Origin of the sequence: Glycomyces sp. NRRL B-16210, assembly GCF_000719515.1 — a bacterium.
Classification (GTDB): Bacteria; Actinomycetota; Actinomycetes; order Mycobacteriales; family Micromonosporaceae; genus Glycomyces.
In genome coordinates, this window is record NZ_JOGR01000010.1 from 286,323 (window position 1) to 343,603 (window position 57,281).

Genomic DNA, 57,281 nt, shown 5'->3' on the forward strand with positions numbered 1-57,281 from the left:
CTCCCAGGATTCGCCGAAGCCGGCCGAGACGGTGAGGGGCACGGCGAGTTCGGCGGCGTTCGACATCTGCTCGCGCACGAGCGATTCGAGGCGGCCGGCCTCGCCCGGGGCGACCTCGCACACGAGCTCGTCGTGGACCTGGAGCAGCACCCGCGAGTCGAGCTTCTCGGCCCGCAGCGCCCGGTCGACCCCGAGCATCGCGGTCTTCATGATGTCGGCGGCGCTGCCCTGGATCGGGGCGTTCAGGGCCGCCCGCTCGGCCATCTCGCGGACCTGGCGGTTGTCGGAGGTGAGGTCGGGGAAGTAGCGGCGCCGGCCCATGATCGTCTCGGTGTACCCGGTCTTGCGGGCCTCCTCGACGACCCGGTGGAGGTAGTCGCGGACCTTCCCGAAGCGCGCGAAGTACTCGTCCGAGAGCTGCTGGGCCTCCTGCGTGGAGACCCCGAGCTGCTGGCTGAGCCCGTACGTCGACAGGCCGTAGGCGAGCCCGTAGGACATGGCCTTGATCTTGCGGCGGTGCTCGGCGGTCACTTCGGAGGGCGGGACGGCGAAGACCTTCGCGGCGACGGCCCGGTGGATGTCCTCGCCCTGGACGAACGCGTCGATGAGCCCCTCGTCGCCGGTGAGGCTCGCCATGATCCGCATCTCGATCTGGCTGTAGTCGATGGTCATGAGCGACTCGAAGCCCGAGGAGACGACGAACCCGGCGCGGATGTCGCGCCCGGCCTCGGACCGAACCGGGATGTTCTGGAGGTTCGGGTCCGAGGAGGAGAGGCGCCCGGTGGCGGCCACCGTCTGGTGGAAGGTGGTGTGGATGCGCCCGTCGGTCTGGATCGTGGCGCGCAGCGTGGCGACGATCTGCTTGAGCTTCTCGACGTCCCGGTAGCGCAGCAGCTGCTCCAGGACCGGGTGCCCGGTCTTGGCGAACAGCTGCTGGAGCGCCTCGGCGTTGGTGGTGTAGCCGGTCTTGGTGCGCTTGGTCTTGGGCATCTTCAGCTCGTCGAAGAGGATCTCCTGGAGCTGCTTGGGCGAGCCGATGTTGAAGGTGCGACCCACGATCTCGTGGGCGCGGTCGGTGGCCTCCTTCGACTGCGCGGCGAACCCGGACTCGATGTCGGCGAAGTGGCCCTCGTCGGCGGCGATCCCCAGGATCTCCATGCGCGCCAGCACGCCGACCAGCGGGTACTCCATGGCCTCGGCCAGGTGCGCCTGCTGCCGGTCGGCCAGGCGCACCGCCTGCTCGGCGGCGATGTCGCCGACGGCCGCGGCGGTGGACGCGTCCGCCTCCAGGCGCGAGGCGCCGTCGGTCATGGCGGCGTCGAGGCCGATGAGGGCGCCGTCGTCGGAGGGCGACTCGGGCGTGTCGAGTTCGCGGCCGAGGTACTGCATCGCGAGGTCGCCGAGCGCGTACGAGCGCTGCTCGGGCTTGAGGAGGTAGGCGGCGATCACCGTGTCGGCCTTGATGCCGGCCACCTCGGGCCAGCCGGCCGCGTCGGCGCCCCACAGGAACGCCTTCGCGTCGTGGACGATCTTCTCCTCGGCGGGGTCGGCGAGCCAGTCCACCCAGGACCGCTCGTCCTCGGCGTCGAGCTGCGAGGGCTCGAACCACAGGGCCTGGCCGCCCTCGGCCAGCGCGATCGACTCGAACGAGCCCGCGCCGGAGGCGAAGGTGCCGGTGTAGGAGAGGGCCACGGCGCCTTCGCGGGCGGCGAGCCAGGCGGCGAGGCCGCCGGGGACGAGCGCGGATGCTTCGACGCGCTCGACTTCGGCGACCGGGACCGCGACGGCGCCGACGGCCTTGGAGGCGAGGTTGGCGTTGAGGCGCTCGCCGAGGGCACGGAACTGGAGGGCGTCGAACAGGCGGTTGGTCTCGGCGACCGACCAGCCCTCCCACTCGAGCTCGGGCACGTCGGCCTCGAGTTCGAGGTCGCGCACGAGGTTGTTGAGGCGGTGGTTGCGCAAGACGTCGTCGAGGTGGTCGCGCAGGCTCTGCCCGGCCTTGCCGGGGAGTTCGTCGGCCTTGGCGACCAGGCCGTCGAGGGAGCCGTACTTGACGATCCACTTCGCGGCGGTCTTGGGGCCGACGCCGGGGACGCCGGGGAGGTTGTCGGCCTTCTCCCCCACCAGGGCGGCGAGGTCGCGGTAGCGGCCGGGGGCGACGCCGTACTTCGCCTCGACCGCCTCGGGGGTGTAGCGGGCGAGTTCGGTGACGCCCTTGACCGGGTAGAGGAGGGTGACGGCCTCGTTGACGAGCTGGATCGCGTCGCGGTCGCCCGAGGAGATCAGTGTGGACAGACCGGCCTCCTCGCTCCTGGTGGCGAGGGTGGCGATGATGTCGTCGGCCTCGTAGTTGGTCTTGGTGAGCCACTTGATCCCGAAGGCGTCCAGGAGTTCCTTGATGATCGGGATCTGGGACTTGAAGTCCTCGGGGGTCTCGCTGCGGCCGTCCTTGTAGGCGGGGTAGGCCTCGGTGCGGAAGGAGTGGCGGGCGACGTCGAAGGCGACCGCGACGTGGGTGGGCTCCTCGGCCTTGAGCAGGTTGATGAGCATCGACGCGAAGCCGTAGACGGCGTTCGTGACTTGGCCGTCGTCGGTGGCGAACTTCTCGGCTGGAAGCGCGAAGAAGGCGCGGAAGGCCATGGAATGGCCGTCGATCAGAAGCAGGCGCGATTGGGAAGCGGTCACCCGTCGAGCCTATCGAGTGGGTCCGACAAGTCCGGGGCGGCGCGGCCCGCGAGTGCGAAACGGCCCGCGGTCCCTGCTGGATTCTCGGCTCGCGAGCTTCGCCGAGAGGGGGACCGCGGGCCGCGGAGCTGGGGTTTCGCCTAATTCGGCGTCCTGGGATTCCTTCTGCTCGGCCTCGGAGATGACGCGCTCGGCGACGGCCCGCATCGAGAGGCGGTGGTCCATCGCGGCGCGCTGGATCCAGCGGAACGCGTCGGGTTCGGGCATCCCGTACTGGGTCATGAGCAGGCCCTTGGCGCGGTCGACGAGCTTGCGGACCTCCAGGCGCTCGGTGAGGTTCTCGACCTCCTTCTCCAGCGCGGTCATCTCGGCGAAGCGGGTGAGGGACAACTCGATCGCGGGGACCAGGTCGGACTTCTGGAAGGGCTTCACGAGGTAGGCCATGGCCCCGGCGGACTGGGCCCGGCTGATGAGGTCGCGCTGGCTGAAGGCGGTGAGGATCACGACCGGGGCGATGCGCGCGGAGACGATCTTCTCCGCGGCCTGGAGGCCGTCCATGATCGGCATCTGGATATCGCAGATGACCAGGTCGGGTTGGTGCTCCTGAGCGAGGCGGACGGCGGCTTCGCCGTCGGCGGCCTCGGCTACGACCTCGTAACCCTCCTCGGTGAGCATCTCGGCCAGGTCGAGGCGGATGAGCCCCTCGTCTTCGGCGATGAGCACGCGCTTGCGCGGCTCCTCGGCGGCCTTGCTCGTCATGCGGTCCGTACCTTTCATACGCGTATGAACGTGAAGGCGTGCGGCGTTGCCGGGCACACCAGGACGCTAGCTTAGCCGCAGCCGGGTGCGAGCGCACGTTCCTATGCCGAGCGTTTCGGACGGCAGGGCCCAAACGTCGGCGGCCGGTAGCCCGGAGTATCATATGCAGCGGCCCGGGCCGATCGACCCGGCGCCTGGCCCGGTATTCCAACTGGCAGAGAAGACGGATTCAAAACCCGTACAGTGTGGGTTCGAATCCCACCCGGGCTACGTCGCTAACCCGCACGGCACTCAGTGCACGTGCGGGTTTTTCATCTTTCTGGGCGTTTGCTACCTCATTGATCAATTTTTGCACCACTTGTACGAGTGTGGGCGTGATAGTGGCGTTGCAGGTCAGCTCCCGGCGTTCAGGCTCGTAAACCAGTTCCACCCTGAACGCCTGCAAAAGGCGCCGAAACATCTCGCCCGGCAGGCGGTCCGTGTCGATCGTGTTGCACGGGAAGGCGTCAACGATCCTCACATCGGGCCTGCTGCGTAGCGCATCATCGATCGTCTCGATTCGCACTCGGAGCTGCTGGCACTCCCGGGATAGCTGGCGCTGCCGCTCCACAACACTTTGGATGAGGTCGGTGTCGAATTCCTCGGTCAGCTCGAACACCCTCACCAGTTTCGACTTCCGCTGCTCGGACTCGGCGAGAGCTGCGGCGAGAGTGGCCCGCTCTTGCTCCAGCTCGGCCGCGTCGACTTCTTGAAGCTGGTCGGCCAGCGCTCGAAGTCGACCGGTCCGCTGTGCCCCGAGAAGGAAGCTGTCCAGGAATCGTGCGATGACGCCTTCAGCAAGATCCTCTCGCAGGTAGGTCGCGGCAGGATGGCCTTCGGGCCGTGACCCGCGTTTGGGGTGACACGAGTAATAAATGCGCTCCTTTCGCGAAGTGCCGTACATGCGAAGGCCGCAGAGCGCACATCGGATGGTCGAACGCAGCCGGTAGTCGGTGGGCCTGCGCTGCTCGGCGCTCTTTCCTCGGCGACGCGCGCGGTGTCCGGAGACTTGCTGGGCAGCGCTGAACTCTTCTGGGCTGATGATCGCTTCATGGGTCGGCTCGGGCGACCAGACCCACTCGTTGATCGGGTTAATGCGGTTGCCGCCGCGCTTGGTGGCGTGCCGGTTCCACACCATGTAACCGGTGTACTTCGGATTACGGAGGATCTCGCGGACCGTGCCTCCACACCAGCTCCCCCGGGCTCGGGCGGGGTTGGACGGTTCGGGCGGCGGGTTGAGCGCCAAGTCTTGGTTGAGAATCTCTGCAATGGCCTCATACCCTGCGCTTCTACCGATACGAAGCTCGAAGATGCGGCGGACTACCGCAGCTCGGGTCTGGTCGACCTCAAGCATGGTCTTCGCGATTCCCGCGGCGCGCTTCTCGGCCACCGGGTGCGGCGTGCGCTTCGCCCGGTACCCGTACAGCGGCTTCCCGATGTTGAAGCCCGCTTGGGTGTGGACTTCACAACCGCCCCAGGACTTCTCCAGCAGGTCCAAGACATACCACTCGCTGATTCCTTGCTTGACCCTCCTGGTGAGTACGGTGGTGGCGTTCTTGAGCTTGCGCCGCGTGGCGACGACCGGTTCGTCGGCGGCGAGCGGAGGAACTCCGAGTTCCTCGAGTTCGTGTTCGATGCGGGTTGAGAAGTAGGTGATGCGGGCGATGCGATCGATCGACTCGCACATGACGACATCGAACCCCCGGTTCGGATTGCGCGCGTCGCGCAGCAGGTCCTTGATGCCGCCAGTGCGGGGTATGGGAATCTCGAACTCTTCGTGGGCGTTGCCCGTGCCGCGCTTGTCCCAGTCGGCGCGACCGCTCTCGATGTCGTAGTAGTACGCGACGATCTGCGATTCTGGGGGAAGGTTCTTCTCACACGCATTGAACTGGCGCGGCAGCGAGATGGTCGGGTCTTGGAGGTCCTTGGTTGAGGTGCGGCCTAGGACGGCGATGCGGAGAAAATGCTCCACGTTCCCCAGAGACGCCAAGGTCGCCATGTCACCGACCGCCAAGGCGGCGTTACTGATTGAGCCATTCGATCACTTCCAGGATTGCTCGCAGTTGCTCGGTCTCCAGCACGCGTGCTTCATCGCCATCGACTTCGTGGAGCACCCACGTCGCGACGACCTCAGGCTCGGTCTTGCCGGTGCTCTCGCGCCTGTCGTCACCACATGCCATGGCGCACCCCTGCTGGCATTACGGCGGCCGACCGTAGCCCGACTTCACGGCAGCAACGAGCGGTCGAGAAGTGCCGTTGATCCGGATTCATGACGGGCTCCGGAAGACCAGCACGTCCTCGTGGGAGCGCAAGAACACGGTCCGGCCGGCCTGGTGCGCGAGGCGGACCTGATGCTTGTGGAAGAAGGAGGCGTGGACGTGGAGCATGTCGCCGTCCCAGCGGCCCAACAGGGCCGCGCGACGCTCAACGAACACGAACCCGGCCAGGCCCGCGGTGTAGGCGATGACGGCCGGGAAGTCGATCATCGTCCCGTCGTCGGTGTAGGGCCGAGCGCACACGACCAGAAGACCGCCGGGACGCAGGGCGTCACGGCAGCCGTCCCAGACCTGCTCCAAACCCACGCCAAGTCGCCGGAGCGAGCCGGTGGCGAGCTGATTCGGGTGTGTTTTCCCTGCCGAGTACCGGTGCGCGTGAGCGCGGATCGCGCCCCCAGTGACCCTTCGGCTTTTCGGCCGACCGTGCGTGATCGCACCATAAGGAGGACTGGTCAGCACCATGTCTACCGGCACTCGGTCACGCCACCCTTGCAGCGCTTCTCCGAGACTCGTCGCATCCCCGAGGAACACCCGACCCTGGGCTCCAGGATTGGCTGCGGCAGCCCGGTCGATGTGCTGTCGGGCGAGCTCGACCCATCGCGGCTCACACTCGACGCCTACTGCGTTCCGTCCGGCGCGGACCGCCTCGATGAGCGTTGTCCCGATCCCGGCCATCGGATCAAGGACTGTCTGCCCTGGTTCGCTGTAGCGCTCGATGGCGTGACGGGCGACCTGTACCCACATCTTCGCGGGGTGGTCGATCACCTCGGGCAGATAGAGGTCGTCGCGCTGTCCCTGGGGCTGGCGCTGGCCTGTCGCCCACACTGTCGGTCTATCACTGTGCCCGCTCATTTCACACCGCCAGTGCCTGTGGTGCTGCGGGTCCAGATGGCGATGTCGAAGTGCCGCGTCAGCGGCACGCAGGGCCGCTGCGGCATCGCCTCGCGCGCGACGGCCGATGCCACTGCGGTATCGAAGGTGCCCTTCGACGCGGCGACGAGGTACCCGGCGAAGTCGAGGCCGAGCGCGCTTGCGGTCTCCTCATCCTCCCCATCGGGATCGGGTCGGTTGAACTCGGCCATGAGGACTGCATCGACGTCAGTACGCCCGATGACGGCGAGAATGCCTTCGGGCCCGAGAACCCCGGCAATCGCGGCAGGAACACCAGGCCAGGTGAGTGCGCGGGCCGATGACAGAGCAAGTCCGGAGGCGCGATCGAGCTTGGCAATGCGCACTGCGGTGCTGTCGGCGTCAGCAGCCTGGAAAAGAGCGAGTCCCTGCTTTGAGGGAGGAAGCGTCGCTCGTGTACGGGCGAAGGTGCCGCGATCGGTTCCGAAGACGACCGCGCGTCGACCTGTCCGGCAGATCGCTGCCCATCCTGGAAGATCGGCTATGAGGATCGGACCGCGAGCGGGTTTGAGCTCGGCGAACAGATGCGCGGTCATCTCTGCGGCACCAGCAACCGTCCACACGGTCAGGGGCACGTCGAAAGATCCGTAGCGCTCGGACGGCTGCTGAGCGCGGTTGTTGTGGTTCTGGGTCAAGGCGACGTCTCGTCGCGGATCGAACTCGGCCTGGACACCATGTAGAAGACATTTGGTTACGGTCTTCAGCGCCCCTGGTTATCGATGGTTACCGGACTAACCGTTCCAAGGTTCAGAACCATCGAGCGCGACGAAGATGAAGGCCTGAAAAGCACCCCACCACGACCGTTCCTGATCCGGGAGGAGCACACCGAGGGTACTGCCTCGCTACCATGTTATGACTCAACTGTTCCACCCCTCCGAAGGAACTGCCCTATGAACACTCTCACTAGCCGTCTAAAGCGCCCCTGGAGGACCTCGGCGATTGCCATGGCGATACTCGTAGCCGGGATCGCCACATCACTGGCCAACGCGATGCCCCTGTGGGCTTCGTTGCCGCTGAGCGTGGTCGCAATCCTCGCTGCGGTGTGGGCACCGCTTCTGGTTGAGAACCGAAAGGATCGTGCAAATCTCGAGCGCAACTGGTCTGCTGCAGTGACCTCCGCTCCGGCCCTCGATGCCACCGATGGTGCCGCGCTTGGATTGATTGCGTCATTGTTGCCAGACCAGTCCCCCGTGCGGTTTTATCAGACTCACGCCGGACTCAGGCGTAAGTTGCGTGAGTGGGCTTCCGTAGCTGAAACGCGGCCCCGGTCAGTGATCGGTGTGTCCGGGCCTGCCGGGAGCGGGAAAACACGGCTGTTGCTTGAGACTGCCTTGGATCTCACTGAGCAAGGAATCCGCTGCGGCTGGGTTAAACCTGGACGCGGTGCCGAAGCGGTCAACGCCGCAGTCGCCTTCGATAAGCCAGTCCTGCTGATCGTCGACAATGCCGAAACCGATCCTGGCCTGCCTGGGATGTTCGCTCGCCAATATGCCACAACCCCCTCTCAGGTTACAGTCGCAATTGCTGCGCGAGATACTGATGACTGGTGGCATCGCTTCCGCTCGCAACTATCCCGAGAGCATCTCAAATTGATGGCGCCAGAGTCCGAGTTGAGGCTCCCGGCACCGCCATCCGATCCAGTCGCTCAGCAGCAGTTGTTTGAACAGGCACGCAAAGCGTTCGGAGGCTCACCTAACCACGTCATGCAGTTTGTTCCCATCACTACACCGTCGGTGTTGCTTATACAGGCCACGGCCCTACTGGCGTCTCGCACCAGCGGCGAAGACAAAGCAAACCCAGCGACGGCCTTTACGGTGATCCTCGACGCTGAAGAGGCCGAATGGAAATCACTGCACAACTTCCGGGGTCCGATCGAAAATCTACGTGCTGCGATCGTGTTGGCAACCATGATAAGTACTGACTCGGAGGTCCAGGCTGAGGTATTGTTCCAACACCACCCAGGACTAGCTACCCAGTCAGCTCGCCAGCGTAAAGAACTGATCTTGGCATTGCGATCTCGCTACCTTCAATATCAATCCTCCTACCTGGACCTGTACCTGCCTAGCCTGCTTGTCGAGCACTACACGGCTGTGCATCTCGCCGCTTCACCGTCAATCGTGAAGGCCCTCGTCTCCGCGACAGACGCAGCACCCGAACCTGAACAGACCGCGATACGGGTCGTACGCCTACTAGCGCAAGCAGCACGGCACACCCCTGCCGCCGATACCGCCCTGACCGCGATCATCGACCACAACCCAAAATTCTGGCTGCAATCATCTCTTCGTGCTGTCCACGAAATGGGCCTCGCAATCGATCAGCCGCTCGCAACGAGCATTCGAGACACCGATCTGAACACTAACGACCTCGAAAATCTCCTGGATCTGATCACTGATGACGATCAGATCCACCGACTAGCCGAAACTTCCATTGCGATCTTGAAACGCCGTATCTCGATTGCCGCTTGCGACGAAGATGTCTGGATTAGATACTGCATGGAAATGGTACAATTGTTGCAAAGACAAGGCAGATACACTCATGCTGAACAGGTATTGAAACAGGCCCGAGACCGCATTGAACAAAGCTGGATGACTCACACAGGCTCGCTGAAAAGTCCACAACCTGTCGCCAACGAAGAAATCCAAGTCTCCCTGATGGAATCCAACGAACAGTATGTGCGACTGCTCATTCAATTCGCCATAGTCTTGCAAGGACTCGGTCAGTTTAAGAAGTCTGCACAGTTGTCCCGGGAAGTGATCGAGACGCAGACTAAACAGCTGGGCCCCGACCACCCAGACACCCTTAGCAGCATCAACGTACTCGCTGTCGCCTTGCAGAATCTTGGTAGGTACAAGGAGGCCGAGCAGAAGCATCGGAAACTAATCGCCGCGCACACCAAGCAGTTGGGCCCCGACCACCCCAACACTCTCCGCCGGTATCACAACCTCGCTGTTGTCTTGCGGGGACTTGGTCGGTATGAGGAGGCTGAGCAGTTGTACCGGGAAGTGATTGAGGCGCAGACCGAGCAGTTGGGCCCCAACCACCTCGACGCAGGATCTTGGTCGGCTTAAGGAGGCCGAGCAATTGTACCGGGAAGTGATTGAGGCGCAGACCGAGCAGTTGGGCCCCAACCACCCCGACACACTCCGCAATCATCACAACCTCGCTGTCGTCTTGCGAGGGCTTAAAAGGTATGAGGAAGCCGAGCAGATGCACCGGAAACTAATCACCGTGCACACCAAGCAGTTGGGCCCCAACCACCCCGACACACTCGGCAACCGCTCTAACCTCGCTGCCACCTTGCAAGAACGTCGTCAGTATGAGGAGGCTGAGCAGTTGCATCGGAAGGTGATCAAGGCGCAAACCAAGCAGTTGGGCCCCGACCACCCCGACACTCTCAGCAGCCGCCATAGACTCGCTGATGTACTGAGGCTTCGTGGTCGACTGGTCGAAGCTGAATCCGAAGCAAATTCCGTGCTTACAGGAGCAGTAAAAACATATGGCACTGATCATCCGTTCATTCAGGGTGCGCGACACTTGCTCGTACTAATTCTTCAGGCACAAGGCCGTGATGATGACGCAGATCAAGTCGTGGTAAGGACTGTCTTACGCTAAGGATCAAACACCATGAGAAATCCAACAGAGATGAAATCAAGAGCAAGGTTGTGATGTTAGTGAATGAAACCGAGATCGCGTTTGTTGTCATAATCGTATCGATTTTCGGATAGATATTTACATTCATACAAGCAGCATCCGCCAAGGACAACATAGGATTCTAGACGCCGAAAATCATGCCAGACAAAGTACTGAATGGCATTCCCTAACCGAGGACTGGCAGCTTTGCATGATAATGACCCTGGGACCCGAGAGAGGCCAACGGAGAGAAATTCCAGAATCTGGGGTGGGGAGATTCCCTCCGCAACTCTCGTGCAACAGCAGAACGAATCCTCTTTCTTCAGGCGATACTGATCGCGCATGCGTACCGCGTCGGCGATATGGACGTACTCCCTGAGTACCACCCAGAATCAAGTCGGTTCGATCGTGTTACCGATCTTGCTATGCCAGCGAAATTGGGGCTGATCTGGCGTTCTGCTCGAACTCGGAATATCTGGAAAGCAATTCGGTTCACGCATCGTGTATCCAGAATCAGTAGGAAATCTCGACGTCATCATATTGATGAGTTCGATTCAAAGATTTGGAATTTGTTCCACAAGAAAGCCCTTCGCCTTGAAGATGAGCCTCGGTTCCGTTCCAAGGCAAAATCTTTCGGTGCACAGCTTGTGACATGGTTCGTTGATCAGTACCGTGTTTGCACAGACATCATGAAGGGATGGTCTTACTCGAAAACCCTCCAGGATGTACAAGTTCCGGACGGCCCAGATAGCATCGTCGTAGGGTCGGCTCACTTGATTCCTTTCGTAGGTTTGGAGTCGTGGCCCGGTGCCCCGGAAATCGGATTCGCGTTCAATTCCGAGGCACCGACCGGTCATCGCGCTCGCCAGCGCGTAGAGAGAAAACCCGGCAGTAGTCACTGCCGGGTCTTCATTGGCGTCAGGTTCGCTTCTGTCGGATCCGGCGTCGGCCGGGCTCAAGGGTCAAGAAGAACGCTTCATAGAGCTCGGTGAGTGTCGCTCGTGCGTCCTCTGGAACACCGAGGCTGATGACACGGTTGACGAGCGCGGGAACCGCCCTACGCACGATCAGTTCCGCGCACCGCTGACACGCGGCCCATTCGATCGTTGCTCCTGAGACGTGTTCAAGCTGGTCCTCGTTGTTGAGGACAGCAACTCGGATGGGTCCCGCTCGGTATGCCCACTTCACTTGCGTGGAGGAGCAGAAGTCGCAGAACATCGTGAGGTCTTCCTCGGCGTGCTCTGCCGCTGGTCGCGGGTCTGGATCGTGGTCGTGCGCGACCTTGAGGACGTGCACATAGACGACGTCTGTGGTGGCAGCCCCGTCCTGGCTCATCACATGGAACGCATTGAGCGGTTCAAGGCAGACCGCGCACACCATGGGTCCGGTTTCTCGAGGACCGCTCATACGAAGGTCCCCCTGCCGGGCCCGTGGACGAGGTCGGCGAGCAGCTCCGGCAGCGCGAGCGAGAGGAACCCGAGGGCGTCCATCCCACCCGGTTCGGCGGCCACAGCTGTGTCGATTCCGTTGGACCACCAGCCGTCTGCGACCGAATCTCGGTCGATCAGGACGGTCTGCCAATCGGGTGCACCGGGCACCTTGTAGACCGCGACGGTCGCGCGGAGCGACTCGGTGTCGAGGACCGCGTGCTGGCGGCGCGCGTTGGCGATGGCAGTCGTGAACACTCCCCGGATCACGGGATCGTGGGCGTTTGCCAGCCGCCGGCGGTCAGTCGCTTTGTCGACGAAACTGACCTCGTTGCGTTCGCCGATCGGCGCGGCCAGGATCGCCCACAGGCCCCCGGTGTCCTTCCTGCGGCTTTCTCGGGTGAGCTGTTCGGCCTGCCAGATGAGCATCACGCGTGTGTTCTCATCCATTAGGCCGCCACCGCCTCGAAGTCCGCGCAAGCACGCACGTGCTCGGGTGCGGCACCGGTGCTGACGACGTGCCAGACGGCCCAGGCGAGGCCGGACTCAGGATCGGCATCGAGCGCGATCTCGGCGAATGCGACGGCCGCTTCGTCGCGGTCCTTCCACGCGGACAGGGCGGCGAGCGCGGTTGCGGTGGTGCGAGCGGCGCCGGTTGACCAGCGTGCGACCTCGCTCCACAGGTCGAGCGCAGCCGGAGCGCCGTCGAGGATGTCGTCCACCGCATCGGCAGCCAGGTCGACGTTCTGTGCAGCGGCGATGCCGAGGGCCACCGCACCGAGCACGGTCATCGCGGAGGGATTCGCCAGGGCCTGGCGGTAGCGGCCCTCGTCGATTTCGGCCTGGCGGTTTGGGTTGGCGACTTTGTCCCGGTCGATGTGGCACTGGGTCGCGATGCGGGCGGCCTTCTCGACCGCGGCGGGGTCGAGCGAGTTGAACCGGGCGGCGGCGTAGCGCTTACGGCAGGACGTGCGGAACAGCAGGCCCTCGACCCGGCCCCGGACGGGGTCGGGAGCGATGACGGTAGCGGTGCCCTCGTAGCCGTCGACGAGCCCGCCATAGCTTGCATAGCCCCACTGGCGGCCGTTGACGACGAAGTTCCGAGTCACGTTCACCGTCTCGAGTCCTTCGTCCCTGAGTTCGGTGTGGAGCTGGTTGATGCGCGCGGCGGTGTCGCTCTGGCTGGTGCTGTAGCCGATGAGGTAAAGCCGGTCGAATTCGCTCGTGGCCCAGTCGCGGGCCATGCTCCGGCGGGTGTCGCCGGATTCGAGGGCCGCCAGCGGCCAGGTGGTCCAGGCGCGCGGCTCGCCGCCGTAGGTGCCGATAATGACGAGTTTCTCGTGCGGGCGGCGTTCGAGGATATAGGGCGCGAGACCGATGAGCTCGGCTCCGCTGAGGGTGTCGAGCACCCCGGAGATCCCGTAGGCTTGCAGGTTCACTGCACTTCCCTTTCGTTGCGATTGGTTGGTGTGGGGTGCAGCCGAGCGAGTTTGGTCGCGAACTCGGCTGCACCCGTTGTGGCTCCGGTGGGCGGCTTCTAGGAGTCGCTTACCGGGGTTCGTTGCCGCACGATGTGCGGTGTCCGCCCCGTTTCGGCGCGGAGACGAACGATGTGGTTGTGCGCCCGATACAGCGCGAACCGGTCGAGCCAGTCATCGGCTCGCAGGACGTTCTCGACTGGGAGGACGCCGACGGCGGTCGCGCCGAGCCCGTGCGGGTCGCCAATGAAGAGAACGCCGTAGCCCAAGACGATCTGTTCCCCGAGGAACGGGATGCTCGGCGCGACGCCGCGTTCGTGGTCGGCTTCGAGGACCGGGCCGCGAATGGTGCGGATGATGGCGGTCAACCGCAGGATCGTGCCGATCGGTGGATCGGTCATCTGGACCAACTGGTTGCCTTCGCCGAGCAGTGCGACGCAGTTCTCCGACAGGAACGGCACTTCGCCGACCGGCCAGCTCAGGACTCCTTCACCGAGGTCATAGGTTCTGCGTTTGGACATGGATGTATCTCCCTTCTCCTAGAATCGGTTGCCGCTCAGTCGCTTTCGCGCAGCTCAGGCGGACGGTGGAGTTCGAGGCGCACGAAGTGCCCTTCGACTTCCTTAAGTGCGGCGATATCGAGCCATGGGGCCGGAGACGGCCGGTCGGGTCGGACCCCGACCGTGTCGGGTGTCGATGCGTCGCTGAGCGGTTCGGTGAACACCGTTCCGATGCCGAGCAGGACAGGGATCTCGACCGTCCTAGTGCGCACCGTCTGCCCTGGCCGGAGCCAGCGGCGGCGGGTCGTGGCTACCTTCTTGAGCTTCACCGCGAACAACTCTGCCTTGATGCCCTTCGGGACACCGGTGAGGATCATCCACCCGTCCCTCGTGGCGAGAGCGACGGTGCCGAAGCGACCCACCTCCCCCTCGTGCTTCGGGATGCGCAAGATCCCTTCGCCGACGACGTGTTTGACCGTGCCGCTCATGAGGTCTGCCCCCGTTTCCTATTGGAGCCGTGGCGCTTGCGGCGGCGCGGCTTTCGCTTGGCGGGCTTGCATCGGCAACCGGGCCAGGACTCGTGCGCTTCGAGCACGAGCGGCACACCCTGGATTCCGGCGAGCGTGCGCGGCTCCAGCCACCAGGACAGGCGGCCGTCCCTGGGGCGCACTCCTGCGGCCAGTGCTGGGCGGTCGTTCCAGCGGGTGCGCTCGAAGAACAGGACGCCGATGCCCAGAAGTTCGGGTTCTGGTCGGTGGTGACGTTCGTCGGCGACGGGTTCGGTGATGGTGGCGGTCAGCACCGCGGTGCCGATCGCTGTGAACTCTCGCAGCGGCACCGGGTTGCCGTGCTCGTCGAGCAGGATGACAGTGCCGTAGCGGCGTGAGTCGGATTCTGCCGGCGGGACGGCAAGGCGGCCTTCGCCGATCAGGTGGATCGGTGGTACTTCCATGGAGGATGGTCCTTTCTTCTGTTGGGTGCGGCGGTGTCGCCGCTCCTGGATGAGAAGCGGCGACACCGTTGTTGCGGATTGGGAATCGGGACGCGTTCAGCTAGAGGCCGAGCGCACGGTAGGTGCGCGGCCCGACTTCCCGGACCAGGGCGACGAGCGCCCGGTCGTTGAAGCGCAGGCGCCGGTGGTCGGGCCGCAGCATCTTGTCGAGGGCGTTCTTGATCGCCCCGTCGGAGTTGTCGCTGACCTTGCCCGGATGGGCCGCCACGAGTTCCTTGGTGATCATGCGGACGGTGAATTCCTCTCCGGCGTTCTGCGGGTCGGTCACCCAGTCGATGACGAAGCCGGTCAGCTCGCCCGGGGCGAGGTAGGTCCGGCCGTCGTTGCGGACACCGATTCCCGCGGTACGGGGGCGCGGGGCGCCACCGAAGGTCTTCGTCTGTCCACAGACGTCGCAGGTCATCCGGTCGGGGGCATCCGCGAGTTGGACGCGAACCGCCGCGTCCATCAGGTCCCCGTCGTAGACGAGCTCCCAGATCGCGTCGTCGGCGTCGGGGGCGAACGGCCGTGAGCACGTCACCAGCTCGTGTTCGGCCAGCGCCCGCAGGATGTTGGTCACCAGGCGGCGCTTCGACGGCAGGTAGGCCCTGTCGCACAAGGTCTGGGCGTCGACCGGTTCGCCGATATCGGCGAGAGTGCGGGCGATGTGCAGGATCTGCGGGTCCGGGTCGGGCAGCGGCACGACTGGGAGCGCGGGCACTTCGGCCGACGCTTCCTCGTCCTCTCCTTCCTCGTCGTGGTCCTCGGAATCGCTGTCGGCCTCGCTCTCGGAAGCGGTGTCCTCCGACGCGTCCTGATCGTCGGCGCCTTCGTCGCTATCGGACTCGTCGTCTCCGGTTTCGGCCTCGCTGCGTTCTTGGAGCGCTTCGGAGCCGTCCTGCTCAGAAGCTTCCGCGTCGCTCGATTCGGTCACGATGTCCTCATCGCTGGACGTTTCCCCGTCTGCGACCGAGCGCCAGCGGCGTTCGTTTCCTTCGCCCTCGACGATGAAGTGGCCCTCCTTGACCAGGCGGCTCAACGCCCGGGTGGCCTGGGTCTTGGTGATCTCGGTGGCCCCCTGGTCCGAAGCGGCCTTGATGACCGCTTCGAGGCCGAATTCGTCAGCGGTGTTCTCGAGGGCCGCTGCGACGGCGCGGTACGCCCTGTTTTGAGTAGTTATGTGTTTTTGTCACCTTTCTTGGTTTTGGTGTAGTGATGTATGAAAAATGACTCGACTCCGGTGCGGTGTCGAGCCATGCGGATTGCCCGTGCGTTCGAATTGGTGATGCAGCACGGACACGAGATCGGTTCGTTTGAGCTGTGATCAGGCCAGGTCGTGTTCCTCTCTGATTAGTTAGGTCCCAACCGCATCGATGGTCCAGCGGTGGTGGCTAGTGCCGCTCGGCCCGCAAGAGCGCCTGGGCGAGTCGGAACAGCCCTTCGCGCTTCCAGCCGCCTGTTCGACCGGTAGCGGGCAGCGCCGTCCACGTAGGTCGGGCCTCGTCGGGGCCGAGCCGGTGAACTTGCCCCGCCCCGTCGAGGAGGACGATGGTGACGATGGTTGCGGTTCCCTGTGTGCGACCCCAAGACTCGATTTCGGCAACGCCCCACACATTCGCGAGCCCGACGCGGGCGGGCGCGGCGGCGGCGATGTCGGCCAGACGGCGTGAAGCCAGCGGCGTCGAGGTGTCGAGCAGGTGCTCAAGGTGGGCGAGGTGGAGCTGTCCAGATGTGCCGCATACGGCGGCGATCTGGCAGCGGTGGTTTCGGACCTCGGAGCTCGGATCGAGCAGCGCTTCGACGGCCGGTTCGACCAGGGCGCGGATCTCGATGTGCAGTGGCACGTCGATCACCGGCAGCACCGGGCCGCCGTAGCGGCCGACAGCGACCATCGGAGCCCACACCTGGTCGCCCGCCTGCACGTTGCCCGGAGTCGCGCACACGAGGCGGGCGACCGCACGAGCGATGGCACTGGTCGGATCGGCATCGACAGCATCGGCAGCGGCCTCCTCGGCAGCCCCGTACGGCTCCCATCGCCACCGGGCGAAGGCAGCCAAACTGGCGATGAGCGCCTGTCCGGTGCCGCGGGAACGCCCACGGCCGGTCGTGCGCCAATAGGCGATGTTGAGCAAGGCAGGATCGGGGCTCTGCCAGATGGCGTCGAAGACTTCCGCGAGCGCGAACGCGTTTGAGGTGAGATCGACCGCGTAGCTCTGCGCCGGTGTGCGCGCCCACGGAATGAGGTCGGAATCGGCGACCCGGATGGGTCCCGGGCCGGGCGACCCTGCCTCGTTGGCGGGTTCGTCGCGAGCCGGTGCCCAATGGAAGTCGCCGAGCTGCTGCTGCCAGGCGAGGGCGAACAGCCGCGCGAGAACTGGGTGCGGGGCCTTGATGCTCGACCAGTGGTCCTCGAAAGGACTGTCGTCGCTGTATCGGTCGAAGTCGTTGAGTTTGCTCCAGCCCCTCCGGGAAACCGCGATGGTGCGGTAGCGGTCGAGGTCAACGATCTCGGGGTGGCACTCGTGCCAAAGCGCCTCGGCCGCGTCGAAGCAGCGTTCGGCCTCTTCGCTGTAGAGCAGGACGTACAGGTCATCGCACTGCGATGCCCATGTGCGGATCGGTTCGGCGTACGCGTTGTGGTCGGTGAGGCGTTCCAGCGGCCACGTCGCGGTCAGGAACGGCTGCCCGTCATTGAGCCCGAGAGCGACCAGCGTTTCGGACGGCTGGTAGCCCAGCAGATAGGGGGCGAGGCCGGCGACGGCAGAATCGCGTCCGAATCCTTCGGTCAGGCCGAAACCGGCCCATGATTCCAGATGCATGTTGTGCTCCTTTTGCTTGTTCGGCTCGTCTGGTGTGCAGACGAAAAGGCCCGACACCAGTCGGTGTCGGGCCATGCGTGATCGCCTCGGACTTCAGAGGAAGCCCCACGTGTGTGGCGATTGGTTCGCGGTGATGGTCAGGTGCCGTCGTCGTGCTGCTCAGTTGCGACCATGTCCGGGTTGGTCATCGCGATGCGGAACTGGGCTCCGTCATCGCCGATGCCTTCGAAGCCGCCGGAGAAGCGGCACCACCAGCCGTTCTCGTTGGCGAGCGCGGCCACGTGCGCGAGCTGGCGCAGCGTCACTGCCATGACCGAAGGGGCGACATCATCTCCGGGTTCGACGGCTATGACTTCGCGCCGGTCGTCGCTGAGGACGGGTAGGAGCGTCGGGTTCAGGATCTTCCTGACCCCAGGGCGGATCGCCCCGTAATCGGGGTGATCGTCGAGCACGGTCATCCAGTGGTCGGCGCTGATGGGCGGATCGAGCGTGATGCGGCCGGTGAAACCGACGGTGTATCCCATGGCGGGAGGTTCCTTTCGTGCGGTTTGGCGCCCGTTGCTGGGCATGGCGAAGGCGGTGCCGATCGGCACCGCCTATGACGAGATGACTCCGAGGTTCGGAGCCGGGACATCACGAATGACCGCGACCGGTCGTGGCGTGCTCCAGACAGGAGCGGTCGCCCGCGGTAGGCGCGGTGGATGCGTCCGGCAGTGGCCGGTCTGGTTGTAGGTGGTGGAGCGGGTCGCGGTGAGGACCGGTGGCGGTGTTCGGGTCTCCGACTGGCAGTGCCGGTGGGAAGCGTCCGAAGCGGTTCCGCCGTAGTCCAGGCCGGGCCTGGGCTCGCTGTGTACCTAATGCATCATCTTCGTGTTCTCTCCACTGTACCGCTATCTACCAGTGGAAACAGCACTTCACAGGCTTGGTTACCAGCAACCATCGATAACCGAGTGCCCCGGGAATAGTCCGTTGGCGGGTCAGCGGCCAGCGAGGTAGGGCCCGGGGTGGGCGGGTGGCGAAGGTGAGTGAACCAGACGGGGAAACTGGATGATCAGAGATGGGGAATCGGAGTCGCTGAGAGGACGGATGCGATGCCGTGGACCCGTAGACCTTGGGGGATATGGATATATATTCGGGTTTTATCTTTCAAGCCTGATATAGGTCGCCGCCTGGGCGTTTACCGTGATGGTCGCCCCGTTGTGGTGGCGGGGGTCTGGGAGGGGCGGATCTGGAGTCCCTTATCTGGATGGGGTGATCTGGAGGGGGTGTTGATCAGGGCCTATCGCTCATCGCGATCGGCGAGTTCGGCGAGACTGCACGGGGCCGTCGCGCCGAATCGGTGCCAGCGCGGTTCGGTGATGATCGCGGGCATGGCGTGGGCGAAAGCTGAAACGGGTGGCAGTCCAACGGTCACGTGGGCAGCGACGGACAGGCCGGTCGGCGCAGGGGCGGCTGCGAGCAGATTGGACAGGCGGCGGGATCCTGGAAGGCCGATGAGCAGGATTCGGCGTCGGGATAGCGCGATGCGCCCAGTTCGATAGCGGTCGATCATCTCGGTGAGCCTGCCGAGGGTTTCGGTGCCGCGGTCGTGCTCATACCAGAACGCGAGTTCACGGCCGTCAGACCAGGTGAGTGTCCCGCCGGCGTCGGGGCGGACGTTCATGAGCCCGGTTGTGGCTTCGGCTTCGTTGAGCCACTCGGTGACCTTGACGTCTCCGGATTGCCGTGCGGTGGCGTGCAGGAGCGCGAAGAAGTCGTTCACTTCTTCTTTGTGGGCGCGGTGGGCCGAGAAGGCGATCTTGTGGAACGCGAGTTCGGCCTCGCGCCGGGTCGGCGCGAGCTGTCCCTGCCGCAGCGCGGCGAGGACACGCCCGCGCCACGCGAGGGTGTAGCGGTGCGCTCCGGATCCAGGGACAAGGAATCGTTCGAGCAATTCGAACTTGCTGAGCACCTGCAACCGCGCCGCGGCAATCCGTCGGCTGGGGAAGAACAGCGCCGTCAACGTGGCGGTGGTGGCGATCTTATGCCGGGCGAGAGCATCGATGATGGCGAAATCTCGCTCGGTCATCCGGGCCAGCAGCGCTGCCGCATCGAACTCGGAAGCGCGCGGGCTCACGGTTTCGCTCCAAACAGAAACGAGGGGTAGCGGGCGACGTCCGCGCGGATTCCTGCGGCCTCACCAATCGCTTCCGGTGCTGGAAGCGTCCGCAGGGAGAACGCCGGTCGTATCTCAGCGGCGACGAGGGGCCTGCACGCGGCCGTGAACGCCCCCAAATGTGACAGGTCATGCTCGTTGAACAGCGGCTCGGCATGGCGGGCGAGGCGACGGGCATCTTCAGGCGAGCAGTTGAAGATGACCTTCGTACGGCAGTTCGCACTGATCGCGGTTTCAAGGTCGCGTCCAAGCTGCCCAAGGTGCTGGTGAGCCAAGACCATGCCCAAGCGCAGCGCGCGCGCTTCGGCGAGCATGCCGTCAATGGACTCAGGCAGCCGCAAGAAGTTCTGCGCCTCGTCGATGTACATCACGGCGTCGCGGCGGGTCTGTTCATCATGGCGCTGGCGCGCCGTGACCGTCTGCCAGACGCGGGCGACCAAGAGCGAGCCGAGCAAGCGCGAGGTGTCCTCACCGAGCACGCCTTTGGGCAGGCGGGCCATGATGATCCCGCCATGGTCGAGCGCGGCGGCGAGATCGACGCACTTCTCATCGGAGGGGTTGCCAATGGTTGCTGCGACGAACTGCCTGCCGAGAATGGTGCGCAGCCGTGCGACGACCGGGCCGACCGCCTGCGACTGCACCCCGGCGGGGAGCGAATCGAACCATCGCCAAAAACCGGTCAGCAGCACCTCCTCGGCCGGAATGTTGGTGACCAGTCGGTGGCGAACGTCCCGGTCAGTCAACAAGATCGGCAAGGACTCCAGCCCGGAGTAGTCCTTGGTGGCGAGAAGCACCTGGGTGCGCAAACTCTGCCGTAGGACATCATCGGCCCGAGGGCCCCAATGCTTCTGGAATATGTTCGAGCAGATGCCGACCAAATGGTCGATGGCGAGCTCGGTGTCCTCGGCGTGTTTGATCGGCGGCAGGCCCGGGTGGTTCCCCGTCGGCTGGTCGGGATCGATGAGCACCAACCGCCCTGTGGTTTGCGCAGGTTCAAGCCGTTCGAGGAGGTCGTTGATAAGATCGCCTTTCGGATCGATCACCACGACCGATCTGCGCTCCTTGATGTCGGCCAAGATCATGCGAAGCAGGAGCGTGGACTTGCCTGACCCGGTCGAGCCGATTACGTGGACGTGCGATCGGGCATCGGCGGCCGGGAGGGCGATCTTGCGACCGCCCACAAGGGCGACGCCGAGGGTCTTGGTGCCCCTCCCTCCCGAAGGGATCGCCGCGACCGGGGCGATCGGTCGGGCCCCGGCCCGCTCCAGCGCGGGCACCACCGCATCGACCGGAACATGGGCGATGACCGCGAGCTCGTCAGGCGACATGAGCGGCCCCGCCGCTGAAGCCCACCCGTCAACCAGGGCACCGGCCTTGCGACAGCGAGTGCGCCTCCAGGCGGGCCCAAGCATGGCCCCGACAGCCGCCCCCACCTGCGCCGAGCGAGCAGCGGCCGTAGCGGGTGCGGCCTCGACCGCGAGCGCGTAACGCACCCCGACCGACCACATCGAGCCCGAACTGATCCGGGCGGCCAGTCGCTTGCGCTGCTCGACCACCCACGGCGATTCCGGAGCACGGGAACTTCGCGGCGGGGATTTCCCCGGACTGAACAGATCAAGGATCTGTCCGGCAAGGCCTCCCGATCGTGGATTGAGCCCTTTTCGGGCGCGGGCGACCTGTCGACGCGACGCGGGGCGGGCCACGATCTGGACCACGGTTCGGTCGGCCGCGCGACTTGAAGTCCCGGCCTCGGTCAGGCCGCGCACCACGTCTGCGCCCGCTTCAGCGGGGACGAGCCCCAACGCGTTAGCTGCGGTGGTGCGCAGTCGGAATCGGGCTCCAGCAACAGCGGTCATGACGACGTACCTTTCTGAAGCGGCGGTGCGGCGTCGGTGACGGTGCAGGTCGATCCGGGCCAGGCATTGCTGACCGCTTGGGTAACCATCGCAGTCGATATATCTCCTGGGACCCAAATGCGGACAGTGAGGCTTGGGCCGCTGAAGAAGTACTCGAAGATCATGTACGGCTGTCCCCACCAGAACCGTCGCCAGCGCCCGCGTTCGATCGCGGTGAGGTGTCTCCACAGCACTCCTCCCCCGGCCGAGTCGACCTCGGGCGGGGCCGCGATGGTGACGTACTGGGCGCCCGCGAAGCGCAATCGGGTCGATCGGCGGTGTAGCAACGCTCGCGTCACGGCCACGCCGAGGATCACGAGCACGGCGGCGATAGCGAACGGACGCAACGGCATCACATCGATGCCTGAGTAGAAGTCGACCATGGTCATAGCTCGACCCCCTTGCTTGAGAAGAAGATTTCCGGGTCCAGGGCCGTGTCGAAGGTCGGCGAATGCGAGGTGTGGATCTCCAGGTGGAGGTGAGGGCCGCTGGAGCGGCCCGAGGAACCGACGTAGCCGAGGATGTCCCCGGCTCGGAGCTGGTCACCGACGCGCACGGTGGGGCGTTCCCGCATGTGGCAGTAGCGGCTGAGGATCTGTTCGGCGTGGGCGATTTCGACGTACCAGCCGCACCCTGCGATTTGGGGGGAACCATCGACGTCGCAGGACAGCAGTCGACCGTCTACGGTGTGGGCGTTGCACACGACCGTGACCACTTCGCCCGCGCTGGCGGCAAGGATCGGCTCACCTCGTCCTGCGTCGAGATCGATGCCGTTGTGGCTGGGGCGGGCGCTGGTGCGCCATCCCGAATTGACGCCCGCCCCAGGCACGGGGTGCACCCATTCGCCGCTACAGACGATGGTCTTGATGACGTCTGCCGCAGCAGTGGCGAACGGCTCGTGTTGGGCGTAGGCGTTGGCGAAGGCCGAGACTTGAACTCGTTGGGCGGCGACAGTGAGCGGGAGGTTCTCCCAGTCGGCAACGTTCTCAAGGGCGTCGTAGAAGAGCCCGGCAGATCCGGCCGGATCCATGAGCGTTTCCAGCGGGCCCCAGTGAGGACGCTGTTGGAACAAACCGACGGAGTCATGGTCTTCGCCTTTGCCGTCATGCGGCAGGCTCTTCGAACCGGGAACCTTCGGGTTGTACAGGACTTTGAGTGTGCTCTCCTGCATCGCGGTCGCAATCGCAATGATGCCGGCCCGCTCGGGAAGGTCACGGTCGATCGCGACTTGCCAGATGGTGATCGCGTGCCGGGCTTGGACGTTGCCATAACCTTCGCCGAGCTCTTCCGCGACGGCGGCTAGGCCGGAATCGGAGGCGCCCGAGCAGGCACCGCCGGTCCCGATCGCGAAATGGCGGTCAGAGGCAGCGGTGAGGGTTACGACTGCGCACGCGGCGAACCCGCACAGTGCGATGAGGGCGAGGATGAGCGCGCGTCTCATCACGCACCGCCTGATTGGAACCGGCTTCGGCCGGTCAAACAAAGCCGATGCTCGGTCTCCGAGGCGCACGCGCGGAACGCCACATGGGTCTCGCCGCTGAGCAACAGCGCCTCCCCCACCCTCGCCGAACCCACGAGCGCACGTTCGGCCCCGGTGAGTTTGCACGCTTCAGCCACCGTGTCGATCGCCTGCGGTGCTTGGCGCATGAGCAATTGGGTCGCGGCGTTGTTCAGAACCGTCCGTCCTAGTTGCGAGGTGAGCACATCATCGGCGTCCTGTGTGACGACTGCCAACCCGACCAAGCGCTTACGAGCGGACTTTGCCAGCGCGGCGATGAACTCGGCACCTTCGCGTTCTTTAAGCCACGTCCATGCTTCATCGACCACGATCAAGTGCCACCGGCCATCGGAGCGGACCGGTGGAGTCACCTGGTCGAGAACCATCAAGGTGACCACGGGTCGAAGTTCGTCGGGGACGTCGGCCAAGACCCAGATCCTCAGCGGGCCGCTCGCTTCGGTGGAATTCTCCGAGAGGGCGAACATCGATCCGGGTCCGGTGTAGGGACCGATCCGGTTGGCGAGGTCGCTCCCGCCGCTGCTCGTGGCAAGAAGCCGGACCACATCTGCGAGCGTCGGCACCGGCTTCGCCCACGTCGCTGGGTCGTCGGTGATGCCCCGTTCGGTGTAGGCCACGCGGACGGTCTCCAGCAGACAGGCCGACACAGCGCTGTCGAGCTTCTCCCCCAAGAGGGTCTCGACGACCGTGCGAACGAACAAACACCGGCGAGCTAGCGCATCTGCCCTGCTATGATCCCGCAGCTCAAGTGGGTTCAGCGCCACTTCGGGCCCGCCAGGGCGCCGTACGGAACCGCCAACGTGAGCGGCAAGATCGCTGTACTCGTCCTCCGGGTCGAGGATCGTGACCTGAACGCCTTGATAGAGCTGGCGAAGGACTTCGCACTTGGTGAGGTACGACTTTCCTGCTCCGGACTGTGCGAGCAGAATCGAGTTGTGGTTTTCCTGGCTCCATCGGTCCCACAGCACCGGCCCGCCCGAGACGAGGTTGAGCCCGTAAAGGACACTGGCGGGCACGACCGACCCGGGGACATCGGCGGACCCGAACGGAAACACCGCGCTCGCCGTTTCGGTATCGACGGTACGGGTTGCGCCAACGGGATCGATGCCCAGCGGTACCGTCGCGATCAGGCCCGGAAGTTGCCTCGCAGTGGCGGGCCGGACGTCCATCATCGCGGCTGAGGCTCCCGCGCGAAGGCGCGCGCAGGCCAATTCGAGGTCGCGTTCGGTCTCAGCGTGGACGGTGACGTAGACGGCGAGTCGGTGCAATCGGGCTTGGCCGCGAGCGACCCTGTCTGCCAGTTCGGCCGCGTCATGGGCGGCGACGTCGACTTCCGGTTCATCGAGTCGGCCCCGGTGTGCTGCGTACCGTCGTGAGGACTCGAGTCGGGCCCGGCGCTTGTGTAGGCGCGAGGCGGCCATGTCCGAAGGAACGTTGTCGATATGCACAGACACTTCGATGCGAGTGTGTGCCCCGGTCAGCGTCTCGATCCATCCCAGGGACAGTGAGGCCGGGTAACCGACGAGGACCAGAGCGGCGGCCCAACCGTCACCAACACGCACGCGGCGCAGCTCCACGACGGCGGTATCGGGCCACAAGTCGGCCGGGACCGGGTAGGCACCCCTGCCGCGGAATTTCGCCCTGATACGGGAGATACATGAGCTCATGGCAGTTACTCCGTTCTGGCCGGCGAGCCGTAGGGATCGATGCCGTAGCGAACGCGAGCGGCCAGATCGGATCGGTCGAGCAGACGCGAGGACACGCCGATGCCCGAGGCCATCGCTCGGACTTGCCGAGTCGCGTAATGAACCGCATCGGCGCTCGCACATCGGACGATCACGGTGATCTCGCGGCGCAGCAGTTGCCGGGATCCGACAACTTCGCTCAGCCACGACCGGTGCGCCGATGCCGCAGCTTGCAGTAGCCCGTCCCTGAGTCGGGATTCCTGTACAGCCAGGGATTCGAGGTAGGACGACAAGTCGACCGGTCGCGTGGACAGACAAATCTGGACATGGGCGTCGGTCGAACACAAGAGCCGCCCGAGTGAGGAGCACAGTACGGTTTGCTCGGCGGTGGACCGCAAGCCGAAGTTGACGAACCCGATGTCAACTGCCGCAGCCCAGCCGGCCGGTCCCAGGTCGATCAGACCATCCTCATTGACGGCGCGGACCGGGCCACGCACCGGCTTCGTGGCAGAAGGCTCGGGGCGTCTTCCGATGACACGGCGCAGCGCACGCTTGGACTGAACGTCTGCCTGCCCGGCTGCGATGGGGCAGCGAGGCTGACGAACCGCAGCGAACGCGACTCGGTCGATGCTCACCCCATCGATACGTCCGAGCGCGAGAGCAACTGCGGTGGCGGCCACTGGAGCGGTCCCGAGCAGCAGAAGGGCGAAGGGAACGTTTCCGGCGATGGAGGCCAGGTTCCCAAAAGCGCTAGCGCCACAGGGACGAGGATCAGCGTCTGTCGGGCGGTAAGACCGAAGAGAATCTTGTCCTCGATATCCACATCGGCGGGCACGTTTACGCTGCCGCGATAGTTCATGAGGTCTCCCCCGTCTGATGGCGGCGCAGCTCGGCGGCTTCACGCGCGCGTAGGTCTTCCATCACCGCGGCGCGCCTGGCTGCGGTATCCCAAATCTCTTGTTCCGGAGTCGAGCCCTGGACCACCTCGACCGTCACCGGGTCTTCTGCCCATCGGTCGTCACCTCGGAGCTCACGCTCTCCCACTGCTTCCACAGCTGCGTCCCAGAGCCTCTGCTCAGGGGTGGGGCCATGTTCGAGTTCGGCCTGCACCCGATCCGGGTTCTGGTAGTAGAACTGCGAACCTGCGGGGCGGTGCATCGCGGCAGGGTGCAGTGGCACATCAGCGATGCGACGACCCGGTCGTTCGGGTACACCGGCTTTGCGGGCGAGGAATTGGCGCGCGCGCTCCTTTTCGAGGGCTTGTCCTTCCGCCTCTTCGAGGCGCGCTTCGATTCCTTGTCGCCTGCCTGCGTCGGTGGCGAATCCATCCAAGTTGCGTGAGAAGTCCAGCGGGTGCTGTGGTTCGAACATGGTGTCGATCGCGCCTTCATCGCGCCTCGCTGGCCGAGCAGGCGGCTCACCGTGAGGTTGCGGCCACGGCGACGACTCTGACTGGTCTCTCGGAGTGGAGGTCGTGTTGGCTCGATGACCAAACGCTGAGCCCATGTCAGAAACTTGGGAGGCGCGTCCGCTAGGTTGCGCCCACCAGGACTCCTCCTCCGTGTCCCGTTCACCTGTCGTCTCGTCGGGACGTCCCTGACCGTCTCCGGAGCCTGCGCGCCCACGCCGCTTCCGAAAGCGGCCGGTTACCGCGCCAATCGCCAACGCTGTAGCAACGCCAGTCAGGAAGCGGGAGCCTGGAATACGCAATGGACGCCCATTCGCCATGCGGAATGCATGATGGTGCACTTGCCACATCATCCATACAATGACGACCATGTAGAGCGAGTGGATCGCAATATGGCCGACGTAACCGAAATGTCGTCCGACCCCTCCTTGACCGTAGGGCCAGACCAAGCTATTCCACACCCAGATCAGGGCCGCCTGCCCGATTGAGGAAGCCATACATGCCCCAAGCATTCGCCACCACAGACGGGCAGCCCATTCTGTCATCGGAAGTGCATGGCAAGCCAGAGCGATCGGACTCAATGCCGCAAGGAAGAACCAGACCAGATCCCGCATTAGCGATAGCAGGAACAGCATAATCAGACAAATAACTGTCAACACAATCCATAGCAGCTCCAAGAGGAGTTCGTCGATCGAAGCTGGCTCATAGTCCATGAATTGGTGCCTGTCGAGCTCCCCAAGAGCTATCGAGTCCGTTGACCCGTCTTGACGATGCTTCAGATCTGATTCGCGAAATGCAGAGGCGATGTCGTTGTTGATTTCGAACGCCTGAATGACGATAAAGAATGACATCCCTGCCAGCAGAAACCCGACAACTAGGCGAGGCGTGAGTTCTTTGATGGAGTATCTGGTCTGCAATGTCTCGTGGGACATCAAGATCAGGCCACCGACCACGATCAATATGCCATAGGACGCATATACAATAGCACTGAAATGAAGCCTCAGATTCAATCCCCAATTCGTGAAATCCTCCGAAAGGAGAACCCACTCGTTTTCCTTCAGCGTGTTGGCGAGCACCACCTGAAGCACACCGATTCGTGTGTTAAGCCAGGTGATCAATCCGTCAAGAGCATCCTCGAACATGACTAATTCCCTGAGAGAATCTGCTTGAGTATCGCCACGAGAATCGGGGCTAGCACGACCACTCCAAAACCGATCTCCGCACTTCGCAACGCCGTTTTAGCGCGCTCAGTCTCACCCGGCTCTGATGCGAGGAGATACCGAAATCCTGCAATGGTCAACATAACGACTACGGCCGTGCCAGCAATCACGACGATTACCGCCTGCAACCGATTTAGGACGTCGATGACACCCTGCGTATTCGCCATCGCGGGATCTGCCATGACCAAGATCGCCACAGTCGACATACTTGCGACTGCACCGAATCGAATCAGCCGTGATCGCTGCGATGATCGCCGTGAATGCTCCCTGCGCATCTCCTGCGCCTCCCTTGGAGGACTCGTGCAGAAGACCGGCCCTGAACTGCGCCGAAACCCAATTCAGGGCCGGTCGACGCGCCGCTGATCCGCTTCGATGCGACGGAGACATCACCTCCTCCGATGCGAGTGCCAAGAGCTATGCCCAGGCCGCACCGACATCAGCAGCACGTCAAGCCGATGACCATTCCATCGACTCACACAGAAAAGACATCCGGTTGCTGATCACCCCAACAACCTCGGCAGCAACCGATGCAATAACCAAGCCCTGACCTTGTAAGACGCTGAACTCGCTACTTGTAACCAGCAGCTTGCCTCAATCTCGGCCGCTCACATCCGAACGCTGAAACTGCCTACTTGCATAACCATCAACAACCGAGAATGGCCGCTAGGTTGCTTAAGGTTGGTCCGCCGCTTGCATTGGCATAAGAATTAGCGCTTCACTGAGAGTAGACCAGTACTCAATGCTCTACTCGATCAGTTGGAGGATCATCATGTACACCTCGTCGCTCAGTGCTTGCAAACGTGAATTCTCAAAAATCTGCAAGGCACAAGGCACACAAAACTCCGAGGGTAACTGGACCTTCAGCATCGATGGAACCGAGATATCGACGGAAGACCTCAGCCGCACACTTATAAGCAAGTCAGTCGATCAACAAACTCGCGACCACGCATGGAGAACTATCGTCAACCGCACGCGCGAACAACCAAATCCCTGGATCGTCATCGCCGTAGGGGTAGCGCTCCCTGGTATCTACAACGCCATTAGACACGCAGCCTCATACGCGCCCAACTTCAATGATAGGACCGAACTAGAAAGCGCTGCTATCGCCGGTTTTATCGGCGCCCTGAACGATATCGACATCGAGAATCCAAAAGTCTGCGCTCGACTCTGCAATCGAGCCTATGCCAGTGCTCGTCGATGTGCAATTGAGATTTCGCGATATCAACGGCAGTTGCAATCCCCCACGTTCGAGTCGCGTCCACCAGTGGAGAAGTTCGGACACCCTGACCTCATTCTCGCCAAAGCCATCCGCAACGAGATTGTCACCCCCCGAACAAGCTCGACTAGTCCTGACAACACTCCTCGAACACCAACCGGTCGACGCCGCGGCGCAATCGCTCGGACTCACCGAAGCGGAAGCGCGTACCCAAATTAAAAATGCGAAGTCACAGCTCCGCGAATGGCTCTCAAAATGAAATCCTCGACAGGTGAAACTCAGATTCAACTGATGCGAGTTTGGCAATGTCGCCGGCGATGTCGCTCATAATTGGAAAGCCGCAGGTTCGATTCATCGTTTTCGACCCCGAGCGCCACGATGTTTCCGTTATTTAACGGCAGCCTCCGTTGCCATGATCAGCGCCTCCAAGACACGGTAATCAACACTGTCGGCCAGAACCGCGTCGCCTGCTAAGTCGCGGCGGCAAACTCCTGCTCCCTGTGAACTAGAACAGCTCGCGCTGCTTCAACCGCTCGACACCTTCACCATCGGTCTCGGCCCAACTCAAGATCACGTCGCCTTCCTCTCCCATCCCCTTCATGACTGTCAGGTCGAAATACTCGCCGTGCCGCACCACGATGAGACCGCGGCTCCCCGCATCCACGTGTACCTGCGTATCAGGTGCGGTCACCTCAACCGAATACACCGTCTCGCCCATGTTGGTTGCCCGATGTTTGAAATCGGAGATCTGTACAAAGGACCACGGCCGCTGGCGAATCCGGTCAGAAGCCTCAGCGAGCTCGGATTTCGTGAGCTCCGCCATGGCCGCGTCTGCCCGCGCCGACTCCTCAGCAGCCGCCGCAGACCGCTCCGAAGCCTCACGGGACCTGCGCGCCTCGCCTTTGCTGACGTGCGCCGAGTACGATGACCACGTCGCCAACGACAGGGCCACCGCGGCGATGAATGACGGTACGATCCAGTAGAGGTTGTTTAGAATCCACTTCATCTCCTCACATTACTAGATGTACCGGCTCCTAGATGCCGTCAGTTGGCCGCTACCCTGCCCCAGATACTCATCGCCCCAACCTGCTTCGCGGAAAGCACATCGACGGGTCACGCCCGTGCCCCCTCAAAAGCCTCGAGTCAAGTCCAAGATTCCTCAGCCACACGACACGATTTGCGCCGACAATTCAACCCCATCGCTGTTGCATACTCGTTAGAGTACAAATTCGCCTAGAGTCTATAAACTACCAGTTCGTACAAATTTGAGTTAGAGCCATAGGCCGACTTGGGAATTGCGCTGTGCGGGTTCGATCCCGAACTGTCTCTTCACGGCAGCCCTCCGAACTGCTCGAAGTACTTGCTCAATGCTGCGTTGCGTTTCTCGCATTACGGCAGCTTTGCCAGCACGCCCTGATCGGACGCGAGCTCAACACCGGTCTCCGAGGATTCGGCACAATATGGTTCAGCGCAGCGGGGAACGGCGCACATCTGGGTCAACATCATGCATTCATGATCGCAGGCAGCGTCCCCCGAATTGAACAGCCCAGGCGTACAAAGCCGCAGGCGAATCACAGCCCGTCGTCGTCCTCGATCAGGAGACCAGCGGCCTCAGCAGCTGCGCGAACGGCGTCTACCCGTGTGCGGTCGTCCAGTCGCGGCAGCGCGTAGAACCGGCGTCCGCTGGCATGATCCGAGCAAAACACCCGCTGTAGCCCCTCAGCCAGCACAACCGCCCGCCCATTCTCGAAACGGCCGAGAGGCTGGCCTAGGAAGGTGGCATCGAACCGTGCGCCCTGCTCCAGGTTAAGCACACTTAGGTCTTCCAGACGCAGTCCAGCTGCTGGCCTCGGCCACACCCGCACCGCCGTTCCGGACTCCTCATCTGGATGTACGACGATCGCGTTCGGCTGCCACACGGCCTGGAGCCGCACCGTGGGCCCGCCCGACACACTTCGTGCCCCGATCCCGAAGGTACTGACGACGCCGGAATTGCCGTCGATGGTTGTGAGCGGCACCCGAGGAGCCACTGCGGGTCCGGGAACTGTCGGGTCTTGGTCTTTGGAGGAGACCACCCACGCGTGGCTTCCTCGAGGGACGTCCCCGTTGAATAGGTCGCTGTACACCTGGCTTGGCAAGTGCGATTGCTGGGAGCGAACCGATTCCTCAACGTGACGAACACCGTTCATCTCCCAGACGATTTGCGGATGGTGCAGCAGCAGCAGCGTCTTCACCGTCCAACATCCGAACGCGGTGGCTTCCTCCAAGTTGAGCGGAGTAACAGTGTTGAGTTTAGACGTATCGTAGGTACTCCTTCTCCCCTTGGGTGTCGACGTGATGCCCATGAACTTCTTGACAGCCTCCTGACCATCCTTCTCGAAGTGCTCGCTGAGGATATTGTTGTGATATGTACAGCAGGGGAGTTTGATGAGCATCGGCTGTTCAGATTTGGCAGCTACGCCTGCACCGGTCGATCCGGCTATGTACTCATCACCCATCCACACGGCCTGAACGAGAGCCCGCATGAGTGATTCTGGGATGACGTGCTCACCGTTTCGGGTGCTAAGGTGCTCGCATTCAGGTGCCGCGCAAGTTTCTTCGGTGAGAGCCATAAGCTCATGATCGCAGTCATCCTGCGTTCCACGGTGGCGCTGCGAGAAACGAACTCATTGTCTAACGCCACAGAGACGCCATCGTGAGCAGCGCTCAAGGCTGCACCAAGCAGGTCCGCTTTTTGCAAGGGACCGGCCGCATGAGGCCAGGCTTCATCGCGATTGCCCATGATTACTCGCCGTCCTCGGTCTGGTTCGGGAGGACCAAGCGGAAAGACATGGTCCCTGCACCTGAGAGCAGGAGTCTCGCGCCACTCTCGTCACCTTCCCCGCTGCATGGCCGCTATCGACGGAGGCAGAACGTCGATCACCCCACGTAGATTGCAGGAATGACAGCTTCGGCGTACTCCTGGCTTCCCGCGCACCAACTTGGTGTCGCTGCGACACTCGCACACGCAGACGAGCAGATCGAGCAGATCGGTGACCTGCTACTCACCTACCAGAATCGAACCGAGGGCGTGTTCGGCTTGAAGGACGTGCAGGCAGGGACGGTGTGCCAGGCTGTCGTGGAGTGGGTGGCGCCGATGCCGCGCAAGGTGCCGCTGCTCGTCGCCGATGCGCTCGTGACCTTGCGGGCCGCACTCGAGCATGCCCTGTTTGCCGAGGTTGAATTCTTGGACGGTGCGCCACTAGACAAGACAGCCGCAAAGCAAGTGAGCATGCCAGCGTCCGAGACATGGGAAGACTTTGAAGCCTGGAAAAAGATCCGGCAGCGCAAGGGTCCGCTTTCGCTGCGCTCCGGCGGCGCGCTCTTGCGGCGGATCGATGGGCTCCAACCTTTCCACCGCCAGAGCGATCCCGATGAGCACCCGCTGGCCCGGCTCACGCTTTACACGAACCATGCGAAGCACCGAACACCCGCGGTCACCGCGGTCCGCTTGGCGGCCTGGCATCGAGACGACCAGCGGCCTAATTCACTCCGGTATCTTGCGCCCCGGCCTGAGGTGCCGATGCAGGTCGGGGACGTCATTGCGGAGACCCCGATGGGCGCCCTGGTCCCCATAAGCTTGTTCCCGACAATCGGGATCAACCGGCCGGATACTGACCGGTGGCCGGTACTCATGCAGGAACTCGACGAGATCTTCCAATGGGTCCGGATCCAGGCCTTGCCGCGCCTGATCACGGGCATCGATCCACCCCAACCGCCCCTGCCAGCGCGCTTCGAGATTGCCGTCGGGCACAACGACGAGCGTCAAGCGGTAGCAGCGGGGCCCGCCACGTCCGCCACAGAGCGTTACTCGCAGCGCAAGGACGCGGTCTGGGCACACAAGGAGCTCACCCACCTGATCGGTCAGATGCGAGGTGCGCCGGGCGGCCAGCAGATCGCGGCATGGATCGACCACTTGCCCGACAAGGAAGTCGTCAGCCGGGTGAAACGGCTGGACCCAACTGACGCGCAGCGCAGCCTCAGAATCATGAACAACATGCGCGAAGAAGCTGCTTCATTCTGCGCGGCTGAGCGAGAGGACGAATCCTGCCTCAGATCGAAATCGGCACTCGGGCCTCAACTCTCTAAATTCGTGTTCGATCCGACACGAAGATTCGTTCAGGCGACGGACACCAGCGGATCGTGACGCTGGGTCCTCAGTGCCCGGCTGCGATATCCTCGAACAGATCGCGCGGATTGGCAGCCTCTATCTGATTCAGAGCCGGTGCCGCCAGCCCTGAGCTTTCCGCCGGGAGTTCACTCTCATCCCTATAGTCGTACACCCAATCGTCGATGACACGGTCTATTCGGTCGCAGAGTTGTTGAATATCTGGGTGATGTTGGAACGCACTGCGGACTGCATCGACGTAGTCCCTAGGTTCCTGATAGAGTTCCTCATTCGTCATATCGCTGATGATCAAGCCCGCATAGTCACCGATGCGCTGCTCTAGGGTTGGAAGCACTTCCTCCTGCACTCGCTGAAGTAGGTCAGCGCGTTCCTCCGTCGTGAACAACCCACTCAGACTTGAGTTACCCCAAGCAGGATCAAGGTCGTCGATACCGTACTCGGCAATTTGTTTGACTGCCCTGCGGCGTACTACTTCAGTCAGGGCTCCTGTTTCGTGCAGCCTGCTGAGCACCCATGGTCGGCAAAAGGCTTCGACCATCATCCCGAAGTCCGTCATGCCGGGGATAGCGTCCTCATGTTCCTTTGCCCACATACGCAAAAACTCATCGGAGCATCGGGTTCGCAAGAACCAGGAGAGAGGGCTCCTCGACAGCTCGCTCCGGTCGGGCACGGGCACGGGCACACGCGAGATGATCAGGTGATACAAGTTTGGCGGTACTCGCACCAGGGTCCCGCGCTGGCTCTTGCCTCCGCAATCGAGCTGGGAAACCAGTTCATCGGTTGTCATGCCTTCCAAGTAAACCGGCAAGGTGGAGATGTTTCGCATGACGGTAGCGGCGAAGCCCTCTCGAATTGTTGGATGATGGAAGCGCCATACAGTGTTTCCATCAGTCCTGGTAGCCTCGACAAGGAAGGTACCTTCGATAGCCGCAAACGCACGACTCGTTTCGGCAACCGTCGTACCCATCGCGTCCACTGCTACCGAGAGCGTGCTGTCGGGGGTGAATGGTGCCAGGAGTTCGCCGCCCGAGAGGTACACCGCGGCAAGGGCTGCGTGTTGCGCTGGCTCCAGGCCATCCAGTACATCTGCCAGAAATTCATTCGGGTGCTCGAAGAATCCCATCAGTTGCGCTTTGCCGTGTAGCCCAGCGGTTGGCATGAAGCCCCGCAAAGACAACCTGCGAGCAATCTCTGGTTGGAATCGGTCAACGGTCGACACAGCATGGAGGTGCGGTCGCCACTTACCCAACACTTCGGCCGGTTGGTCCCCGGCTTTGAGATGATTGTAAAGCATCTGTTGTTTCTCAGTTGCACTCAGATCCGTGACATCAATGACGACCTGCTGCTCCCGCAGCCGAGGAAAGGCGTAGTCTTTCAGCCTTGGGCGGGCCTCACTGTAGCGCGCCCATTCATCGGTTAGGTGCGGCTCGTGGCGGATGCAGCCGAATGCGTCGTCAATCCAGAACATCTGCCTCGGATCATCCGGGTCCCAGTGTTCGATCAGTTCCGCTGGACTGCTGACTCGCATCACGTCGCACCTCCAGCCGTCGAGGGCGCCCATGCACAACATTGCAGCGATTGTCGACTTGCCACTGGCGGGTTCACCCAAAAGCAAGGCGAGCCCTTGGTTGGTGATCGCGTCGCTCGCTGCTCGATAGGCACTGGTGGGAACGAACGTCTCCAACTCGTGGGTCAGGCTTGTCAGGAGCGCACGGGCCTGCCGCATTCTGCGCTCGTCCAAGATCCTCGAAAGGTCTCCTAGCCCATACACTCGCGGCACGTAGCGACGAAGGTTCCAGTTCTTCTCAATCTGAGTACAGATCCAAGTACCAGGGAGAATCAACGCGTGGTCGACGCCACTGCTGCGGACCTCCTTGTCGAACCAAGCTCGGGTTTCTCCAGTGACGCGCAAGTTAGTCAGGACTATGTAGCCGTCGCATAGTCCTCGTGCGCGTAGGCCTTCGATTTTGGCAAGTTCGTCCTTCAGGTCCGAAGGAGTCAGCGTCCCTGATGGCTCAGCACTGAACTTGCACTGCACAACAACCGGTGTCACCGCAGAAGCGAAATCTTTGCGTTCCTCTATGGGGGCGTCGTCAGGCACAGCCCAGACACCGTGAAAGGCACCGTCCTGCCCGGCGTCGTTGGTATCGGCGAACGTGGTGAACGTCTGACCGAGGATCTCCTGGAGAACAACGCCACACAGGTCTTGGAAAGCTTGCCAGCCAAGCTTGTGAAGTTCATAGTCAGGACGTGCCATGGAACTGGATTCTATCCGAGCTCCGAGCCGACGCGGTCACCGAGTTTCACCTACCACAGGTAGAGGAGAAGCCTCCGACGCTGCTTCACGCCGGAACGCAATCGTCAGTTCCTGCGCGGAGATCTCCTGCTTGGACAGGTCTGAGGAAGTGGAGGTCAGATCGGAAATCGGATCGGCGAAAACAAGGAGGTTGTTGCATCCTGATCAAATGTCGCTGGGGCTCGACGGCTTCGGTTGGCAAGATGTGTTGGCGGAATGAAGAAGCTCCTGGTAGAACGGCGAATACCACTTCAGCCAGCTCGAACCCAGGAGCTTCCCTCTGCTGTTCTACCCTGCCGCGCTGCCGTTGTCGAGTGCGACCCTCAATCGCGTGGCCGCTCTCATCCGAGGCCACCGCAAGACCATCGGCTCGCAGTGGCGAGTCCTCGAAGCGGGCACGCTAGCGTTGCTCACCCTGGCCTACCTGCGCAAAGGCAAGCGGCTTCGCGACCTAGCCGCCGGCTTCAGGATCTCAGCCGCGACCGCCTCGCGGCGCACCCGCGAGACCCTCGTCCTGCTCGCCGCCCGCGCCCCGGGTATCCGCGACGCCCTCCGTCACGCGAAATAGACCGGCGGAGGGTTCGTGATCCTCGACGGGACACTGATCCGTATCAACCGCAACCGGATCGACCGGCCCTTCTGCTCCTGCAAGCACAAGCGCCATGGCATGAACCTCCAGGCCATCGCCGATGCGCGCGGGAACCTGTTGGCTACACCGTGCAAGGGCCGGGACAAGCCCGAGTAGCAGAGAAGTACAACCGGCTTCGCGCCCGGCTCCGCGGCCCTGGCGAGCGCATGTTCGCCCAGCTTAAAACCTGGGGCGTGTCCGACCAGGTCCGCTGCAGCCCCGACCAGACCACACAGCTCGCCAAAGCTGCCCAAGTCCTCAACGACTTCGAACGCCAATCAGCTTGAAACGAGCTCCCTGTAGCGCAACTCCGCTCGGGAGCGCCCCCGAGCGCGAATACGGTCCTCCAGCGCACCGACCAGCAGGGTTCCAATGCCGCAACGCTACAGGATCGGGTGCACAGCCACATGCCACAGATAGTCCGGCTCAGCGAACGGGACGAACTCGTCGACAACAGCCCGCTCCAGTTCACCGGCCACGCTGTCAGATGCGAGGGACCGCCAGCCCGCTCGCAATCTTTCAGGTCGTCTCTGGACAAGTCCCAGACCACCAGGGACAGCGGCACCTTGCCGTGCTTCACCATCACAGAGCTGAGGGTCTATGTCGATCACGCCGTCGAAATCGCGCCATCTGACGCAACTGACCATCGGCTGGTATGCCGATCAGCTCAACGGCAAAGCAAAAACTACAAAGCCGATAAGTTGTCGATCTAACCACAGGACCCGATGAACAGATCAATATTCTCGAACGACTCGCAACCCTCCATGTAGATGGCTTAGCACCAGAACCTTGTACACTTCGAAGGCCTACTCAGAAATATCGTGCTGCCGTCCAATGCGTCTGCGCAGCTCCTTCCGAACGTCACTGCAAATATGGCAGTGCGGTCAAACACCGCTGATGAGTTCGGAGGGGCTACACCAGGACCCAACGGCGTTGCGCTGGTCTAGATGGTTCTGAAGCCAGAAGTCAGCCACGACCTGTAATACTGGGGCTACGACCGTCCTGGCAGCTCCACAAGCCGCCATCTAATCACTCACTGCCACCGCCAGGGCGATTCACGACTACCATGATGCGTAAGAGACACACCCCCCAAGTAACCTGACAACTTTAGAACCGACAGTGAAGGCATGCTTTGATGAATGTAGCCGCAGCCCAACGTATTGCGAAAGCCAACCGGTTGTTGAGCACAACGCTGGACCTCTCAGGATTGGATCTTCAGAGACTTCCTCCAGAGCTCGCGACCTTGACCAACCTGAGTCGCCTCTATCTCAGTGACAATCGGCTCACGACGCTTCCCGACTCGATCGGAAACCTCACCCAACTCACCCGCCTCTACGTTGAGGGCAATCAACTCACGACGCTTCCTGAATCAATCGGAAACCTCACCCAACTCACCCGCCTCTACCTCAATGGCAACCGGCTCACATCCTTTCCTGACAACATCACCAAACTCACGAACCTCGATCTCAGTAGCAATCGGCTCACAACACTTCCCGACTCCATTGGAAATCTCAACCGCCTCAACCGCCTCAACCTTGAGGGCAATCAACTCACGACGCTTCCTGAATCAATCGGAAACCTCACCCAACTCAACCAACTCAACCTTGACAACAATCGGCTCACGACGCTTCCTGAATCAATCGGAAACCTCACCCAACTCACCCGCCTCTACGTTGAGGGCAATCAACTCACGACGCTTCCTGAATCAATCGGAAACCTCACCCAACTCACAGATATCGATCTCAACGGCAATCATTTGGCCTCTGAAATCGCTGCGGCAGCCTCACGTGGGATCAGCGCCGTCCGAGATTTCTGCCGTGAATTGCAGACCGACGGAATGACCGTCCGGGAGACTAAACTCGTGCTCGTTGGGGAGGGAGCTGTCGGCAAGTCCTCGCTGCTTGCAGCAATGTTGGGAGAAGCTTTTGATGAAAAGCGCATCACGACCCATGGTGTGGAAGTCAAACCGCTCAACCTCTCTGCGGCAGACGATGATACGATCATTCTCAATGCATGGGATTTCGGCGGGCAGAAGCCCTACCGGCCGACGCATCAGTTTTTCTTCACTTCCCCCGCCATATACATCGTCGCATGGCATCCTCGCCACGGCGCAGATCAAGGTTGCATCGATGAGTGGATCAATCTCATACGCCACCGTATTGGCGACGAGGCGCGCATCCACATTGTCGCCACCCACAGCGACCCAAACGGACAGCCCGGAGACATCGACCGGCACCGACTCAACCGCGAACATGGCAAGTGCATCGCTGGCTACCACTGGATCGACAGCCGTACAGGCACGGGTATCCCCGAGGTCAAGGCCGCGATCACCGCGACCGCAAAGAGATTGCCACACCTCGAACGGCGGCTACCCGCCCGCTGGCGGCGTCTCATGGAAGAACTCAATTCCAGCAATACCAGCCATCTGAACTATGGCTCTTACCTCGAACACGCCGCCCGTCACGACATAGACGAGAGCTCTGCTCACTCACTCGCGTTGGTGGCCACCGAACTTGGGCACTGGTGCTTCTACCCGGATATTCCCGCTCTGCGCAGCCTAGTCGTGATCCAGGGCGACTGGCTCAGCCGCGCGGTCAGCTTTGTCATGGACGATCATGACACGAAGAGTGCAGGTGGTTTGATCCCCCACCAGCGGCTTAGTGCACTGTGGGATAACCCCGACCGTCCAGCCAGCGAACGCTATCCCGACTACCTGCACGAGGCTCTACGTGTACTTATGCGCGAGTACCAGATCGCCTATGATGTCCGCAATCCTGATTCCTCCGAACCTGTCAGTCTCATCTCCCAGCTTGTTCCCACCACTGAGCCCGACCTGGAAGTATGGGATTCGTACGGACAGCACTTGCCTCAGCAGACCTACATCATCAGATTCGTAGACGCCAACGACCGCACTGCCATCCCTCCAGGACTGATGAACCAGCTCATCACCTGGTATCACCGCTTCTCACTGGGACGCGATGACCACCACTTGAGTCTCCACTGGGCCCACGGTGTCGCACTCGATGACGGCTACAACGGTCGCGCTCTCATCCGGATCGATGGGACCCAAGTTACCGTCACCGTCAAGGCTGCCTCGCCAAACTACTTGTGCACCATGATTGCAAATGACATCTGCAAGTACCTCAGCGACTGGCAGGGGCTGACTCCGACAAGCCTCGTCTTGTGCGGCGATCGTTGCGTTACCCCAAGAGATCGAAGCTCAGGCACCGCGGCATTTGACCTATCCAAGCTTCAAGCTCGGCGGGCCCAAGGAAAGCTCGAAGCCGGCTGCGGCATCTGCTACGAGCAGATCCCTATCAATGCGCTCATCGGCGACGGCAACAGGATCCCAACTGACAACCCGTCACCAGAAAATGAACTCGCAGTGATAACTAGCCGACTCGATGGCATTCACCGCCACATCATCCAAGAAGGACTCGACACCAGACACCACCTCTCCAAAGAGATCAGCTCTGCTGCCTCCAAGCTCACGGGCGAACTGAGTGAGAGTCAGCAATCGTTGGTGGGACTGCTCTCTCGAATCTATGAAGAGCACCAGTACTTCCTGAAACTGTTCACCGACGAGGCCGTGAGCGGACCTCGCCTATTCACCATTGAGCAGGCTGAATCCGGCACCTGGCCAAGTAAACTTCTGAAGCGACGCTTTCGCATCAGACTTTGGTGCGAACACTCACAAGTGCCGGTATCACTTCTTGATCAGGACCCCAAGCGAGGGGTCTATACGGTCGAACTCAGCCGAGAATGGCTGGTCAACGCGCGGCCGTGGATTGCCGTCGCCACAAGGGTACTACGCCTCAGCGCCGATTTCGGTCCCGCACTTCTCAATCTTAGCTTCAACGACGAGCATGCGACGCTTTTCAAAGATCACCTCGACCTCGCAGAGGCCACAGTCAAAGAACTCACCTCAATTGGGGATGACCTGCTTGTTGGAGCTGAATCCTCCACCCTTCTACTATCCGCCCAGACCATGACCTCACGTGGCCAACTCAAGTCCCTGCATCAACTCCTCGAGGAGAAGGACCCCAACTTCGCAGGTTTGAAACGCGTCCGCGACCGCGACCGTTTCCTCTGGGTCCATCCACGTTTCGCACATATATACGACTAAAGCTTCGGGAACTGAACCATCCTAATGTCAGCCAAGGCATCGGCAAAGTCGGACCATGTCGTTGTTCCTGCTGGTGAAGGCCGCAGCAAAGGCAATAGTCCTTCGTTGAAGCGATGGATTATGGCTGTCATCCGAGAGACAGCCGCTGCAGGCGGGTTAATAGCCCATTTACCTGGGGTTTCGAGAGTAAATAGGCGAGGGCAAGGTCAGCGCTACTGGGATCAAACCAATAGCAGACTTGTCGGGGGTCGACTGCAGCGAAGCTCCAGGTCGCACCACGTTTATCGCTGGTTACTCCTCACTCACCTCAACCACTTGCACCTGCGACGGCACCCGAAGCCTCGATCGGACTCCAAGATGGCCCGCCAGCACCCCTGGATCCTCACCTCACCGGAGGCCCCGGACCGAGGCCACTCTCAAACACGCGCCGCGATTCGCGCAGCCAATTCATTCCCATCGTTGTTGTATACTGACTGAAGCAAGAATCCCCCTGACTTGCAATAAATACCCAGCTTATATGGGTGAGGGTTAGCTACATAGCCCGCCCGGGCTACGATTTATAACCCCAGCTCAGGGGTATCAGACCGCCGTTCACCAGCAATAACGCTGACAAGCGGCGGTCGTTCGTTGGGCGGCTGTGTGCTGCCAATAGCGGCCGTAGGCAGTTTTCCGTGGATGCATGGTGGATGCATATCCGGGAACCGGCCGAGCCCGCGAGCCGGGAACGGCGATCCGATCGGCACGAAGTGCAGGCCGAGTCTCGCCAACGAACGCGCAGAACCAGCGCCGCACTCGAAAACTTGCGCCGTTGGGGTCAAGAAACGGACGCTAGCACCTCAAGTCGACTTGGAGGGCGTTCCTGCCCGATTCAGTTGCCATTTCCGCAGGTAGATTCATCCGAGCCTGGACAACGTGGGTCACCGCCGGTCAGCCAAAGTCACTGCTTTCCGGACCTAATGGCTGGCTTTTGACTGGCACATTGTGTCTACATTGATCGCTGATGCAGAACAATTCACGAACCGGATCCCAAGATCCCGCCCCCTTCCCCTAGGCAACGTCATAGTTGCCGACCAAGCCGATTCAGGCGACGGCATGATCAGCGAACTACTCAAAATGGGATATTACAGTGCAGAATTCTTTGATTTGGAAACGGACGGAAAGTTCACATATCAGATAGAGCTTTCCCATCGAGACCTCAAGGAGATCCCTGACTTTCGATCCTCGATAGGACCGATTCTCAAATTGCACGGGATAGAAATCGACGAGTTCCGCTTCAGTTCTGATGGCGCTGGAGACGAGAATTACCCGTACTACTCAATTACATTAACCCCTAGCATGAGTTCCACTCTATCGGAAATCATCCAAGTGCATTCAATTCTTGCCATGCTCATCCGCTATCCAACACTGAGCCCTCGACCACTCCATGGCGCCCACTCCCTGGCCAGGGCCGGATTCACTCAGGCGCTAATCGGATGAACCGCCTCATTTTCCCGAGGATTGAGGGTCTGGACACCGCGATTCACGAAAAATCAGGTCGACAGGTTCTTTCGATATACGTTCCAGTGCAGCCAGCAACCTCTCGACCGTTTCTTGTCCGGGGGCAACGACGAGCGAAGGCAAGATTCGCAACTCTGCGTTCACCCTTCCTACACGGGTGGGTGAGCGAAAGTATGAAATCTCAATTGAAGAACTCCACGGCCTGACACGAAAAGGAATGCGGACCAACTGAGACATCCGGCTAAACGGGTAATATTCGCACTACTCGGGAGCATTGAAAAAATCACCTTGATCACACTCTCTTCGATGCCAGCGGTCGTGAGACGAGAACGCCGAACTTAACTCCGGCGCCGCTCGCTGGGCCTTCGGGGCCATCCGGGAGTAGGAGGCGAACTCACGGTCGTCGGGGATTATAGGCGGCGATGAGCGTGTCCAGCGTGAAGGTCATGGGTTCAGGCCATTTTCAGAGCGGCCGGTGTGCTGTTCGGACTCGGGGCAGTAGTACAGCTGGAGCGCGTACCCACGCCCGATCGTGACCTCGACCGGATCAGCGAAGCTCCATTCGGTGTGTGCTTCTTCCACAGGCTGCCAGCGCTCCTTCGTACCGCCGTCGAACTCTCCGGTGTCTGCGGTGAAGAGCGGCAGTTGTTCTGCGCCGCACTCGCAGGTCATCGGGTAGGGGTCGTAGATGCCCCAGTACATGCCGTGCCCCATGACCTTCCAACCTGGGGCGTGCGCGAACTCGCTGGAGTAGTCGGTGCCGTCGCTGCTCCGTTCCTCCCAGGCATCGATGTCGATCTTGATGTCGTCGGGCAGGGTGTGGAAGTTCGGGTATTCGGTGACGACCTCCGGGGACACGACACAGGGGTTGGGGATGTAGTGCTCAAGTCCCAGATCGGGCTGCGGCGGTACGGTAAGAACCCCCTTGACGGTCTCGCTCTTTCGCCAGAACACCTGAAATGCCGGGCAGTGCGGGGTGTCAGTCTCGGTGCCACTGTGGTCGCGCGGGCACCACAGGATTTGCAGCAGGTCGAACTTCTCCGGCCAGGGCAGGTCGGGCACATCCCGGTAGTACAGCTGCGCAACCGGGATCAGCGGCACCGGTGCGTCGGGGTCGAACTCAGGGTTCGCACCGCGCACCAGCTCGAGGGCGAACTCGGAAGCATGCCGCATCCGAGTAGCGAAGTCGACCCTGCCGTGCCGGCCGTGCGACCAATCCCATCGGTTGGCTTCGTACCGGCCTTTGAGCGCGGGTGCGAACGGTTCAATGATGGTGTCCTCGTGCGCAAGCCGACACACGGGCCAAGGCTCCTCGGTCGGCCACAGGAGCGGACCGCCGACTGAGGACTGCTCGATCCCAGGGGCGCCCTGCCGCGGATGCAGTCGCACCGCCGGTCTCCCAAGGGTGGCGAGTGCTGGAACGGCTTTGAGAATGTCATGCGGACGCTGCGGCGTAGTAAGAGTCATGAGACGTGTTTCTACTGGAGAGGAAGAGGAGGAAGCTCGACGATACCGGCAAGGTATGACAGCGACACGCGCCCAGGACATCGGCAACGGGCGGAACCACCCGCCACGGGATCGGGCGAGCCGACCGCCGACCAGTTCTCCATCGGCGGGTCGCTGCCGCCCAGTCGATTTCCGCAAGCGACCATCGCTCCCCGTGGCCGCATCCCCCAGGCGATCGTCGACGAGTACAACGCCACCCGCGACTAACGCGGGATCGGCGCCCGAGTCGCGATTCCTGGTCCTCATCCACCGGGGCAGGTCCGGTCGGAACCGCTGATGGGAACGCAGTGGTCGTTCCCGGGCTCCTCGACCTCGATCGGCGGCGGATCGAACAAGTCCCGGATGCCTTCCTGGGCGCCCATCCAGCAGGTGAGGACGACCGCAAGGACCAAGTAGACCGTGGCGGTCTTCCAATAGCGGACAATCGCTGCGTACACCGCGATGACCAACGGCCCTGCGGCCGTGATGATGAGAGCGGCACGGTCCTTCGCGTCGAACGCCCGCTGTTCGGCTTCGGTGAGCGGCACGCCGGTCAGGTTCGACCAGTCGAGACCTTCCGACATCAGGACGAACCAGATCACGATTGGCCACGCTATCGTCGCGATCAAGATGATGAAGCCATGCCACGGTGTCCGGGGCTTCGGAGTGCTCGGCGCAGAGGTGTTCATGTCTCGATTGTTCCGGCCGCGTCAAATGCCGGATTGGACAAAACAGGCGCCGATTGTAGGTCTCCTACGGGATCCCGCCGAGCATCGGGCGAAATGCCGAGAATATTTCTCGGATTCCTCCAGCAGCCTGCGACCACCGGCAGACTGGGTTCGAGTCTCGTGCCCCTCACATCGATCCAGCAGCACCGCAGGGAAATCCTGTGCGAGATCATGGTGGCATGAGCGAAGCGACACCTGAAGGGGTGCAGTCCCCGATGATCCTCTCGATCGAGTGGGGGCGGATGGAGATCGCCCGCCTTGGCGTTGGCAAGGACTTTATGCTGTATCCGGGTGGAGGCAAGCCTTGGGACTGGCGGGAGTCGGGCACCGAGCACGACCCCGGCATCCAGCCCTCCGACGTCCAGTACCTGATCGACCGCGGCGCCGAGCTGATCGTCCTCTCCCTCGGCATGGAACGACGCCTCCGGATCGACCCGGCCACCATCGAACTGCTTGAACGCCTTGATATCCCGTACCGGGCTGCCGAGACCTCCGAGGCCGTGGCACTGTACAACGAATCCATCCCATCGGTCCAAGTTGGTGGTCTCTTCCATTCGACCTGTTGAGGGTGCGGGCGTGGATCTTCGGTCGCTGACAGAACGCCGGCCCCCGTGGGTCGTCTTCACCCGTACTGATGATCCCTGGCTGGAAGCCGAAGCAGAACACCTGCAATCCGCAGGCGGCCACGTCATCCGCTTCGACGGTCGCAGGCTCCTTGAGCCGTCCCAGGTCTTCAGCGCTTTCGACGAGGCAATGTCGTTGCCCGACTATTTCGGCAGGAACTGGGACGCACTGGCTGACTGCCTCCACGACTGGCATGCGCATGGATTCGGATCGAAAGAAGTCGCGATCCTCATCGACCATGCCGACGAGCTGGCTAGCAAGGCCTTCCTCGGCACCTTTGTCGCAGTCCTCTGCCAGGCAGCCTGGCAGGCCAACCTCCGACTTGACAGCGACGGAAACCCGGACGAACACCTGCAGCCCTTCACCATGCACACCGTCTTCCTCCTCGACATCCACTCCCCCGCCACCCTCACCGAAATTGTTGGCAGCACCCGCGACGTCGAGACGACTGTGCGCCACGGTCGGCTGCTCGCCTCACTCGACGCAACAGCATGGCCGAGCACCGCCCGAGATGACCGCTGACATCGCTCATCTCATCAGCCACGCAGGCGTCATCATGGTTACCCGTGGTCACTCGCCACCTGACCACCCAACCCCACCCTTCGCTCCCGGGGCGGTGGCTGCGAAGACCGAACAGTCTCCACAGCCATCAGGACTGCGAACTTCAACCCGCGAGCCCTCAGAAGGAGAGTTTGTCGGGCTTGTTTGGTGCGGCTTTGTCAGGGGTGCATGTTGGTTTGCGCCCATTTTTTGAAGGTGGTCAGCGGGACGCCTAGGTCGCTGGCGAATTGCGGGCGGGCCGGCTGGCCGGCTTCATTGAGCCATTCGAGCGAGGCGCCCATCGGGGGCATGCCCGCTTCCAGGGCTTCTTGGACGGTCATGTCCGGTGCGGGGAGATGTTTGTCGAGTGCGTGGGAGAGGGTCTGCGCGATCTCGGTCATGGACAGGTAGTCACTGGCCAGTTCCAGTTCGATGCCGTTGAACCGTTCGGGTTCGGCGACGGCTGCTGCGGCGGCTGTGCCGATGTCGTCCACCGCGACGAGGGACAGTCGGGTCTCGGGTTTCAGGACGGCCACGATGCCGCCTTCGATGCCGCGCGGGAGGAGGTAGGCCATGGACGGCAGGAAGTTCTCCATGAAGAAGCCCGGTTTGAGCAGTGTCCAGTGGGGAAAGCCGGCGGCGCGGACGCGGTCCTGGATCGCGCTCTTGGCGTTGAAGGAGGGTTCGACGGCCCAACGGCCTTCGGCCCAGCCGGGGGTCTCGGTGTGCCGGCCGGCGCCGGTCACGGAGGTGTGCACGAACTGCGGGACCCCGGCGGCCTTCGCGGCCTCGACGAGGTTGACGCCTTGGGCGACTTCGCCGTCGAAATCGATGCCGTCCTCGGTGAAGGCGGGCATCTGCACGGAGAAGACGGCGCGGGCGCCCTCGGCGGCCTTGATCAGTGAGTCGCGGTCATGGAGGTCGCCGGTGACGAGTTCGGCGCCGAGCGCTTCGACGGCCTTGGCGCGGTCGGTTGCGGGGTCGCGGACCAGGGCGCGGACGGGGACGCCCGCCGCGAGCAGGGATCGGGCGGTGGCGCCGCCCTGCCTGCCGGTGGCTCCGGTGACCAGGACGGGTGCTGTTGCGGACATGTTGCTCCTCGGGTCATCTAAATGGCGGGGTCCGCCGTTTAGCTTCACGCTACAATACGGCGGGCCCCGCCATTTAGCCGACCGGAGGTGTCGTATGCCCGTCGAACAGCGCGCCGACGCCCGGCGCAACCACGCCCGCATCCTCGCCGTGGCCGAGGAGGAGGTCGCCGCCCACGGCGCCGACGCGTCCATGGAGCGGATCGCCCGTATCGCGGGGGTCGGCTCGGCCACCGTGCGCCGGCACTTCCCGAGCCGCCGCGCGCTGCTCGAAGCGGTCTCGCAGAGCCGGATCGAGGCGCTCTGCGACCGGGCCCGCGAACTGGCCGCCGATGACGACGGCCGCAGCGCGCTGCTGGACTGGCTCGGCGAGGTGGTCGCCTACTCGGCCGCCGCTCGGGGACTGGCGGCCGTGCTGGCGCCTGAGGGGGCGGGGCCCGATTCGGCGCCGGTGGACGGCTGCTCGCGGAAACTGGCGGTGGTGGCGGAGCCGCTGCTGCGACGAGCGGTGAGTGAGGGCGCGGTGGACGAGAGCGTCACCTTCGCCGATCTGATGAGCCTCATCGTCGGCATCGCCTTGGCGACGGAGCACGATCCCGATCCCGCGGCCCGCGCCGACCGGCTGTTCCGACTGGCCGTGGGCGGGTTGAGCCCGAAGTCCTGAGCGCGGCGTCGCCACCGAAGTCGACCTCAGGTGTCCACGAGGGCGTCGAGGCGGTCCCTCGCTTCGGCGGGGGCGGCGGCGTGGTCGTCCATGTCCGCCCACGGATCGCGTTTCTGGGCGAGGCGCCTGCGGATCGCGGCCGCGGTGAAGCCGTCCGGCGTCGCGCGCCCCAGTTCGCCCCAGTCGAGCGGGGTGGCGACGGCGGCGCCAGGACGGGACCGCAGCGAGTACGGCGCGATGAAGGTCTGGGAGCGGCCGTTGCGGTTGACGTCGAGGAAGATCCGGTCGCCGCGGCGGTTCTTGCGATGCGCCGTGGTGAGCCGGTCGGGGTCGTCGGCGGCCAGGCGCGCGGCGAGGTCGCCGGCCAGGCGGCGCACGAAAGCGAACTCCGAGCTGCGGTCCAGCGGCGCGACCACGTGGAAGCCCCGCCCGCCGGTGGCCTGCACGAACGGCGTCAGGCCGAGTTCGGCGTAGAGGTCGCGGACGCGTCTGGCGACCGAGCGGAGCGTGGCGACCGCGACGCCCTCGGGCGGGTCGATGTCCATCACGAGCCGGTCGGGGTGGTCGATCCGGTCGGCGGTCGCGGTCTGGATGTGGAACTCGATCGTGGCGAGGTTCGCGAGGTACAGGAGCGTCGGGGCGTCGTCGCACACGGCGTACCGGTTGGCGCCCTCGCTGTGCCGGTGCGGGACCTCGACGGTGCGGATCCAGTCGGGGAGGCGGTCGCCGACGTCCTTCTGGAAGAACCCGTCGGCGCCGATCCCGTGCGGGAAGCGGCGCAGCGTCAGCGCCCGCCCGGCCAGGTGCGGGACCATCGCGTCGGCGACGGTGAGGTAGTGGACGAGCAGGTCGTCCTTGCTGAACCGGTCCTCGGGGAACAGCTCCTTGTCGAGGCTCGACAGGGAGATGTCGCGCCCGGCCAGGTGGATCGTCGCCATGTCAGGCCGCCTCCCGGACCACGTCGGACGCGGCCTTGTCGGTGCGCTCGCCCTGGTAGCGGGGGTGGCGCAGCATGCCGCCGGCGGTCCATTCGGTGAAGCCGACCTGCACGACCAGTTCGGGCCGGACCCAGTGCGCGGGCTCGCTGACCGGGTCGGCGAACGGGCTCGCGTCCTGCGACAGGGCGTCCATGCGCTCGCGCAGGCCCCGCAGGGTGCGGTCGTCGTAGCCGGTGCCGACCTTGCCGGCGTAGCGCAGCGGCCCCGCGCCGTCGTGGTAGCCCACGAGCAGCGCCCCGAACCCGGTGCGCGCCCCTTGCGGGTCGGTGAAGCCGCCGACGACGAACTCCTGGCCGTGCGCGCATTTGAACTTGAGCCAGTCCTTCGTGCGCCCGGGCCGGTAGCGGGAGGCGGCGCGTTTGGCGATGACGCCCTCCCAGCCGCGCTCGCAGGCCAGGTCGAAGTAGGCCTCGCCTTCGGCGTTGCGGTGCGCGGAGTACCGCAGCGGGTCCTGGAAGTCGAACGCGCGGCGCAGGAGCCGCTTGCGGTCGCGCAGCGGCAGGCGGGTCAGGTCCTCGCCTTCGACGGAGGTCAGGTCGAACAGGTAGTAGTGGACGGCGACGCCCGTGTCCGCGATCTCGGTGGCGTCGGTGAGGTGCAGGCGCTCTTGCAGGCGGGCGAAGCTCGTCTGCTGGCCGTCGAAGGCGACGATCTCGCCGTCGGCGGCGAAGCGGGGCCCGCCGAGATCGCCGAGCGCCTCGATGAGCTCGGGGAAGCTCGCGTCGATCCGGTTGCCGCGCCTCGAACGCAACCGGGGCGCGCCTCCGTCGCGGGTGGCGACGGCGCGCATGCCGTCGAGCTTGCGTTCGAAGATCCAGTCGGCGCTGGAGAAGCGGCGCTCGGTGAGCGTCGCGAGCATCGGCTGATCGAACCCGGTCACGGCGCCAGGTCCTTGTTGGTGCGCCCCGAGAGCACGGATTCGAGCCGGGTCTTGGCGGGCTTGCGGCGCCGGTCGGCGCCCTCGTCGTCGATCTTGACCAGCAGCCAGTCCTCGCCTTCGCCCATGCGCGACAATGCGAAGGCGCCGGTGAGCTTCTCGCCTTCGAGACGGACCTTGAGGTGGCCGTGGGCCAGGGCGTCGGACATCGGGACGGCCCGTCCGCGCTTCTCGGTGAGGTTGCGGTAGGTGCCGGCGTCCCAGACGATGACGGTGCCGGCCCCGTACTCGCCTTCGGGGATGCGGCCCTCGAACGCGGCGTAGTCGAGGGGGTGGTCCTCGGTCCGGACGGCGAGGCGCTTGTAATCGGGGTTGAGCGAGGGCCCCTTCGGCACGGCCCAGGAGACGAGCACGCCGCCGATCTGGAGCCGGAAGTCGAAGTGCAGCCGGGAGGCCTCGTGGCGCTGGACCACGAACCGGTCGCCCGAGCCGCGGCGCCCGCCCGCGGGCTCGCCGGACTTCGACAGGTCCCGCTTCGACCGGTATTCCTCGAGTCCGCCGCCCCGTGCCATGCGCCGGAGATACCCGCTCAGAGACTCGGGCAAACGGGCGGAGGTGCCGGGTGAGCAGGCGCGACGCCGTTCGCGGGGCGCGTGAACGGGCTCGGCCCGGTCGTGTGTGTCCACGTCCTGAGCGTAGGACCTGAACACGAAGAAAGATCACTCATCGCGCATGATCGACTACCCGTGGTGTCATGCTGAGGACATGCCAGGGGGGATTTGGAACGGATCGATCGCGTTCGGGCTGGTGAGTATCCCGGTCAAGCTGCACACCGCGACGAGCAGCCACGATCCGTCGCTGCACCAGTACCACGCGGCCGACGCGGGCCGCATCCGCTACTGGAAGGTCTGCGAGATCGATGAGGAGGTCGTGCCTCCCGAGGAGATCGTCAAGGGCGTCGAAGTCGACGACGAGGTGGTGCTCCTGGACGACGACGACCTCGCGGACCTGCCGGTGAGCTCGTCGAAGACCGCGGAGGTGGTGGAGTTCGTGCCGGTCGAGCAGATCGACCCGATCCACTACGAGAAGTCGTACTACGCCGAGCCGGGCAAGGCCGCGGGCAAGCCGTACGTGCTGCTGCGCGAGGCGCTCGCCGAGTCCGGGAAGATCGCCATCGTCCGGATCACGCTGCGGCGCAGGGAGAGCCTGGCCGCGCTGCGGCCCCGCGGCGACCTGCTCATCGTGCACACGATGCTGTGGCCCGACGAGATCCGCGAACCGCAGTTCAGCGGCGCCGGCGGCGAGGCGAAGCGGCAGGAGCTGGCGATGGCCGGGACGCTCATCGAGTCCATGTCGGCCGACTTCCACCCCGAGAAGTACAGCGACGCCTACCAGGAGGCCCTGGAGGACCTGATCGCGGACAAGCGGGACGGGCGCCGCACGGCCGCCAAGAAGCCGAAGGACGAGCCGAAGGCGAAGGTCATCAACCTCATGGACGCCCTCCAGAAGAGCGTCGACGCGAAGGGCGCCAAAGGCGGACGCTCGGCGAAGAAAACGGCCAAGAAGACCGCCGCGAAGAAGACCGCGGCGAAGAAGTCGACCAGGAAGAAGACCGCGGCGAAACGCAAGAGCGCCTAAGGGTTCTGCGGACACTCCCTAGCTCTTTGGAGGGGAATCCGGCACCGGCGGCCACCGATTGCCCGACAATGGGGCATGGCCGGTGAGTCGGGGGTGCAGGCGATCCTGCGGGAGCGGTATCCGCTGCCGCAGTGGGTGGTCGACTCCCCGTTCAAGCAGGAGCTCACGCTCACCGTGGCCGAGGCGATCGGCGCGGCGACCGGGCGCTGGCCCGAATTCGAGGGGCCGGGGGCCCAGCTCGACTACGCCGGGCACGTCACGCGCGCCGTCCTCGACGCGATCGGTCCGCTGCTGGCATGGCTGGACGAGAGCCCCACCGACGGGTACAGCTACCCGGGCGACCCTCTGGTCTCCTACATCTCGCAACTGGCGCTGACGCGCCCGCGCGAGGCCGCCGACACCGGGCGGTACCGGGAGCTGCTGCGGCTCTACGGCCGGTACCTGACGCAGCAGGCGCTGCGCTTCGAACCGCCCGCGGGCTGAAGGCCCCGGGCACCGCGGCCCCGAGCAGGCGTGTGGTGAATGGAACGGGTGTGAGCGGGTAGACCTACATTCCTCCATCCAACGGAAAGGGAGGCCGGAAATGACGCAATCTCATGCGAAAGCCACGCAGGGGCGCACGACCGCGCAGATAGTGACGATGGTGGTCGCATTCGTCTTCGTGCTGGTCGGCCTGCTCGGGTTCGTCCCCGGCATCACCACCGACTTCGACTCGATGACGTTCGCGGGCCACCACTCGGACGCGAAGCTGCTCGGCATATTCGAGGTCTCGGTCCTGCACAACATCGTGCACCTGCTGTTCGGCGTGGTCGGCCTCCTCATGGCCCGCACGCTGGGCGGCTCGGTCACCTATCTCGTCATCGGCGGCGCGATCTATTTCGTGCTCTGGCTGTACGGGCTGTTCATCGACCTCGACTCGGCGGCGAACTTCGTCCCGTTCAACGATGCCGACAACTGGCTCCACCTGGTTCTGGCGGTCGGCATGATCGGTCTGGGGGCCGCGTTCTCGCGGCAGACCCGGCGCACCGTTCGCTGACACGTCCGAATCGACATCGCGGCCGACACGGCAGACCGTGTCGGCCGCGATCGTGCGGACGGTGTCTCAGTCGCGGCGCGGCAGCATCTCCTGCGCCTTGGTCTTGACGCCGCGCACGAGGACGCCCCAGGCGTTGCGGTCGCCCTTGATGAGCGACTCGGCCGTGGACTTGGCCTGGTCGAAGGTGGCGTGGGGCGGCAGGGGCGGCACGTCGGGATCGCAGTGCACGTCGATCAGGACCGGCCGCTGAGCGGCGAACGCGAGGTCCCACGCGTCGCCCAGTGCGGCCGGGTCGGTGACCGTGACGGCCTCGAAGCCCATGAGGCGCGCGAGATCGGCGTACGAGACGACCGGCAGGTCCTGGGAGGGCTCGAACTTCGGCACGCCGCCCATCGCACGCAGCTCCCAGGTGACCATGTTGAGGTCGCCGTTGTTGAACACGCACACGACGAACCGCTGGTCCTCCCACCGGTCGCGGTAGTGCACGGCGGTCATGAGCTCGGCGAGCCCGTTCATCTGCATCGCGCCGTCGCCGACGAGGGCGACGACGGGCCTGTCGGGATGGGCGAACTTGGCGCCGATCGCGTACGGGACGGCGCACCCCATCGTGGCGAGCGTGCCCGAGACCGAGCAGCGCATCGTGCCGCGGACCTTGAGCAGCCGGGCGTACCAGGTGGTGGAGGAACCGGAGTCGGCGGTGACGATCGCGTCGTCGGGGACGCGCTCGGACAGCTCGTGGACCACGCGCATCGGGTTGACCGGAGCGGCCTCGACCATCGCCTGCCGTTCGAGGGTGTCCCACCAGGACGCGACGTTGTCCTCGACGGTGCCGCGCCACTCGGAGCGGTCGCGGTGCTCGAGCCGGGGCAGGAGCGCGGCGAGCGTGGCCTTCGCGTCGCCGACGAGGGTGGCCTCGATCGGGTAGCGCAGGCCGATCATCGACCCGTCGAGGTCGATCTGCACGGCGCGGGCCTGGTCGAAATCGGGCAGGAACTGGCTGTAGGGCATGTTGGAGCCGACGATGAGGAGCGTGTCGCAGTCGCGCATCAGCTCGTAGCTGGGTCGGGTGCCCAGCAGCCCGATCGAGCCGGTGACGTAGGGCAGGCCGTCGGGCAGGACGTCCTTGCCGAGGAGCGCCTTGGCGACGCCCGCGCCGGTCGCCTCGGCGACCTGCCGCAGCTCGTCGGCGGCGCCGCGGGCGCCCTGGCCGGCGAGGATCGCGATCTTCTCGCCGGCGTTGAGGATCGCCGCGGCGCGGTCGAGGTCGGCCTCGCCGGGCGTCGGCCGCGCCGTGCCGCTGGAGGGCGGCGAGGACGGCACCTGCTTGAACGCGTGCGAAGGCGCGGTGTACCGCTCCTCCTGCACGTCGGCGGGGATGATGAGGGCGGTCGGGACCCTGCGGTCGGCGGCGGTGCGGAAGGCCCGGTCGAGGGCGAACGGCAGCTGCTCGGAGACGTTGACCTCGATGAGGCACTCGGAGGCCACGTCCTTGAACAGCGACTGGAGGTCGACCTCCTGCTGGTAGGCGCCGCCCATGGCGCTGCGCGAGGTCTGCCCGATGATCGCGACGACCGGCACGTGGTCGAGCCTGGCGTCGTAGAGGCCATTGAGCAGGTGGATCGCGCCGGGACCGGAGGTCGCCAGGCACACCCCGGTGCGGCCGGAGAACTTGGCGTAGCCGACGGCCTGGAACGCCGACATCTCCTCGTGGCGGGACTGGATGAACCGCGGCCTGTCGTCGGCCTTGCCGAAGGCGGCGACCAGGCCGTTGATCCCGTCGCCGGGATAGCCGAAGACCTGCTCCACCCCCCATTCGCGCAGTCGCTGGAGCACGTGATCCGCTACCGTCGCGGCCATGGCGGGCCTCCCCCGTGTTGACGTGGTCGAACGATTGGACTACCCGGCGGCGCAGGCCGTAACCCCCGCCGGCGGCGGCGCGATCGCTTCTGCGGCTTCGGGGCATGGCCGGTCGCCCACCGGGTACTCCCCCGGCTCGCGACAGAGAGGGAAGCCATGTCAGATCGGCATTCGAACGGCGAGCAGCGGGACGAGGCGTCTGCGGACGACCTGCGGGAGGCGAAGGAGGACTACAAGGAGGGCGAGGACTTCGGTCTGACTCCGGAGGAGGCGCGTCGGGGGACGCCGGCCCAGCAGGAGATCGCCGAGGACGTTCCCGAGATCGAGGGCGACCAGGACGATCCCGTCCCGGGGGACCCGAGAAGGCCCGATCCGACGCGGCCGGACCCGAACGAACCCGATCCGACGCGGCCCGATCCGGGAGAACCGGACCCGACACGTCCGGACCCGGGCGAGCCCGATCCGACGCGGCCGTTCCCGGAGCCGACCCAGCCTGACCCGCTGCGGCCGTTCCCCGAGCCGACACGGCCCGATCCGACGCGGCCGCTCCCGGACGAGCCGGCCCCGCCTCGGCCTTGGTGACGGTGGCGGGCCTTCGCGTTCACACCCGCACGGGCGTGAACGCGAGGGCGAACGGGTTGAGCGTCGCCGCTTCGGGCCTGCCGGTCCGAAGCGGCGAGTCGGAGGCGAGCCGGTAGTCGGCTCGCCGCAGCAGTGCGGCCAGCGCGGTCGTGACGGTGAACAGCACGAGGTTGCGGCCGGGGCAGCGGGCCGGGCCGCCGCTGAAGGGGGTCATCGCGGGCTCGGCGTCGGCGCTCCCGTCCAGCCACGCCTGCGGCGTGAAGCGGTCGGCGTAGGGCAGGCGTTCGGGGTCGCGGTGGAACAGCGGCGTGTAGACCACGAACGAGGTCCCCTCCGGCAGTGCCTCGCCGCCCCAGTGCGTAGCGGCGGTGGCGTCGCGCAGGAGCAGCGGCGTGGTGGGCCACAGCCGCAGCGATTCGAGGACGCACGCGCGCAGGTACGGCAGTTCCGCGGGTCCTGAGGCGGTGGCCAGTTCGGTGCGGGCGCGGTCGCGGGGCCCGGGGTGGACGGCGAGGAGCGCCAGGGTTCGCATGAGGGTGAGCGCGGCGGCGTCATAGGCGAACAGCCAGTGCGCGACCTGGTCCTCCGGATGGACGCCGGGTTCGGCGCCGGCCGCCGGTCCGGCGAGGCTGGTCGGGTCGGCCGGTCCGAGGCGAGCCAGCAGCCGGGCGGCGAGTTCGGCGCGGGCGGGTTCGTTCCGCGGTTTGAGGTAGGCCCAGTTGGCGTCGCGTCGCAGCGCGTCCAGCAGGGCGGTGACGCCGCGGTCGTCGGCCGCGGCGTCGCCGAACACGACGCGGCGCACCAGCCGCGCCCAGACCGGCTCGAAGTCGGCCCACGCGAGGCGCCGCGAGCGGCGGACGGTTGCGGCGAGGCGTTCGGACTCGTCGTTGACCTTGTGCCACAGGGGTTCGGCGAGGTGGTGGAGCGGTCGGTCCTGGTCGAGGACCGCTTCGTTGAAGGCGCGGCGCCGTTCGCGGTCGTGGCCGCGCGAGAGCAGCGGGCCGTGGCGCTGGAAGCGTCCGAGCGCGGCGTGCTTCTCGACCGTGTCGGGCGTGAACGGGTCGGGGGCGCCGTCGAGGAGTCGTCCGACGTCCTCGTGGTCGAGCAGGACCGCGATCGTCCGCTTCGGCACCGACAGCAGCAGCGGGCCGGGGCCGTGCTCGCCGCGGAGGCGGCGCAGCAGGTCGATCGCGGCGCGGTCGGTCTGGCAGCGCTCGGCGAGGGCCATCGCCTTCGGCCGGCGCTTGACGGCGCCGGTCGCGACGAGCGGGACGAGCACTTTCGCGGCGACGCCGAACGTCTCCCGCGCCCCTGGGCGCGAGGGCGCGCGGGTGCCTTCGAGGGTCCTGCCGCTTCGCGGGCTTTCCTCCATGATGTCCTCCTGCACCGGTCAGGACCTGCGGATACCCCTGTCGGCGGCACCGAAACGAGCCTCCGGGGCGCGCCGTCACGTGTGGGTCGCCCTGTTCCCGATCGCGTCGATCGTGCCCGATTGACAGCTCACAGTTATATTGAAATACTTGTATGTCTCCTGTCATTGACCTGATCGCTGCGATCGCGTCTTTGGGAGCGCTCCCGATCGGAGTCCGCCCGCAGACGCTCCCCTCGGCCACTCCTTCCATCGCCATTGGAGTCAACGATGTCCCGAGACCCTCTGCACGCCTATCCGATTCGGCGACGATCCGAGCGCCGTCCCAAGGGCCGCAAGGCCGCCGCCCTCACCGCCGCGCTGGCGCTCGCGGCCGGGGCCCTGTCGGCGCTCGGCGCGGCCGCCCCGGCGCGGGCTTCCGAGACCTGCCGGGCGCAGGTCGACTACACCGTCGTGAACGACTGGGGCTCGGGCTTCCAGGCCCAGGTCGACCTCCGCAACACCGGGACGACCGCCATCGGCGACTGGGTGGTCACCTTGACCTACCCCGAACCGGTCTCGGCGTCGACGCCCGGCCAGATCGGGATCGATCTGTACACGCTCAGGTTCGCGAACGACTCCTGGAACGGGTCGATCCCGCCGGGCGGCGCCACTTCGTTCTCGTTCAGCGCCACCGGCGGGGGCGGCCTCCCGCGGATCGCCATGAGCAGCGGCGGCGAGGACTGCGAGCTGGACGGCGGCGATGCGGCCGCGGCCGACAATCCCTTCGAGGGCGCCGACTTCTACGTCGATCCCGAGTGGTCGCAGCGGGCCCATCTGGGCGGGACTCCGGCCGAGGTCGCGAACCAGGGCACCGCGGTGTGGCTCGACAGCATCGCCTCCATCACGGGTTCGGGTGCGAACAACACCATGGGCCTGGCCGATCATCTGGACGAGGCGCTGGCGCAGCGGCATTCGGTCCCCAGCGGGGAGATCGTGGTCCAACTGGTGCTCTACAACGCGCCCGGCCGCGACTGCGCGGCGCTCGCCTCGGACGGGGAGCTCGGGCCCGGTGAGATCGACCGCTACAAGTACGAGTACGTCGACGCCATAGCGGAGATCGTCAGCCGGCCCGAATACGCCGAGCTGCGGATCGCCGCGGTCATCGAGCCGTTCTCCCTGGCCTACCTGCCCGGTCACACCGACCCTTGGCCGGGGGCGACGCAAGGATGCAACGAGGTCCTGGCGCTCGGCGGCTACCACCAGGCGATCGCCTACGCAGTCGCGACGCTCGCCGACGCGGGCGTGTACAACTACCTCGACACGGGAAGCCACACCGTCATCGGGTGGACCGACGTCAACCCGTCCTTCAGCTTCATGGAGATCGCGGTGCAGTTGTACGCCATGATCTTCGACTACGGCGCCGAACCCGGTGACGTCCACGGCATCGCGACGAACGTCGCCGACTACAGCCCGCTGGAGGAGCCGTTCTTCGACCACGGCGACGTCGTCTCCGGAGTCTGGGTCGGGCAGGTCCCCTGGATCGACTTCAACGACTACGTGGACGAGGAGCCCTTCGCGCTCGACTTCCGCGATCTGCTGGTCGCGGCCGGCTTCGACGCCGACCTCGGCGTCATCGTGGACACCTCCCGCAACGGCTGGGGCGGCCCGAACCGGCCCACCGAGACCAGTTCGAGCCCCGATCCGGTGACCTACGTGGACGAGTCCAGGATCGACCGCCGGGACAGCCGGCAGCACCGCTGCAACCAGGCGGGTTCCGGGATCGGCGAGCGCCCGCAGGCCGACCCCGGCAAGGATGCGGCCCTGCACGCCTACGCGTGGATCAAACCGCCCGGGGAGTCCGACGGCCCGATGGAGTGGGACGGCAAGGGCTTCGACCGGTATTGCAGTGCCGAGTACGGGGCGCTGGAAGACGGGCCGCCGCGCGGCGAGTGGTTCCAGCTCCACTTCGACCAGCTCCTGGCGAACGCCTGGCCGCCCCTGGATTAGGGGCGGCCGAAGCGGATCACCGCTCAGAGCTTGTAGCCTCCGGAGGCCTCGATGCTCTGGGCGGTGATCCAGCGCGACTCCTCCGAGCACAGCGCCGCGATCGCCAGGCCGACGTCGTCGGGCTCGCCGACGCGCCCGAGCGCGGTGTCGGCCGCGAGCGGTCCGGCCAATTCGGGGAACCGCTCGAAGGCGTTGTCCCCCAAGCGGGTGCGGGTGGGGCCGGGCGCGATCGCGTTCACGCGGATGCCGCGGACGCTGAACTCCTTGGCCATGAAGCGGGTCAGGACGATCAATCCGCCCTTGAGCGATCCGTACACCGAGTACCCCGGCGCCGCTTCGGAACTGGTCGCGCTGCTGCTGGTGGTGTTGACGATCGCGCCGCCGTCCTCGATGAGCGGCAGGAGGGCCTGGGTGAGGAAGTACGGGCCCTTGAGCAGGACGCGGGTCAGGTCGTCGAACAGCTCCTCGGTGGTGTCCTCGAAC

50 protein-coding genes, 1 tRNA gene and 3 pseudogenes (2 of these 54 cut by a window edge) are annotated in these 57,281 nt (G+C 64.2%); 17 read left to right on the top strand and 37 right to left on the bottom strand.

Annotated elements, in window-relative coordinates:
• A protein-coding gene (gene polA, locus IF12_RS0115460) for a DNA polymerase I (RefSeq protein ID WP_030159874.1) crosses the window boundary here: on the bottom strand, window positions 1–2,685 show its 5' portion. The gene continues 15 nt to the left of window position 1, outside the view; 2,685 of the gene's 2,700 nt are visible here — the first part of the coding sequence; it begins with the start codon at window positions 2,683–2,685; its stop codon lies beyond the left edge, outside the window.
• Window positions 2,686–2,802: 117 nt separating this feature from the next.
• Window positions 2,803–3,444: pseudogene (locus tag IF12_RS0115465) on the bottom strand (ANTAR domain-containing response regulator); the annotation flags it as partial.
• 196 nt (window positions 3,445–3,640) lie between these two features.
• Between IF12_RS0115465 and IF12_RS0115470 the strand changes: the two are divergent.
• Window positions 3,641–3,714, top strand: a tRNA-Leu gene (locus IF12_RS0115470).
• Here IF12_RS0115470 and IF12_RS27280 read toward each other — a convergent pair.
• Window positions 3,674–4,837 (bottom strand): recombinase family protein, encoded by a 1,164-nt coding sequence (locus IF12_RS27280; protein ID WP_369807731.1) that lies wholly within the window; start codon window positions 4,835–4,837, stop codon window positions 3,674–3,676. The two genes, IF12_RS0115470 and IF12_RS27280, sit on opposite strands and share 41 nt — an antisense overlap.
• Between IF12_RS27280 and IF12_RS26255 the strand changes: the two genes are divergently transcribed.
• Window positions 4,733–5,128, top strand: coding sequence for a hypothetical protein (locus IF12_RS26255; RefSeq protein ID WP_166659605.1), 396 nt, complete (start codon window positions 4,733–4,735; stop codon window positions 5,126–5,128). The two genes, IF12_RS27280 and IF12_RS26255, sit on opposite strands and share 105 nt — an antisense overlap.
• Before the next feature lie 376 nt (window positions 5,129–5,504).
• On the opposite strand, the gene IF12_RS25735 is transcribed toward IF12_RS26255, so the two are convergent.
• From IF12_RS25735 to IF12_RS25740, 4 genes and pseudogenes are all read right to left on the bottom strand, one after another.
• Window positions 5,505–5,663 (bottom strand): hypothetical protein, encoded by a 159-nt coding sequence (locus IF12_RS25735; RefSeq protein ID WP_156036842.1) that lies wholly within the window; start codon window positions 5,661–5,663, stop codon window positions 5,505–5,507.
• Between the two features lie 87 nt (window positions 5,664–5,750).
• Window positions 5,751–6,065 carry a hypothetical protein gene (locus IF12_RS26680; protein WP_231492616.1) on the bottom strand — a complete coding sequence of 105 codons (315 nt, stop codon included), beginning with the start codon at window positions 6,063–6,065 and terminating at the stop codon, window positions 5,751–5,753.
• Between the two features lie 129 nt (window positions 6,066–6,194).
• Window positions 6,195–6,611: pseudogene (locus tag IF12_RS27285) on the bottom strand (TRM11 family methyltransferase); the annotation flags it as partial.
• Entirely contained in the window at window positions 6,608–7,303 is a 696-nt protein-coding gene (locus IF12_RS25740; protein ID WP_133884315.1) for a hypothetical protein, read from the bottom strand. The gene IF12_RS25740 and the pseudogene IF12_RS27285, both read right to left, overlap by 4 nt.
• A gap of 255 nt (window positions 7,304–7,558) precedes the next feature.
• Here IF12_RS25740 and IF12_RS25070 point away from each other — a divergent pair, with 255 nt between their 5' ends.
• Together IF12_RS25070 and IF12_RS25075 are read left to right on the top strand one after the other, a co-directional pair.
• Complete coding sequence (locus IF12_RS25070; protein WP_197034741.1) at window positions 7,559–9,736, top strand: tetratricopeptide repeat protein; 2,178 nt, start codon at window positions 7,559–7,561, stop codon at window positions 9,734–9,736.
• Window positions 9,737–9,749: 13 nt separating this feature from the next.
• The gene (locus IF12_RS25075; protein WP_197034742.1) at window positions 9,750–10,280 is read left to right on the top strand and encodes a tetratricopeptide repeat protein; all 531 of its coding nucleotides are present in this window, start codon (window positions 9,750–9,752) and stop codon (window positions 10,278–10,280) included.
• Window positions 10,281–11,216: 936 nt separating this feature from the next.
• Here the strand turns inward: IF12_RS25075 and IF12_RS0115520 are convergent.
• The 18 genes from IF12_RS0115520 to IF12_RS0115600 all read right to left on the bottom strand — a co-directional run bounded on the left by IF12_RS0115520 (window position 11,217) and on the right by IF12_RS0115600 (window position 27,589).
• Window positions 11,217–11,705, bottom strand: a complete 489-nt coding sequence (locus IF12_RS0115520; protein WP_133884317.1) for a hypothetical protein — start codon at window positions 11,703–11,705, stop codon at window positions 11,217–11,219.
• Window positions 11,702–12,175, bottom strand: coding sequence for a hypothetical protein (locus IF12_RS0115525; RefSeq protein WP_030159897.1), 474 nt, complete (start codon window positions 12,173–12,175; stop codon window positions 11,702–11,704). The genes IF12_RS0115520 and IF12_RS0115525 overlap by 4 nt, the downstream gene beginning before the upstream one ends.
• Window positions 12,175–13,134, bottom strand: coding sequence for a DUF4192 family protein (locus IF12_RS0115530; protein ID WP_166659608.1), 960 nt, complete (start codon window positions 13,132–13,134; stop codon window positions 12,175–12,177). Before IF12_RS0115530 ends, IF12_RS0115525 begins: the two co-directional genes overlap by 1 nt.
• Window positions 13,135–13,262: 128 nt before the next feature.
• Window positions 13,263–13,724, bottom strand: a complete 462-nt coding sequence (locus IF12_RS25745) for a hypothetical protein (protein ID WP_030159902.1) — start codon at window positions 13,722–13,724, stop codon at window positions 13,263–13,265.
• Window positions 13,725–13,759: 35 nt separating this feature from the next.
• Complete coding sequence (locus tag IF12_RS0115540) at window positions 13,760–14,191, bottom strand: hypothetical protein (protein ID WP_030159904.1); 432 nt, start codon at window positions 14,189–14,191, stop codon at window positions 13,760–13,762.
• A complete protein-coding gene (locus tag IF12_RS0115545) occupies window positions 14,188–14,655 on the bottom strand; it encodes a hypothetical protein (RefSeq protein WP_030159906.1) in 468 nt (155 codons plus the stop codon). Before IF12_RS0115545 ends, IF12_RS0115540 begins: the two co-directional genes overlap by 4 nt.
• A gap of 100 nt (window positions 14,656–14,755) precedes the next feature.
• Window positions 14,756–15,733: a hypothetical protein gene (locus IF12_RS24265; protein WP_030159907.1), complete on the bottom strand. Its 978-nt coding sequence runs from the start codon at window positions 15,731–15,733 to the stop codon at window positions 14,756–14,758.
• A gap of 352 nt (window positions 15,734–16,085) precedes the next feature.
• A complete protein-coding gene (locus tag IF12_RS0115555; protein ID WP_030159909.1) occupies window positions 16,086–17,513 on the bottom strand; it encodes a hypothetical protein in 1,428 nt (475 codons plus the stop codon).
• A gap of 137 nt (window positions 17,514–17,650) precedes the next feature.
• The gene (locus IF12_RS0115560; protein ID WP_030159911.1) at window positions 17,651–18,037 is read right to left on the bottom strand and encodes a hypothetical protein; all 387 of its coding nucleotides are present in this window, start codon (window positions 18,035–18,037) and stop codon (window positions 17,651–17,653) included.
• Window positions 18,038–18,792: 755 nt separating this feature from the next.
• Window positions 18,793–19,629, bottom strand: a complete 837-nt coding sequence (locus IF12_RS0115565) for a replication-relaxation family protein (RefSeq protein ID WP_030159913.1) — start codon at window positions 19,627–19,629, stop codon at window positions 18,793–18,795.
• Window positions 19,626–21,524: a type IV secretory system conjugative DNA transfer family protein gene (locus IF12_RS0115570; protein WP_133884318.1), complete on the bottom strand. Its 1,899-nt coding sequence runs from the start codon at window positions 21,522–21,524 to the stop codon at window positions 19,626–19,628. The genes IF12_RS0115565 and IF12_RS0115570 overlap by 4 nt, the downstream gene beginning before the upstream one ends.
• Window positions 21,521–21,952: a hypothetical protein gene (locus IF12_RS0115575; RefSeq protein ID WP_133884319.1), complete on the bottom strand. Its 432-nt coding sequence runs from the start codon at window positions 21,950–21,952 to the stop codon at window positions 21,521–21,523. Before IF12_RS0115575 ends, IF12_RS0115570 begins: the two co-directional genes overlap by 4 nt.
• On the bottom strand, window positions 21,949–23,004 hold the full coding sequence (locus tag IF12_RS0115580) for a M23 family metallopeptidase (RefSeq protein WP_051704447.1): 1,056 nt from the start codon (window positions 23,002–23,004) through the stop codon (window positions 21,949–21,951). Before IF12_RS0115580 ends, IF12_RS0115575 begins: the two co-directional genes overlap by 4 nt.
• Window positions 23,004–24,656: a VirB4 family type IV secretion system protein gene (locus IF12_RS0115585; RefSeq protein ID WP_133884320.1), complete on the bottom strand. Its 1,653-nt coding sequence runs from the start codon at window positions 24,654–24,656 to the stop codon at window positions 23,004–23,006. The genes IF12_RS0115580 and IF12_RS0115585 overlap by 1 nt, the downstream gene beginning before the upstream one ends.
• A gap of 95 nt (window positions 24,657–24,751) precedes the next feature.
• Window positions 24,752–25,444 (bottom strand): hypothetical protein, encoded by a 693-nt coding sequence (locus IF12_RS0115590; protein ID WP_166659539.1) that lies wholly within the window; start codon window positions 25,442–25,444, stop codon window positions 24,752–24,754.
• Window positions 25,396–25,623 carry a PrgI family protein gene (locus IF12_RS27290; protein WP_081913639.1) on the bottom strand — a complete coding sequence of 76 codons (228 nt, stop codon included), beginning with the start codon at window positions 25,621–25,623 and terminating at the stop codon, window positions 25,396–25,398. The genes IF12_RS0115590 and IF12_RS27290 overlap by 49 nt, the downstream gene beginning before the upstream one ends.
• Window positions 25,620–27,314 (bottom strand): hypothetical protein, encoded by a 1,695-nt coding sequence (locus tag IF12_RS25750; RefSeq protein ID WP_133884322.1) that lies wholly within the window; start codon window positions 27,312–27,314, stop codon window positions 25,620–25,622. The genes IF12_RS27290 and IF12_RS25750 overlap by 4 nt, the downstream gene beginning before the upstream one ends.
• A 2-nt stretch (window positions 27,315–27,316) precedes the next feature.
• A complete protein-coding gene (locus IF12_RS0115600; protein ID WP_133884323.1) occupies window positions 27,317–27,589 on the bottom strand; it encodes a pilin in 273 nt (90 codons plus the stop codon).
• 542 nt (window positions 27,590–28,131) lie between these two features.
• On the opposite strand from IF12_RS0115600, the gene IF12_RS25755 reads away from it, so the two are divergent.
• Window positions 28,132–28,827, top strand: coding sequence for a hypothetical protein (locus tag IF12_RS25755; RefSeq protein ID WP_133884324.1), 696 nt, complete (start codon window positions 28,132–28,134; stop codon window positions 28,825–28,827).
• 286 nt (window positions 28,828–29,113) lie between these two features.
• Here IF12_RS25755 and IF12_RS0115610 read toward each other — a convergent pair whose 3' ends face one another.
• Together IF12_RS0115610 and IF12_RS25760 are read right to left on the bottom strand one after the other, a co-directional pair.
• Window positions 29,114–29,614, bottom strand: coding sequence for a hypothetical protein (locus IF12_RS0115610; protein ID WP_030159934.1), 501 nt, complete (start codon window positions 29,612–29,614; stop codon window positions 29,114–29,116).
• 565 nt (window positions 29,615–30,179) lie between these two features.
• Window positions 30,180–31,106 (bottom strand): hypothetical protein, encoded by a 927-nt coding sequence (locus IF12_RS25760; RefSeq protein WP_133884325.1) that lies wholly within the window; start codon window positions 31,104–31,106, stop codon window positions 30,180–30,182.
• Between the two features lie 443 nt (window positions 31,107–31,549).
• Between IF12_RS25760 and IF12_RS23190 the strand changes: the two genes are divergently transcribed.
• Window positions 31,550–32,794: a hypothetical protein gene (locus tag IF12_RS23190; RefSeq protein WP_197034743.1), complete on the top strand. Its 1,245-nt coding sequence runs from the start codon at window positions 31,550–31,552 to the stop codon at window positions 32,792–32,794.
• A gap of 10 nt (window positions 32,795–32,804) precedes the next feature.
• Here IF12_RS23190 and IF12_RS0115625 read toward each other — a convergent pair whose 3' ends face one another.
• Window positions 32,805–35,033: a hypothetical protein gene (locus tag IF12_RS0115625; protein WP_133884326.1), complete on the bottom strand. Its 2,229-nt coding sequence runs from the start codon at window positions 35,031–35,033 to the stop codon at window positions 32,805–32,807.
• A 319-nt stretch (window positions 35,034–35,352) separates the two neighbouring features.
• On the opposite strand from IF12_RS0115625, the pseudogene IF12_RS25085 reads away from it, so the two are divergent.
• The 3 genes and pseudogenes from IF12_RS25085 to IF12_RS25765 all read left to right on the top strand — a co-directional run bounded on the left by IF12_RS25085 (window position 35,353) and on the right by IF12_RS25765 (window position 41,302).
• A pseudogene (locus IF12_RS25085) lies at window positions 35,353–35,987 on the top strand (transposase family protein).
• Window positions 35,988–36,835: 848 nt separating this feature from the next.
• Window positions 36,836–39,826 carry a COR domain-containing protein gene (locus IF12_RS25090; protein ID WP_133884327.1) on the top strand — a complete coding sequence of 997 codons (2,991 nt, stop codon included), beginning with the start codon at window positions 36,836–36,838 and terminating at the stop codon, window positions 39,824–39,826.
• A gap of 981 nt (window positions 39,827–40,807) precedes the next feature.
• Window positions 40,808–41,302 (top strand): hypothetical protein, encoded by a 495-nt coding sequence (locus IF12_RS25765; RefSeq protein WP_133884328.1) that lies wholly within the window; start codon window positions 40,808–40,810, stop codon window positions 41,300–41,302.
• 465 nt (window positions 41,303–41,767) lie between these two features.
• Here the strand turns inward: IF12_RS25765 and IF12_RS23200 are convergent, their stop codons facing one another.
• Complete coding sequence (locus IF12_RS23200) at window positions 41,768–42,712, bottom strand: hypothetical protein (RefSeq protein ID WP_133884329.1); 945 nt, start codon at window positions 42,710–42,712, stop codon at window positions 41,768–41,770.
• 359 nt (window positions 42,713–43,071) lie between these two features.
• Window positions 43,072–43,497 carry a hypothetical protein gene (locus IF12_RS24275; RefSeq protein ID WP_133884330.1) on the bottom strand — a complete coding sequence of 142 codons (426 nt, stop codon included), beginning with the start codon at window positions 43,495–43,497 and terminating at the stop codon, window positions 43,072–43,074.
• Window positions 43,498–43,715: 218 nt separating this feature from the next.
• Between IF12_RS24275 and IF12_RS0115655 the strand changes: the two genes are divergently transcribed.
• Together IF12_RS0115655 and IF12_RS24280 are read left to right on the top strand one after the other, a co-directional pair.
• Window positions 43,716–44,102 (top strand): MTH938/NDUFAF3 family protein, encoded by a 387-nt coding sequence (locus IF12_RS0115655; RefSeq protein WP_030159948.1) that lies wholly within the window; start codon window positions 43,716–43,718, stop codon window positions 44,100–44,102.
• 10 nt (window positions 44,103–44,112) lie between these two features.
• Entirely contained in the window at window positions 44,113–44,682 is a 570-nt protein-coding gene (locus tag IF12_RS24280; protein WP_051704454.1) for a barstar family protein, read from the top strand.
• 197 nt (window positions 44,683–44,879) lie between these two features.
• Here the strand turns inward: IF12_RS24280 and IF12_RS0115665 are convergent, their stop codons facing one another.
• Complete coding sequence (locus IF12_RS0115665; RefSeq protein ID WP_030159952.1) at window positions 44,880–45,791, bottom strand: NmrA/HSCARG family protein; 912 nt, start codon at window positions 45,789–45,791, stop codon at window positions 44,880–44,882.
• Window positions 45,792–45,885: 94 nt separating this feature from the next.
• On the opposite strand from IF12_RS0115665, the gene IF12_RS0115670 reads away from it, so the two are divergent.
• Window positions 45,886–46,452, top strand: coding sequence for a TetR/AcrR family transcriptional regulator (locus tag IF12_RS0115670; protein WP_030159955.1), 567 nt, complete (start codon window positions 45,886–45,888; stop codon window positions 46,450–46,452).
• 26 nt (window positions 46,453–46,478) lie between these two features.
• Here IF12_RS0115670 and ligD (IF12_RS0115675) read toward each other — a convergent pair whose 3' ends face one another.
• Genes ligD (IF12_RS0115675) through IF12_RS0115685 form a run of 3 tightly spaced genes read right to left on the bottom strand, consistent with a single transcriptional unit; the run spans window position 46,479 to window position 48,899 of the window.
• The gene (gene ligD / locus IF12_RS0115675; RefSeq protein WP_030159957.1) at window positions 46,479–47,390 is read right to left on the bottom strand and encodes a non-homologous end-joining DNA ligase; all 912 of its coding nucleotides are present in this window, start codon (window positions 47,388–47,390) and stop codon (window positions 46,479–46,481) included.
• Window position 47,391: 1 nt separating this feature from the next.
• Window positions 47,392–48,309, bottom strand: coding sequence for a non-homologous end-joining DNA ligase (ligD, locus tag IF12_RS0115680; protein ID WP_030159959.1), 918 nt, complete (start codon window positions 48,307–48,309; stop codon window positions 47,392–47,394).
• A gap of 17 nt (window positions 48,310–48,326) precedes the next feature.
• Window positions 48,327–48,899: a DNA polymerase ligase N-terminal domain-containing protein gene (locus IF12_RS0115685; RefSeq protein WP_030159961.1), complete on the bottom strand. Its 573-nt coding sequence runs from the start codon at window positions 48,897–48,899 to the stop codon at window positions 48,327–48,329.
• Window positions 48,900–49,092: 193 nt separating this feature from the next.
• Between IF12_RS0115685 and IF12_RS0115690 the strand changes: the two genes are divergently transcribed.
• The 3 genes from IF12_RS0115690 to IF12_RS0115700 all read left to right on the top strand — a co-directional run bounded on the left by IF12_RS0115690 (window position 49,093) and on the right by IF12_RS0115700 (window position 51,001).
• A complete protein-coding gene (locus tag IF12_RS0115690; RefSeq protein WP_030159963.1) occupies window positions 49,093–49,965 on the top strand; it encodes a Ku protein in 873 nt (290 codons plus the stop codon).
• A 75-nt stretch (window positions 49,966–50,040) separates the two neighbouring features.
• Window positions 50,041–50,448, top strand: coding sequence for a hypothetical protein (locus IF12_RS0115695; RefSeq protein ID WP_030159965.1), 408 nt, complete (start codon window positions 50,041–50,043; stop codon window positions 50,446–50,448).
• Between the two features lie 100 nt (window positions 50,449–50,548).
• A complete protein-coding gene (locus IF12_RS0115700; protein ID WP_051704455.1) occupies window positions 50,549–51,001 on the top strand; it encodes a DUF4383 domain-containing protein in 453 nt (150 codons plus the stop codon).
• 66 nt (window positions 51,002–51,067) lie between these two features.
• Here the strand turns inward: IF12_RS0115700 and IF12_RS0115705 are convergent, their stop codons facing one another.
• A complete protein-coding gene (locus IF12_RS0115705) occupies window positions 51,068–52,858 on the bottom strand; it encodes a thiamine pyrophosphate-requiring protein (protein WP_030159969.1) in 1,791 nt (596 codons plus the stop codon).
• 156 nt (window positions 52,859–53,014) lie between these two features.
• Here IF12_RS0115705 and IF12_RS0115710 point away from each other — a divergent pair, with 156 nt between their 5' ends.
• On the top strand, window positions 53,015–53,440 hold the full coding sequence (locus IF12_RS0115710) for a hypothetical protein (RefSeq protein ID WP_030159971.1): 426 nt from the start codon (window positions 53,015–53,017) through the stop codon (window positions 53,438–53,440).
• A gap of 19 nt (window positions 53,441–53,459) precedes the next feature.
• On the opposite strand, the gene IF12_RS0115715 is transcribed toward IF12_RS0115710, so the two are convergent.
• Entirely contained in the window at window positions 53,460–54,812 is a 1,353-nt protein-coding gene (locus IF12_RS0115715) for a cytochrome P450 (RefSeq protein ID WP_051704456.1), read from the bottom strand.
• Window positions 54,813–55,079: 267 nt separating this feature from the next.
• On the opposite strand from IF12_RS0115715, the gene IF12_RS0115720 reads away from it, so the two are divergent.
• Window positions 55,080–56,798, top strand: coding sequence for a glycoside hydrolase family 6 protein (locus IF12_RS0115720; RefSeq protein ID WP_051704457.1), 1,719 nt, complete (start codon window positions 55,080–55,082; stop codon window positions 56,796–56,798).
• A 23-nt stretch (window positions 56,799–56,821) separates the two neighbouring features.
• On the opposite strand, the gene IF12_RS0115725 is transcribed toward IF12_RS0115720, so the two are convergent.
• Window positions 56,822–57,281 carry the 3' portion of an SDR family NAD(P)-dependent oxidoreductase gene (locus IF12_RS0115725; RefSeq protein WP_030159976.1) on the bottom strand. Its footprint extends 299 nt past the window's final position, so 460 of the gene's 759 nt are visible here — the last part of the coding sequence; the start codon falls outside the window, past its right edge — the gene reads right to left on this strand; it ends in the stop codon at window positions 56,822–56,824.

What these genes read in the sequence shown, in the direction of transcription:
- IF12_RS25745 (WP_030159902.1), bottom strand. Translation starts at nt 13,724, where the DNA reads ATGTCCAAACGCAGAACCTATGACCTCGGTGAAGGAGTCCTGAGCTGG.
- ligD (WP_030159957.1), bottom strand. Translation starts at nt 47,390, where the DNA reads ATGGCGACGATCCACCTGGCCGGGCGCGACATCTCCCTGTCGAGCCTC.
- IF12_RS0115625 (WP_133884326.1), bottom strand. Translation starts at nt 35,033, where the DNA reads ATGGCACGTCCTGACTATGAACTTCACAAGCTTGGCTGGCAAGCTTTC.
- IF12_RS0115575 (WP_133884319.1), bottom strand. Translation starts at nt 21,952, where the DNA reads ATGACCATGGTCGACTTCTACTCAGGCATCGATGTGATGCCGTTGCGT.
- IF12_RS0115705 (WP_030159969.1), bottom strand. Translation starts at nt 52,858, where the DNA reads ATGGCCGCGACGGTAGCGGATCACGTGCTCCAGCGACTGCGCGAATGG.
- IF12_RS0115560 (WP_030159911.1), bottom strand. Translation starts at nt 18,037, where the DNA reads ATGGGATACACCGTCGGTTTCACCGGCCGCATCACGCTCGATCCGCCC.
- IF12_RS0115695 (WP_030159965.1), top strand. Translation starts at nt 50,041, where the DNA reads ATGGCCGGTGAGTCGGGGGTGCAGGCGATCCTGCGGGAGCGGTATCCG.
- IF12_RS0115520 (WP_133884317.1), bottom strand. Translation starts at nt 11,705, where the DNA reads ATGAGCGGTCCTCGAGAAACCGGACCCATGGTGTGCGCGGTCTGCCTT.
- IF12_RS24275 (WP_133884330.1), bottom strand. Translation starts at nt 43,497, where the DNA reads ATGAACACCTCTGCGCCGAGCACTCCGAAGCCCCGGACACCGTGGCAT.
- IF12_RS25070 (WP_197034741.1), top strand. Translation starts at nt 7,559, where the DNA reads ATGAACACTCTCACTAGCCGTCTAAAGCGCCCCTGGAGGACCTCGGCG.
- IF12_RS0115700 (WP_051704455.1), top strand. Translation starts at nt 50,549, where the DNA reads ATGACGCAATCTCATGCGAAAGCCACGCAGGGGCGCACGACCGCGCAG.
- IF12_RS25090 (WP_133884327.1), top strand. Translation starts at nt 36,836, where the DNA reads ATGAATGTAGCCGCAGCCCAACGTATTGCGAAAGCCAACCGGTTGTTG.
- IF12_RS0115570 (WP_133884318.1), bottom strand. Translation starts at nt 21,524, where the DNA reads ATGACCGCTGTTGCTGGAGCCCGATTCCGACTGCGCACCACCGCAGCT.
- IF12_RS0115525 (WP_030159897.1), bottom strand. Translation starts at nt 12,175, where the DNA reads ATGGATGAGAACACACGCGTGATGCTCATCTGGCAGGCCGAACAGCTC.
- IF12_RS0115540 (WP_030159904.1), bottom strand. Translation starts at nt 14,191, where the DNA reads ATGAGCGGCACGGTCAAACACGTCGTCGGCGAAGGGATCTTGCGCATC.
- IF12_RS25735 (WP_156036842.1), bottom strand. Translation starts at nt 5,663, where the DNA reads ATGGCATGTGGTGACGACAGGCGCGAGAGCACCGGCAAGACCGAGCCT.
- IF12_RS25750 (WP_133884322.1), bottom strand. Translation starts at nt 27,314, where the DNA reads ATGTTCGAGGATGCTCTTGACGGATTGATCACCTGGCTTAACACACGA.
- IF12_RS0115670 (WP_030159955.1), top strand. Translation starts at nt 45,886, where the DNA reads ATGCCCGTCGAACAGCGCGCCGACGCCCGGCGCAACCACGCCCGCATC.
- IF12_RS25755 (WP_133884324.1), top strand. Translation starts at nt 28,132, where the DNA reads ATGCTCTACTCGATCAGTTGGAGGATCATCATGTACACCTCGTCGCTC.
- IF12_RS25760 (WP_133884325.1), bottom strand. Translation starts at nt 31,106, where the DNA reads ATGGGTGATGAGTACATAGCCGGATCGACCGGTGCAGGCGTAGCTGCC.
- IF12_RS0115715 (WP_051704456.1), bottom strand. Translation starts at nt 54,812, where the DNA reads ATGGAGGAAAGCCCGCGAAGCGGCAGGACCCTCGAAGGCACCCGCGCG.
- IF12_RS0115685 (WP_030159961.1), bottom strand. Translation starts at nt 48,899, where the DNA reads ATGGCACGGGGCGGCGGACTCGAGGAATACCGGTCGAAGCGGGACCTG.
- IF12_RS0115655 (WP_030159948.1), top strand. Translation starts at nt 43,716, where the DNA reads ATGAGCGAAGCGACACCTGAAGGGGTGCAGTCCCCGATGATCCTCTCG.
- IF12_RS23190 (WP_197034743.1), top strand. Translation starts at nt 31,550, where the DNA reads ATGACAGCTTCGGCGTACTCCTGGCTTCCCGCGCACCAACTTGGTGTC.
- IF12_RS0115580 (WP_051704447.1), bottom strand. Translation starts at nt 23,004, where the DNA reads ATGAGACGCGCGCTCATCCTCGCCCTCATCGCACTGTGCGGGTTCGCC.
- IF12_RS0115665 (WP_030159952.1), bottom strand. Translation starts at nt 45,791, where the DNA reads ATGTCCGCAACAGCACCCGTCCTGGTCACCGGAGCCACCGGCAGGCAG.
- IF12_RS27280 (WP_369807731.1), bottom strand. Translation starts at nt 4,837, where the DNA reads ATGCTTGAGGTCGACCAGACCCGAGCTGCGGTAGTCCGCCGCATCTTC.
- IF12_RS27290 (WP_081913639.1), bottom strand. Translation starts at nt 25,623, where the DNA reads ATGAACTATCGCGGCAGCGTAAACGTGCCCGCCGATGTGGATATCGAG.
- IF12_RS0115555 (WP_030159909.1), bottom strand. Translation starts at nt 17,513, where the DNA reads ATGCATCTGGAATCATGGGCCGGTTTCGGCCTGACCGAAGGATTCGGA.
- IF12_RS0115545 (WP_030159906.1), bottom strand. Translation starts at nt 14,655, where the DNA reads ATGGAAGTACCACCGATCCACCTGATCGGCGAAGGCCGCCTTGCCGTC.
- IF12_RS0115720 (WP_051704457.1), top strand. Translation starts at nt 55,080, where the DNA reads ATGTCCCGAGACCCTCTGCACGCCTATCCGATTCGGCGACGATCCGAG.
- IF12_RS0115610 (WP_030159934.1), bottom strand. Translation starts at nt 29,614, where the DNA reads ATGAAGTGGATTCTAAACAACCTCTACTGGATCGTACCGTCATTCATC.
- IF12_RS0115710 (WP_030159971.1), top strand. Translation starts at nt 53,015, where the DNA reads ATGTCAGATCGGCATTCGAACGGCGAGCAGCGGGACGAGGCGTCTGCG.
- IF12_RS0115690 (WP_030159963.1), top strand. Translation starts at nt 49,093, where the DNA reads ATGCCAGGGGGGATTTGGAACGGATCGATCGCGTTCGGGCTGGTGAGT.
- ligD (WP_030159959.1), bottom strand. Translation starts at nt 48,309, where the DNA reads ATGCTCGCGACGCTCACCGAGCGCCGCTTCTCCAGCGCCGACTGGATC.